This is a genomic window from Corynebacterium jeikeium, from assembly GCF_000738175.1.
GTDB classification, from domain to species: Bacteria; Actinomycetota; Actinomycetes; order Mycobacteriales; family Mycobacteriaceae; genus Corynebacterium; species Corynebacterium jeikeium_C.
The window spans coordinates 57,672-114,625 of record NZ_JFCH01000039.1 but is presented as its reverse complement, the minus strand read 5'-3'; the positions used below and the strand labels follow the sequence as shown (position 1 = coordinate 114,625).

At 64.9% G+C, this 56,954-nt stretch carries 54 protein-coding genes (2 of these 54 cut by a window edge); 20 read left to right on the top strand and 34 right to left on the bottom strand.

What is annotated here, in order from left to right; genetic code table 11:
• Positions 1-68, bottom strand: the 5' end (the start) of a protein-coding gene (locus JQ46_RS07070; RefSeq protein WP_011273416.1) for a hypothetical protein. It extends 154 nt beyond the left edge of the window; only the first 68 of its 222 coding nucleotides appear in the window; the start codon lies at positions 66-68; its stop codon lies off the left edge, out of view.
• Between the two features lie 277 nt (positions 69-345).
• On the opposite strand from JQ46_RS07070, the gene JQ46_RS07065 reads away from it, so the two are divergent.
• The 7 genes from JQ46_RS07065 (at position 346) to JQ46_RS07035 (ending at position 7,354) form a co-directional block, all read left to right on the top strand.
• Positions 346-1,248, top strand: a complete 903-nt coding sequence (locus JQ46_RS07065; protein ID WP_034986631.1) for an ECF transporter S component — start codon at positions 346-348, stop codon at positions 1,246-1,248.
• Between the two features lie 125 nt (positions 1,249-1,373).
• On the top strand, positions 1,374-1,985 hold the full coding sequence (locus JQ46_RS07060) for a TetR/AcrR family transcriptional regulator (RefSeq protein ID WP_034986629.1): 612 nt from the start codon (positions 1,374-1,376) through the stop codon (positions 1,983-1,985).
• Positions 1,986-2,054: 69 nt separating this feature from the next.
• Positions 2,055-3,449 (top strand): PepSY-associated TM helix domain-containing protein, encoded by a 1,395-nt coding sequence (locus JQ46_RS07055; protein WP_034986627.1) that lies wholly within the window; start codon positions 2,055-2,057, stop codon positions 3,447-3,449.
• An 8-nt stretch (positions 3,450-3,457) separates the two neighbouring features.
• Entirely contained in the window at positions 3,458-4,414 is a 957-nt protein-coding gene (locus JQ46_RS07050; RefSeq protein WP_034986625.1) for an ABC transporter substrate-binding protein, read from the top strand.
• Positions 4,411-5,358, top strand: coding sequence for an amino acid ABC transporter permease (locus tag JQ46_RS07045; protein ID WP_034986624.1), 948 nt, complete (start codon positions 4,411-4,413; stop codon positions 5,356-5,358). Before JQ46_RS07050 ends, JQ46_RS07045 begins: the two co-directional genes overlap by 4 nt.
• Positions 5,359-5,366: 8 nt before the next feature.
• On the top strand, positions 5,367-6,140 hold the full coding sequence (locus JQ46_RS07040) for an amino acid ABC transporter ATP-binding protein (protein WP_034986622.1): 774 nt from the start codon (positions 5,367-5,369) through the stop codon (positions 6,138-6,140).
• Positions 6,141-6,232: 92 nt separating this feature from the next.
• Complete coding sequence (locus tag JQ46_RS07035; protein ID WP_011273409.1) at positions 6,233-7,354, top strand: HNH endonuclease signature motif containing protein; 1,122 nt, start codon at positions 6,233-6,235, stop codon at positions 7,352-7,354.
• On the opposite strand, the gene JQ46_RS07030 is transcribed toward JQ46_RS07035, so the two are convergent.
• Positions 7,335-7,724, bottom strand: coding sequence for a hypothetical protein (locus JQ46_RS07030; protein WP_034986620.1), 390 nt, complete (start codon positions 7,722-7,724; stop codon positions 7,335-7,337). The genes JQ46_RS07035 and JQ46_RS07030 overlap by 20 nt on opposite strands.
• 75 nt (positions 7,725-7,799) lie before the next feature.
• Between JQ46_RS07030 and JQ46_RS07025 the strand changes: the two genes are divergently transcribed.
• Complete coding sequence (locus JQ46_RS07025) at positions 7,800-9,167, top strand: DUF4921 family protein (RefSeq protein WP_034986618.1); 1,368 nt, start codon at positions 7,800-7,802, stop codon at positions 9,165-9,167.
• Between the two features lie 25 nt (positions 9,168-9,192).
• On the top strand, positions 9,193-10,425 hold the full coding sequence (locus tag JQ46_RS07020) for an amidohydrolase (RefSeq protein WP_034986616.1): 1,233 nt from the start codon (positions 9,193-9,195) through the stop codon (positions 10,423-10,425).
• Here JQ46_RS07020 and pyk read toward each other — a convergent pair.
• The 16 genes from pyk to hisD all read right to left on the bottom strand — a co-directional run bounded on the left by pyk (position 10,407) and on the right by hisD (position 26,181).
• Complete coding sequence (pyk, locus tag JQ46_RS07015) at positions 10,407-11,825, bottom strand: pyruvate kinase (RefSeq protein WP_011273405.1); 1,419 nt, start codon at positions 11,823-11,825, stop codon at positions 10,407-10,409. The genes JQ46_RS07020 and pyk overlap by 19 nt on opposite strands.
• A gap of 33 nt (positions 11,826-11,858) precedes the next feature.
• Positions 11,859-12,722, bottom strand: coding sequence for a prolipoprotein diacylglyceryl transferase (lgt, locus tag JQ46_RS07010; protein ID WP_034986613.1), 864 nt, complete (start codon positions 12,720-12,722; stop codon positions 11,859-11,861).
• On the bottom strand, positions 12,719-13,489 hold the full coding sequence (gene trpA / locus JQ46_RS07005) for a tryptophan synthase subunit alpha (RefSeq protein ID WP_034986611.1): 771 nt from the start codon (positions 13,487-13,489) through the stop codon (positions 12,719-12,721). The genes lgt and trpA overlap by 4 nt, the downstream gene beginning before the upstream one ends.
• Positions 13,490-13,492: 3 nt before the next feature.
• A complete protein-coding gene (gene trpB / locus JQ46_RS07000; RefSeq protein ID WP_034986609.1) occupies positions 13,493-14,782 on the bottom strand; it encodes a tryptophan synthase subunit beta in 1,290 nt (429 codons plus the stop codon).
• A gap of 18 nt (positions 14,783-14,800) precedes the next feature.
• Positions 14,801-15,610 carry an indole-3-glycerol phosphate synthase TrpC gene (gene trpC, locus JQ46_RS06995; protein WP_034986607.1) on the bottom strand — a complete coding sequence of 270 codons (810 nt, stop codon included), beginning with the start codon at positions 15,608-15,610 and terminating at the stop codon, positions 14,801-14,803.
• Between the two features lie 19 nt (positions 15,611-15,629).
• Positions 15,630-16,364 (bottom strand): TIGR02234 family membrane protein, encoded by a 735-nt coding sequence (locus JQ46_RS06990; RefSeq protein ID WP_237744768.1) that lies wholly within the window; start codon positions 16,362-16,364, stop codon positions 15,630-15,632.
• Positions 16,361-17,932: an anthranilate synthase component I gene (locus tag JQ46_RS06985; RefSeq protein ID WP_034986605.1), complete on the bottom strand. Its 1,572-nt coding sequence runs from the start codon at positions 17,930-17,932 to the stop codon at positions 16,361-16,363. Before JQ46_RS06985 ends, JQ46_RS06990 begins: the two co-directional genes overlap by 4 nt.
• A gap of 1 nt (position 17,933) precedes the next feature.
• The gene (hisI, locus tag JQ46_RS06980) at positions 17,934-18,317 is read right to left on the bottom strand and encodes a phosphoribosyl-AMP cyclohydrolase (protein ID WP_051876283.1); all 384 of its coding nucleotides are present in this window, start codon (positions 18,315-18,317) and stop codon (positions 17,934-17,936) included.
• Entirely contained in the window at positions 18,314-19,096 is a 783-nt protein-coding gene (hisF, locus tag JQ46_RS06975) for an imidazole glycerol phosphate synthase subunit HisF (RefSeq protein ID WP_034986603.1), read from the bottom strand. The genes hisI and hisF overlap by 4 nt, the downstream gene beginning before the upstream one ends.
• Positions 19,093-20,070, bottom strand: coding sequence for an inositol monophosphatase family protein (locus JQ46_RS06970; RefSeq protein ID WP_034986601.1), 978 nt, complete (start codon positions 20,068-20,070; stop codon positions 19,093-19,095). Before JQ46_RS06970 ends, hisF begins: the two co-directional genes overlap by 4 nt.
• Entirely contained in the window at positions 20,070-20,846 is a 777-nt protein-coding gene (gene priA / locus JQ46_RS06965; RefSeq protein WP_034986599.1) for a bifunctional 1-(5-phosphoribosyl)-5-((5-phosphoribosylamino)methylideneamino)imidazole-4-carboxamide isomerase/phosphoribosylanthranilate isomerase PriA, read from the bottom strand. Before priA ends, JQ46_RS06970 begins: the two co-directional genes overlap by 1 nt.
• Before the next feature lie 69 nt (positions 20,847-20,915).
• Positions 20,916-21,629: an imidazole glycerol phosphate synthase subunit HisH gene (gene hisH / locus JQ46_RS06960; protein WP_034986597.1), complete on the bottom strand. Its 714-nt coding sequence runs from the start codon at positions 21,627-21,629 to the stop codon at positions 20,916-20,918.
• An 11-nt stretch (positions 21,630-21,640) separates the two neighbouring features.
• Entirely contained in the window at positions 21,641-22,990 is a 1,350-nt protein-coding gene (locus tag JQ46_RS06955; protein ID WP_034986595.1) for an MFS transporter, read from the bottom strand.
• A complete protein-coding gene (gene hisB / locus JQ46_RS06950) occupies positions 22,990-23,604 on the bottom strand; it encodes an imidazoleglycerol-phosphate dehydratase HisB (RefSeq protein WP_005295849.1) in 615 nt (204 codons plus the stop codon). Before hisB ends, JQ46_RS06955 begins: the two co-directional genes overlap by 1 nt.
• Positions 23,605-23,688: 84 nt before the next feature.
• Complete coding sequence (locus JQ46_RS06945; RefSeq protein ID WP_034986592.1) at positions 23,689-24,810, bottom strand: histidinol-phosphate transaminase; 1,122 nt, start codon at positions 24,808-24,810, stop codon at positions 23,689-23,691.
• A 3-nt stretch (positions 24,811-24,813) separates the two neighbouring features.
• A complete protein-coding gene (hisD, locus tag JQ46_RS06940; RefSeq protein ID WP_034986591.1) occupies positions 24,814-26,181 on the bottom strand; it encodes a histidinol dehydrogenase in 1,368 nt (455 codons plus the stop codon).
• A 63-nt stretch (positions 26,182-26,244) separates the two neighbouring features.
• Here hisD and JQ46_RS06935 point away from each other — a divergent pair, with 63 nt between their 5' ends.
• Positions 26,245-27,513 carry a hypothetical protein gene (locus JQ46_RS06935; protein WP_237744767.1) on the top strand — a complete coding sequence of 423 codons (1,269 nt, stop codon included), beginning with the start codon at positions 26,245-26,247 and terminating at the stop codon, positions 27,511-27,513.
• Here the strand turns inward: JQ46_RS06935 and nadC are convergent.
• The 4 genes from nadC to JQ46_RS06915 are packed head-to-tail and all read right to left on the bottom strand — an operon-like array spanning position 27,510 to position 30,611.
• Positions 27,510-28,445: a carboxylating nicotinate-nucleotide diphosphorylase gene (nadC, locus tag JQ46_RS06930; RefSeq protein ID WP_237744766.1), complete on the bottom strand. Its 936-nt coding sequence runs from the start codon at positions 28,443-28,445 to the stop codon at positions 27,510-27,512. The two genes, JQ46_RS06935 and nadC, sit on opposite strands and share 4 nt — an antisense overlap.
• Positions 28,446-28,447: 2 nt before the next feature.
• Entirely contained in the window at positions 28,448-29,476 is a 1,029-nt protein-coding gene (gene nadA / locus JQ46_RS06925; RefSeq protein WP_034986587.1) for a quinolinate synthase NadA, read from the bottom strand.
• A 57-nt stretch (positions 29,477-29,533) separates the two neighbouring features.
• Entirely contained in the window at positions 29,534-30,043 is a 510-nt protein-coding gene (locus JQ46_RS06920) for a hypothetical protein (RefSeq protein ID WP_237744764.1), read from the bottom strand.
• 10 nt (positions 30,044-30,053) lie between these two features.
• Positions 30,054-30,611 carry a hypothetical protein gene (locus JQ46_RS06915; RefSeq protein ID WP_034986583.1) on the bottom strand — a complete coding sequence of 186 codons (558 nt, stop codon included), beginning with the start codon at positions 30,609-30,611 and terminating at the stop codon, positions 30,054-30,056.
• Between the two features lie 67 nt (positions 30,612-30,678).
• Here JQ46_RS06915 and JQ46_RS11055 point away from each other — a divergent pair, with 67 nt between their 5' ends.
• Genes JQ46_RS11055 through JQ46_RS06890 form a run of 5 tightly spaced genes read left to right on the top strand, consistent with a single transcriptional unit; the run spans position 30,679 to position 37,587 of the window.
• The gene (locus JQ46_RS11055) at positions 30,679-31,224 is read left to right on the top strand and encodes a TetR family transcriptional regulator (protein WP_192817251.1); all 546 of its coding nucleotides are present in this window, start codon (positions 30,679-30,681) and stop codon (positions 31,222-31,224) included.
• Positions 31,225-31,234: 10 nt separating this feature from the next.
• Complete coding sequence (gene glgX / locus JQ46_RS06905) at positions 31,235-33,439, top strand: glycogen debranching protein GlgX (protein ID WP_237744763.1); 2,205 nt, start codon at positions 31,235-31,237, stop codon at positions 33,437-33,439.
• A 2-nt stretch (positions 33,440-33,441) separates the two neighbouring features.
• Positions 33,442-34,233, top strand: coding sequence for a BRCT domain-containing protein (locus tag JQ46_RS06900; protein WP_034986573.1), 792 nt, complete (start codon positions 33,442-33,444; stop codon positions 34,231-34,233).
• A gap of 18 nt (positions 34,234-34,251) precedes the next feature.
• The gene (gene treY, locus JQ46_RS06895; protein ID WP_034986570.1) at positions 34,252-36,600 is read left to right on the top strand and encodes a malto-oligosyltrehalose synthase; all 2,349 of its coding nucleotides are present in this window, start codon (positions 34,252-34,254) and stop codon (positions 36,598-36,600) included.
• A 3-nt stretch (positions 36,601-36,603) separates the two neighbouring features.
• Positions 36,604-37,587, top strand: a complete 984-nt coding sequence (locus JQ46_RS06890; protein WP_034986568.1) for a GTP pyrophosphokinase — start codon at positions 36,604-36,606, stop codon at positions 37,585-37,587.
• A gap of 17 nt (positions 37,588-37,604) precedes the next feature.
• Here JQ46_RS06890 and JQ46_RS06885 read toward each other — a convergent pair whose 3' ends face one another.
• The 3 genes from JQ46_RS06885 to JQ46_RS06875 are packed head-to-tail and all read right to left on the bottom strand — an operon-like array spanning position 37,605 to position 38,983.
• Positions 37,605-38,000: an RNA-binding S4 domain-containing protein gene (locus JQ46_RS06885; protein ID WP_051876280.1), complete on the bottom strand. Its 396-nt coding sequence runs from the start codon at positions 37,998-38,000 to the stop codon at positions 37,605-37,607.
• Between the two features lie 9 nt (positions 38,001-38,009).
• The gene (locus JQ46_RS06880) at positions 38,010-38,261 is read right to left on the bottom strand and encodes a hypothetical protein (RefSeq protein ID WP_034986565.1); all 252 of its coding nucleotides are present in this window, start codon (positions 38,259-38,261) and stop codon (positions 38,010-38,012) included.
• Between the two features lie 38 nt (positions 38,262-38,299).
• The gene (locus JQ46_RS06875; protein WP_034986563.1) at positions 38,300-38,983 is read right to left on the bottom strand and encodes an IMPACT family protein; all 684 of its coding nucleotides are present in this window, start codon (positions 38,981-38,983) and stop codon (positions 38,300-38,302) included.
• A gap of 30 nt (positions 38,984-39,013) precedes the next feature.
• Here JQ46_RS06875 and treZ point away from each other — a divergent pair, with 30 nt between their 5' ends.
• Positions 39,014-40,741 (top strand): malto-oligosyltrehalose trehalohydrolase, encoded by a 1,728-nt coding sequence (gene treZ / locus JQ46_RS06870; protein WP_034986562.1) that lies wholly within the window; start codon positions 39,014-39,016, stop codon positions 40,739-40,741.
• Between the two features lie 31 nt (positions 40,742-40,772).
• Here treZ and JQ46_RS06865 read toward each other — a convergent pair whose 3' ends face one another.
• Both JQ46_RS06865 and dnaE read right to left on the bottom strand, forming a co-directional pair.
• A complete protein-coding gene (locus JQ46_RS06865; RefSeq protein ID WP_034986560.1) occupies positions 40,773-42,632 on the bottom strand; it encodes a pyruvate kinase in 1,860 nt (619 codons plus the stop codon).
• A gap of 128 nt (positions 42,633-42,760) precedes the next feature.
• On the bottom strand, positions 42,761-46,330 hold the full coding sequence (gene dnaE / locus JQ46_RS06860; protein WP_034986558.1) for a DNA polymerase III subunit alpha: 3,570 nt from the start codon (positions 46,328-46,330) through the stop codon (positions 42,761-42,763).
• Between the two features lie 77 nt (positions 46,331-46,407).
• Here dnaE and JQ46_RS06855 point away from each other — a divergent pair, with 77 nt between their 5' ends.
• Together JQ46_RS06855 and JQ46_RS06850 are read left to right on the top strand one after the other, a co-directional pair.
• A complete protein-coding gene (locus JQ46_RS06855) occupies positions 46,408-47,586 on the top strand; it encodes an amino acid deaminase/aldolase (protein ID WP_034986556.1) in 1,179 nt (392 codons plus the stop codon).
• Complete coding sequence (locus JQ46_RS06850) at positions 47,586-48,938, top strand: D-arabinono-1,4-lactone oxidase (protein WP_034986554.1); 1,353 nt, start codon at positions 47,586-47,588, stop codon at positions 48,936-48,938. Before JQ46_RS06855 ends, JQ46_RS06850 begins: the two co-directional genes overlap by 1 nt.
• Here JQ46_RS06850 and rarD read toward each other — a convergent pair.
• The 4 genes from rarD to lspA are packed head-to-tail and all read right to left on the bottom strand — an operon-like array spanning position 48,935 to position 51,968.
• On the bottom strand, positions 48,935-49,810 hold the full coding sequence (gene rarD, locus JQ46_RS06845; protein WP_034986553.1) for an EamA family transporter RarD: 876 nt from the start codon (positions 49,808-49,810) through the stop codon (positions 48,935-48,937). The genes JQ46_RS06850 and rarD overlap by 4 nt on opposite strands.
• On the bottom strand, positions 49,811-50,455 hold the full coding sequence (locus JQ46_RS06840; RefSeq protein WP_034986551.1) for a hypothetical protein: 645 nt from the start codon (positions 50,453-50,455) through the stop codon (positions 49,811-49,813).
• Positions 50,452-51,423, bottom strand: coding sequence for an RluA family pseudouridine synthase (locus tag JQ46_RS06835; RefSeq protein WP_034986548.1), 972 nt, complete (start codon positions 51,421-51,423; stop codon positions 50,452-50,454). Before JQ46_RS06835 ends, JQ46_RS06840 begins: the two co-directional genes overlap by 4 nt.
• On the bottom strand, positions 51,420-51,968 hold the full coding sequence (lspA, locus tag JQ46_RS06830) for a signal peptidase II (RefSeq protein WP_034986662.1): 549 nt from the start codon (positions 51,966-51,968) through the stop codon (positions 51,420-51,422). The genes JQ46_RS06835 and lspA overlap by 4 nt, the downstream gene beginning before the upstream one ends.
• Positions 51,969-52,008: 40 nt before the next feature.
• Between lspA and JQ46_RS06825 the strand changes: the two genes are divergently transcribed.
• A complete protein-coding gene (locus tag JQ46_RS06825) occupies positions 52,009-52,998 on the top strand; it encodes a DUF6263 family protein (protein WP_237744762.1) in 990 nt (329 codons plus the stop codon).
• Between the two features lie 29 nt (positions 52,999-53,027).
• Here JQ46_RS06825 and JQ46_RS06820 read toward each other — a convergent pair whose 3' ends face one another.
• The gene (locus JQ46_RS06820) at positions 53,028-53,576 is read right to left on the bottom strand and encodes a hypothetical protein (protein ID WP_034986546.1); all 549 of its coding nucleotides are present in this window, start codon (positions 53,574-53,576) and stop codon (positions 53,028-53,030) included.
• Between the two features lie 238 nt (positions 53,577-53,814).
• Here JQ46_RS06820 and JQ46_RS06815 point away from each other — a divergent pair, with 238 nt between their 5' ends.
• Positions 53,815-54,804, top strand: a complete 990-nt coding sequence (locus tag JQ46_RS06815) for an asparaginase (RefSeq protein WP_034986544.1) — start codon at positions 53,815-53,817, stop codon at positions 54,802-54,804.
• A gap of 14 nt (positions 54,805-54,818) precedes the next feature.
• On the opposite strand, the gene JQ46_RS06810 is transcribed toward JQ46_RS06815, so the two are convergent.
• Together JQ46_RS06810 and ileS are read right to left on the bottom strand one after the other, a co-directional pair.
• A complete protein-coding gene (locus JQ46_RS06810; RefSeq protein ID WP_034986542.1) occupies positions 54,819-56,165 on the bottom strand; it encodes a DNA polymerase IV in 1,347 nt (448 codons plus the stop codon).
• Positions 56,166-56,190: 25 nt separating this feature from the next.
• On the bottom strand, positions 56,191-56,954 hold the final stretch of the coding sequence (ileS, locus tag JQ46_RS06805) for an isoleucine--tRNA ligase (RefSeq protein ID WP_034986540.1). Its footprint extends 2,506 nt past the window's final position; the window shows 764 of its 3,270 coding nt (coding positions 2,507-3,270); the start codon falls outside the window, past its right edge — the gene reads right to left on this strand; the stop codon is at positions 56,191-56,193.

Sequence of the window (56,954 nt, the reverse complement as noted above, 5' to 3'; positions counted from 1 at the left end):
CGCGCAACCTCGGCCTTCACATCCTCCGCGGTCGCCTTACCCGCGAGATACTCGTGCAAAACACTCATGGTGTTTTTCCTTTCCGAGCAGCACTACAGCATTTCCCGTGATTATATTCCACAGGTTCACGCAAAATAAGGAAACCTAGTCGGCCCGCCCTGAATATGAGAACGCTTTTCGGTGATTGGATGTAGGCGTCAATAAGAAAAAAGCAGCACCCCCGACATGCCGCGACCATCACCAAACCCGTCGGGCTCGAAGGTTGTCCGTTAATATAAGTCGCGAAGAAATGACGCAGCCCTTTCTTAAGGGGTGCTAAGACAGTTTCGTGACGCGAGGAGAACCATGACGGACGAGAACTTCGGTTCCAACGACCCGGCCAACAACGGCAACAACGGTGCACCGCAGCAGCCGCAGGGCCAGGACTGGAACCAGAACCCCTACGGCCAGCAGAACCCGGCACCGCAGCAGCAAGGCCAGAACACCTATGGCGCTCCGCAGCAGGGTGCACAGAACAGCTACGGCCAGAACAACTTCCAGAACCAGCAGGGCTTCAACGGCCAGAACCAGCAGAACGGCCAGGGCGCGCAGTTCGATATCAAGCAGTACCTGGACTTCTCCAACAAGTCCGTTCTGTGGCTGGTTTGTGCAGCAGGTGCCGCTCTGATCAGCTTCATCGGTAGCTTTATGACGTGGGGCAAGGTCACGGTTCCCTTCTACGGCACTGTCACGGTCTCCGGCACCGACGGTGACGGCATTCTCACCATGTTCCTGTCCCTGATCGTCATCGGCGGAATTGCAGCCTACCTATTCGTAGAGCAGCTGGCCCAGAAGTGGTGGCGCGCCATTCCGGTGATCGCCATCGGCGCCATCCTGCTGCTGATCGCCATCATCGACTGGGCTAGCATCGGCTCGAAGGCCGGCGATTTCAACGAGGACGTTGTAAAGGTGAGCGTTGGCGCAGGTCTGATCCTGATCCTGCTGGCTTCCATCGCCATCATTGCCTTTGGTGTACTCGCACTGCTGAACGACCGGAAGAACAACCCGCAAGCTCCGCAGCAGGCCTTCGCCCAGCAGGGTTACGGCCAGCAGAACTTTGGTCAGCAGGGCTACGGCCAGCAGCCGCAGAACAACTTTGACCAGAACAACTACGGTCAGAACAACTTCGGCCAACAGCCGAACCAGGGCTGGCAGGGCAACGCTCCGCAGAACCCGCAGGACCCCCAGAATCCGCAAAACCCGCAGTAGTCTAAACGACTAAAACGGCACCACAGCTGCCCCTGTTCTTTAACATTTAAAGAGCAGGGGCATTTGCTTTCTTCACGGGGGTACCTGTTAGCAACATAAACAAAAAATGAACTAATGTTCACTGCATGTCCACCCCGATTCCTTCGGAGGGAAAACGCCCTCACCGCAAGACCGGCCCGAAGCCAACCTTTGACCGCGAAGACGTCATCAACCAGGCTCTCGCAATCGGTCTAGATAAATTCACCATGTCAGAGGTGGCCAAAGGCCTGGGAGTGGCCACGTCCGCGCTGTACCGAATCTACAGCCGCGACACCCTTCTGACCGCCTGCATCGAGCACATCACCGAAGCCACAGCGCTTACCACTGAGGGCGATTGGAAGGAACTACTCCGGGACTACGCCTATTACCTAGCGCGGATGTGCGCTACCTACCCGGGGCTCGCACAAGCCCTACTGAGCTACCCAAACAGCCTTTTCGCCTTCCGGGAAAGCGTCACGAACCTTTTGGGAAGGCTTAATGACGCCGGCTTCAGCCGCGGACAGGCTCTGTTCGCCATCGACGTGATCACGAACTTTGTGTTCAGCTCCGGGCCTTTCAGGCACTCCTTTGAACTCTTCGCGATGACGGATTCGCTGCCCGCCGACCGGGAGGACGACGAGGAAATAGCGCTGCGGATCCTCGACCAAAAGTTGGACTTCGTGTTCCAAGCACTGGAGACGGACCGTCCCTCCTACTAGCCACCCCCGAGCGCTACCCCGCTCTTCGCTATTGGGAACCGATTCCACCAGGCATGCGACTAATGGAGCATGTCTCGCAGAATTATTCGCAGAGTCCACACCCTCGCTGGACTCTTCATCGCACCCCTCATCCTCGTAGCCGCCTTCTCCGGCTTCTTCTATGCACTCGCCCCCACCATCGAAACGTGGGTTTACAAATCTGAGCTGACTGCCACCTCAAGCAGCCCGGCACAGCCGGTTGCCAAGCAGATCGAGGTCGCAAAGCGCATCCAACCCGACCTCGACGTCGCTAAGGTGCAGATCCCCGACGAGGAAGGCAAGACCACCCGTGTGCTCTTCGCCGACCCAAGCCTGCCCTCCGAAAGCTACACTCGAGCAGTGTTCGTGGATCCGGGCGACCTGCACATCACCGGAGAGCTAACCCAGTACGGGAGCGCTTCTTCCCTACCGTTCCGCGCCTGGCTATCCGAAGGCCACCGCAACCTGTGGCTCGATGAGCCCGGCCGCATCTACTCCGAAACCGCCGCCACGTGGCTTGGCCCCATGGCCGTCACCGGCGTGGCCATGTGGTGGTTTATGCGCAAACAGAAAAACCAGCGCAAGCCCAAGAAGAAGTCCCGCCGCCAAGCCATGCAGCGCCACACCCTCATCGGACTGGTGGCCGCACCAGGACTCATCTTCCTGTGCATCTCCGGCCTGACTTGGTCCCACTTCGCAGGCGACAACATCGCAGCTGTCCGCGAAGAACTGAACTGGATGGCACCCGAACCGAACACGAGCATCAACGGCGAACAGTCTGCGCAAGACAGCAGCTCTGGTCACGCGGGCCATGGCGAGCACGCAGGCCACACGGGCCACGGCGGTACTGCAGAGATCGACCTGGCACAGGCCGATACAGCCCTACAGGTTGGCCGCAACGAGGGACTGACCGGCACCCTACAGCTGGCTCCCCCGAGCGAAGCCGGCCAGGCCTGGACCGTCAGCGAACCGCGCCAGGCGTACAAGATGAACAACGATGCGATCACCGTAAACGGTGAGAACGGCGAAGTTATCGACCGCCTGCCGTTTAGCTCCTGGCCCATCGCAGCCCAGCTGACCAGCTGGATCATCCAGCTACACATGGGAACCCTGTTCGGGCTGGTCAGCCAAATTGCACTGGCACTGCTCGCTCTGGGCATCGGCGCGCTCGTGGTGTACGGGTACATCATGTGGTGGCGCAGGCGCTGCGGCAAAACCAACGGCGCCCGTGTGGACCTCCGGGAACTCAACTGGAAGCACTGGACAGCGCTGGTGATCCTGCTCGGCGGATACAGCGTGATTGCTCCCCTGTTTGCTGTTAGTGGTGCCGTCCTGTTCGTCATTGCCCTAGCCCTCGACTTCCTCGGCAAAGACAAGACCGACAGGCCCAACGCGGAGGTTCAGGACACAAAAGCCATTAAAGAATATTCACATACTCCGATATAATCCACGGTATGAAACATAGCCACCCACGCTCTCTGGCCCGTACCGTGGCCAAGGGCACCCTCGCGATCCTGCTTTCAGTATCGCTGGCGGGGTGTGTGACCAACGAAGAACTCGGCAACCCGGAAGGCTGGGAGGAAATCCTCCCGGCGAAGAACCCGAAGCTCGCCGCCCTAGTGCCCCCGGACGTCCAGGCCAAGGGAAGAATCACCGTCGGCACCAACCCGCCCTACGCACCCAACGAGTTTAAAGACTCCGACGGAAACATCATCGGCTTCGAAATGGACCTCATCCGCGCCGCCGGTGCCATGATGGGCCTTGACGTCGAAGTCAACCAAATGGACTTCAACCTCATCCTGCCGGCCATCAGCGCCGGATCCGTCGACGTCGGAGCCAGCGCCTTCACCGACACTGAAGACCGGCAGACGAGCTACGACTTCGTCGACTTCTACAGCGCCGGCATCTCCTGGGCCACCCAGCCAGGCAACGAGGAAAGCATCAACCCCGACAACGCCTGTGGCCTGAAGGTCGCCGTGCAGAAGGGCACCTACTCCGACACGGACGAGGTGCAGGGACGCTCCGATGAATGCGAAGCCCAGGGCAAGGAGCCGATTGAGAAGCTGGTCTACGAAAAGGCCGACGCCGCTGCCACCGCAACCATTCTGAAGAAGGCAGACGCCTACAGCTCCGACTCGCCGGTGATCGACTTCGCCATCGCCCGCTCTGACGGCAAATTGGTACGGGTTGGCGAACCTTTCGATACCGCCCCGTTCGGTATGGGCGTCAAAAAGAACAATCCGCTTGGAAAAGCCCTAGCCGCAACGATGCAGACCATGATGAACGACGGCACCTACGAGGCCATCCTCAAACAATGGGAACTCGAAGACGGCGGGTTAGACGCAGTGACGTTCAACCTCAAGCCCTACCAACTGCCCCACACGCTCGAACCGAAAGAAGGCACCAAGTGAGCAACCAAAACGCCTCCTCCGCAACGCAGCGTAGGCGCCCCACCGAGAACAAAGCGATTCCGCTACGCCACCCCGGCCGCTGGATCGCGGCGGTAATTCTCGCGGCACTCGTGGTGTGGTTCATCATCTCCGCAGCTCGGAACGACGCCTACCACTGGGACACCTACTTCCAGTACCTGCTGGATACCCGCATCGTAAAGGCGGCGATGCACACCATCGCACTGACGATTCTGGCGATGATCATCGGCGTGGTCATCGGTGCGATCGTCGCAGTTCTGCGCATGTCGCCGAACCCCGTGTTGCAAGGTGTGGCGTGGCTGTTCCTGTGGGTCTTCCGCGGAACGCCCGTGTACGTGCAGCTGGTGTTCTGGGGCCTGCTGAGCTCCCTCTACCAGTCTGTGAGCGTGGGCTTCGCCGAGATCGACCTCGAGCAGGTACTGCAGAACGCCTTCATTCTGGCCGTGCTGGGCCTCGGCCTGAACGAGGCCGCCTACATGGCCGAAATCGTCCGCGCCGGCATCCAGGCCGTGCCCGAAGGACAGTCCGAAGCCTCGAAGGCACTGGGCATGACCTGGGGGCAGAACATGCGCCGCACCGTAATGCCGCAGGCAATGCGCATCATCATCCCGCCGACGGGCAACGAGTTCATCTCGCTGCTGAAGACCACCTCGCTGGTTATTGCCGTGCCGTACACCGCCGAGCTTTACGGCCGCGCCACCGACATTTCGAACTCGCTATTCCAGCCCGTTCCGCTGCTGCTTGTTGCCGCCACCTGGTACCTGGTGATCACCAGCATTCTGATGGTTGCGCAGTTCTACGTCGAGCGCTACTTCTCTCGCGGATCGTCACGCCAGCTCACGCAGCGCCAACTCGCCGCTCTTGCTGACGCCGAAGGCGTGCCCCCACGCAATATCACCGTCGGGCCGAACGAAAAGAAGGACTAGTAACGACCATGTCTGAAACCAACGCACCGATGATCTCCATCCAGGACGTCTGGAAACGCTACGGCCGACTCGACGTTCTGAAAGGCATCGACCTGGAAGTGCCCCGCGGCGGCGTAACCTGCCTGATCGGCCCCTCCGGCTCCGGCAAGTCAACCCTGCTGCGCTGCGTGAACCACCTGGAGAAAGTAACCTCCGGGCGGATCGAAGTAGACGGCGAGTTGATCGGCTACCGCGAGAAAAACGGCAACCTCTACGAGCTGACGCCGAAGCAGGCAGCGGCGCAGCGCGTGGACATCGGAATGGTGTTCCAGCACTTCAACCTGTTCACCCACCGCACCGTGCTGGAGAACATCATCGAAGCGCCCGTGCAGGTGCGCGGCGAGCACAAAGACGACGCAATCGAGCACGCCCGCAAGCTGCTGGACCAAGTGGGGCTCGCCCACAAGGCCGACGCCTACCCGGTGCAGCTCTCCGGCGGACAACAGCAGCGCGTGGCCATCGCCCGCGCGCTGGCGATGCGGCCAAAGCTGATGCTCTTCGACGAGCCGACCTCCGCGCTGGACCCCGAGCTGGTCGGCGAAGTTCTGAACGTAATGCGCCACCTGGCCGACGACGGCATGACAATGCTGGTAGTCACCCACGAGATGGGATTCGCACGCGAAGTCGCCGACGAAGTTGCCTTCATGGACGGCGGCGTGATCGTCGAGCACGGCCCGGCCGCGGAAGTCATTGGAAATCCGCAGCACGAACGCACCCAAGAGTTCCTATCGAGCCTGCTCTAGAGGTGAAAATGAGGGGGCGTCACTAAGAAGGGCGAGGGGTTGTCCGGGGCCGTGTGTAAGGTAAGCGGCGCTCGGACAAGAAGGGGGCAAAAATGGATGCCGACGAGATGCGGCGAATGTGCAACAGGGTCGACGCGGCGTATGCATACAGCGTGATCGACGACCCGACCGTGGCGCGGATACAAGCACTGCGGAAGGCGGGGACGGCGGATGCGATAGTGTTCTCGCACGCGGCGCAGATACTCGCCGTGATGAACATGCTCGGGCTGGCGGCGCTGAAAGCCGGGGTGATCGGCGTGCGGCACCTCGAGCAAGTCTGGCGGGTGCGCAACGCCTACGCGGCACAGCTGACGGAGCCCGATGAGACGGGGCAGGCGATCATGGACATGGAACAGTTCAACCGCTACCTGGAAAAACACGCGGTGGACTGCATCAGTGCGCGCGAGGAAGGGCCGACGGCGAAAGAACTTGGCGAATACCTGTGCGAAGTGATCGCGCGGGACTTCCCCACCCCATTTGCCGAAGGCGAGAAGGCCGCGGCGGAGGAACGCTCCGCGACCAAGGGATCTGTGACGACGCTGGGCGGAACCGCCGAGCTTTCCCGGTGGACACTGAACATGCCGAAAGACCAATCGCAGCGCATGTGGGAAGCAGTAACGAAGAAGGCGAAAGTGCTGGCCGGGGAGCTAGACTGCGACCTCGCACAAGCACGAATGGACGTGATCGCGGGGCTGATCAGCGGCGAAGAAACCAACACGGTGGTGCACGTGCACGTCTTCCGGTGGGAAGGCGGCCCAGGGTTCATCCCGGGAGTCGGGGCGATCAGCACCGAACAGGCCGACGTGTACGAAAGCTTCGCCAAGCGCGTAGACAGCGTGACGGTGCCGCCAGCCGTGGAGCAGTACACGCCCAGCAGAGAAATGAAGGAATTCCTCGTCGGCCGGGACGGCACCTGCCGCTTCCCCGGATGCGAACACCCCGCGCCGATGTGCGACAAAGACCACATCGTGCCGTACAACCACACGAACCCGGCGGCGGGCGGAGCGACGGATGTGCGAAATATGCAGTGCCTTTGTCGCGCCCACCACAACCTGAAAACCAATGGGCAGTGGCGGGCAAGCACTAGCGACGGCGGTTGGACAATCAAGTGGGTGAACCACCACGGGGAGCAGTTCACCACCCACGCGAGAGGAGTTATACCGAAGCCACAGTGACGTGCCAAGGCACGCGGGGTGTGCCAGGGTCATCCTGGACCTGGCGCAGAATCGGCTCGGCGGGTTCCTTCTCGCGAACCGTGAGGAGCTCGGCGAAGTGCATGGCTAGGCCGGAGACGGAGCCGATGTCGTAGCGGACAACGTCGACGGTTAGCTCGGCGCCGGTGGCGGGGTCGTTGCCCTCGTCGGGGCTCTCGCCGAAAAGCTCCACCCAGGTAGTGACCAGTTCGGGGTCTGCAGCTTGCCCGGACTGGAGATTCAGCGTGCCTTCGAACGCTTCACCGAGGGCGGAGATCATGGAGCGGAAATCCTGCTCGATGGCGACCAGCTGCTCCTGGTTAGCCAGCAGCCTGAAAATAATCTTTGGCATTCCCCTAGTGTGGCAGCACGCAGCAGCGAACAGCAAGCACGGTGGTGTGATCGATAGAACAGGAAACCTACTAGAATGTGTGCCGTGATTGGTTCCCATGCTTCGCACCCCGCACCCGTACCACCCCTGACCACCCTGCCGGACGGAACGATCAAACAGGTCAACCCGTTTTCCGGCACCGAGGTGTGGACCGTACCCGGCCGCGGCAACCGCCCCATCGCCGAGCACCGCCCAGAGGTGCGCACCGTCGGCGACCGCGACTCCGCCACCGCATTCGGCCTGAACCGCAAGCTGGACACCCCGCCGGAGAAGTCCCGCCTGGTACTCGACGAGGACGGCCAGGCACACATCCTGCGCGGACTGCCGGTTAGCCAGCTGGAGGAAACCGAACCGCTGTTCCGCCGCGTGGCGAACCTCTTCGAGATCCTCACCTATGACTACTGGCTCATGAACTACGGCTACCGGATGAACCCCGCAGCCGCTAAGCACATGACCGACTACCTGGCCGAGGAAGCTGGCCAGGACCACGTCGAGCAGATCCTCCGCGCCAAATGGTCCGCCGGCGGCACCACGCAGGAGGAACTCGACGGGCTCTTCTCCCCCGAGAATCGTCTACAGACTCTCTACGAAAAGAGCGCCGGGCTCTTCGCCGGTGGCCACGACGTGATCATCGCCCGCGACCACTACGTTCCCGGCGCAGACACCACCGACCAGTTGGCATCCAGCGGCACGCTTGGTTGGGAGAACCACCGCCACTTCATCGCCTTCACCGTCGACGGCATGGATCGCCTCTACCGCGCCAACCGCTACGTCCGCTACGTCGCCGCGTTCCAAAACTGGCTCGCCCCGGCAGGCGCCAGCTTCGAGCACCTCCACAAGCAGCTCGTTGCCATCGACGAGCACGGCCTGCAGAACGAGCTGGAGATCGCCCAGGTTCGTGCGAACCCGAACATGTACAACGAGTGGGCCGTCGACTACGCAGCCCGCCACAACCTCGTCATCGCCGAGAACGACCACGCCATCGCGTTTGCTGGTTTTGGGCACCGCTGGCCGACCCTTGAGGTTTTCTCCAAGTCCGCCACGACCGAACCTTGGCTGATGTCTGACGCCGAACGCGATGCCGTATCGGATTTGGTTCACGCCTGCCACGTCGCCGCCGGGCCGCACGTCTCCTGTAATGAGGAGTGGCTGCACCGTCCCCTCGACGTTGACGTCCCGATGCCCTGGCGCATTGTTATTAAGTGGCGTGTGTCCACCATGGCCGGTTTCGAAGGTGGCACGAAGATTTTCATCAACACCATCTCCCCGGCGGATCTCCGGGAACGCGTGCTCAATGCCCTGGTTAAGGCTCAGGAGGAAGGCCAACTAGCCCCGGGCATCCGCCTCGGCGACGACTGCGCCGCCCGCCCCAACATGCTGAAGTACAACCCGGCCATCCGCTAATCCGCTAGAAAGGACAAGTTTCGCTTTGCGCAACGCAGATATTGCAGAGTTCATCGCAAACCACGGTGTGGATCTGAGCTGGCAGGATAGCTTCTACCAGTGGATGCACGAGAACCCCGAGTTGTCGTTGCAGGAGGAGCAAACCGCCAAGCACATTACCGCGCGGTTGGCGCAGATGGATTGCGAGGTAACCACGGGTATCGGGGGTTATGGCGTCACCGCCGTGTTCCGTAACCCGAGCAGCGAGGCAACCAGCGCAGACGAGCCCACCGTGCTTATGCGCGCTGATTTCGATGCCCTCCCTGTGCAGGAAACGACAGGTCTGCCTTATGCCTCCAAGAACGACGGGGTCATGCATGCGTGCGGCCACGACATGCACGCCGCAGCGCTCATGGGCCTGTGTGCGGTTCTCGACGAGCGCCGCGATGCCTGGCACGGCACTTTCATTGCTCTGTTCCAGCCCGCGGAGGAGGTCACCGCCGGCGCCAGCAACATGATCAACGACGGCCTGGCGGAGAAGATCCCCACCCCCGATGTGTGCCTGGGCCAGCACGTCCTACCCGGCCGCCTCGGCACCGTGATGTCCGCGCCCGGCCCGGTGCTGGCGGCCTGCGACACGATCACCATCAAGCTCTACGGTAAGTCCTCCCACGGCTCGCGCCCGCAGGAATCAATCGACCCGACTTTCCTAGCTGCGATGATCGTCGTGCGCCTGCAGGGCATCGTCGGCCGCGAGGTCGCCCCGTCGGACTTCGCCGTCATTACGGTCGGCACACTTTCTTCCGGGCACACTAACAACACCATCCCGGAAGATGCCACGCTGGTGCTGAACTGCCGCTTCTACGACACGGACGTGCGCGACAAGACCTACGCTGCCATCGAGCGGGTCGTCCGCGCCGAGTGCGATGCTTCCGGCTGTGAGGTTCCGCCCGAGTTTGAGTACTCCGCCCACGGCGAGCTCACCGACAATACCCCCAGCACGTTCGAGCACGTACGCCCGGTGTTCGATGCGGTCTTCGGGGAGGATTCTATTGACGCCGAACCCTGGACAGCCTCCGAGGACTTCTCGGAGATCCCCCGCCACTTCGACGTGCCCTACCTTTTCTGGACTATCGGCACCACGGATCCGGAGCTGTGGGCTTCCGGGGATCCGGTGCCGGGCAACCACCACGGTGCTTTCGCCCCGCGCATTGAGGCGCTGGGCACCTCCACGGACGCGGCGCTGGCCGCGACGCTGAGTTACCTCTTCCGCTCCTGACCCAGCAGGTGCACCTGGATCATGTTGGTGTTGCCGGAGATCCCGGGCGGGGAGCCGGCGACGACGACCATCATGTCGTCGTACTTGTATTGCGGCATAGCCAGCAGGTGGTGGTCGACGGTGTCCATCATCTCGTCGGTGGACTTCACGTCTTCGATGAGGAACGTCTCCACGCCCCACGTCAGCGCCAGCTGCGAGCGCACGGCCTGCGACGGCGTGAACACCAGCAGCGGCAGGTGGGAGCGTAGGCGCGCCACGCGCTTGGCGGTATCGCCGGAGGAGGTGAAGGCCACCAGTGCCTTCGCATTCAGGCGCTCGCCGATGTCCTTTGCCGCGTAGGAAATCACGCCGCGGCGGGTGCGCGGGCGGTGCGTCAGCGGCGGCACTTCCCCGTCAATCTCGGCGGCGCGCACGATGCGAGCCATCGTCTCCACGGTGGTGATCGGGTGCTTGCCGATGGAGGTCTCGCCGGAGAGCATCACGGCATCCGCACCGTCGAGCACGGCGTTGGCCACGTCGGAGGCTTCGGCGCGCGTCGGGCGGGAGTTCTCGATCATGGAGTCCAGCATCTGCGTCGCCACGATCACCGGCTTGGCGTTCTCGCGGGCGATCTGGATGGCGCGCTTCTGCACCAGCGGCACGTCTTCCAGCGGCACTTCCACGCCCAGGTCACCGCGGGCGACCATGATGGCATCGAAGGCTAGGATGACCGGCTCCAGCGCGTCGACTGCCTCCGGCTTCTCCAGCTTGGCGATCACCGGCACGCGGCGGCCAACCTCGTCCATGATGTCGCGCACCAGTTCCACGTCGGAGGGGCTGCGCACGAAGGACAGGGCGATGAAGTCCACGCCCAGCTGCAGGGCGAAGCGCAGGTCTTCGGTGTCCTTCTCGCTCAGTGCCGGCACGGAGATGTTCATGCCCGGCAGGGAGACACCCTTGTTGTTGGAAACCGGGCCTCCCTCGATGACCTCGCACACGACGTCGTTGCCGTCGACTTCCTTGCACACCAGCGCGATCTTGCCGTCGTCGACCAGCAGGCGGTCGCCGGGGCGGGCGTCGCGGGCCAAGCCCTTGTAGGTGGTGGACACGCGGTCGTGTGTGCCCTGTACGTCGTCGACGGTGATGCGTACGGTCTCGCCGGTCGCCCAGACGGTTGCGCCCTCTGCGAAGCGTCCGAGGCGGATCTTCGGGCCTTGCAGGTCGGCGAGGATACCGACGGCCTTGCCGGATTCATCGGTGGCCTGTCGAACCCAGTTGTAATTCTGCTCGTGGTCTGCGTGCTCGCCGTGGGAAAAGTTGAGGCGCGCAACGTTCATTCCTGCGTCTACGAGCCCGCGAATCTGCTCCTTCGAAGCGACCGCGGGACCCAGGGTGCAAACAATCTTGGTTCTTCTATTCACGGACTCGAGGATAGTCCCGCACCGTTGTCCCCGCTACTTCGTTTCTTCTTTTGTGACGCCCTTAGTCTTGCGTTGCTGCACCGTCCACCAAACAAACAATGCTGTCGCGGCGAGGAACACCACTGCGGAAACGACAACGTTGATGCGCACGTCGCCGAATACGGTGGTGGCCGCGTCTGTGCGGATGTTTTCGATGAAGAAGCGGCCGAAGGTGTAGCCCATGACGTAGAGGGTGAACAGCCTGCCCCCGCCAACGCGCCAGTAGCGTTCCGCAACGAGCAGCAGTACGACCACGAGCAGGTTCCAGATCAGTTCGTAGAGGAACGTCGGCTGGACGGTGGCCAGCACTTCCCCGGTGGAGTGCCCGGTGATGGGCGCGGAGTAACCATTTTCGTCTACGCGGCGGTAGATTTCCAGCGCCCAGGGTGCGTCGCTGGGGCCGCCGTAGAGTTCCTGATTGAACCAGTTGCCCAGCCGACCGATGGCCTGCGCCAGCGGCACCGTCGGCGCCACGGCGGCGGCGAAAGTGCCCAGAGGCAGGCCTTTGGCCTTGAACAGCAGCCACACGGCCAGGGACCCCAGGATGACTCCGCCCCAGATCCCCAGTCCGCCGTTGGTGATATTAAACACCTGCGTGGGGTCTTTGCCCTCGCCAAAGTACTTATCGTGATCGGTGATCACGTGGTAGACCCGGGCGCCGATGATGCCCGCGGGCACGGCGACAAGAAGCGCGTCGACGGTTACCTCCGGGTCCCCTCCGAGCTTTGCGTAGCGGCGGCGGGTCCAGAAGTAGGCCACGATCACGCCGGTGAGGATGCACAGCGCGTAGGCGCGGATGGGAATGGGCCCAAGATCCCAGACACCCTGCGGCGGCGAAGGAATGGCCGCCGCGATCATGCGCGAACGCCTCGCGCCAGCTCTGCGGCCAGCTCGCCCAGGTTGCCGTCGGCTGCGGCCTGGATCAGCGCGGAGCCGACGATCACGCCGTCTGCGTAGGAGGCGATGTTCGCCGCGTGCTTACCGGTCTTCACGCCCAGCCCCACTGCCACCGGCAGGTCCGTGGCCTCGCGAACGCGGGCGACCAGCTCCTCGGCGGAACTGGAGACCTCGTCCTGCGCGCCCGTCACACCCATGTGGGATGCGGCGTAGATGAAGCCGTCGCCGGCGTCAACAGTAAGGGCCATGCGCTCGGGCGTGGTGGAGGGCGCGACGAGATAGACCGGCGATAGGTCATTGGCCTTGCAGACCTCCGCCCAACGACCGGCTTCCTCCGGCAGCAGGTCCGGGATGATGGACCCCAGTCCCCCGGCGGCTGCCAGGTCGGCGGCGAACTTTTCCGGGCCGTACTGCAGCACGGGGTTCCAATAGGACATGATGACGGCCTGGCCGCCTGCCTCGGTGACGGCGCGGACGACGTCGAGCGTGTCCTTCACCCGGAAGCCGTTGGCCAGCGCTTCGTTGGCGGCGGCCTGGATGGTCGGGCCGTCCATCATCGGGTCGGTAAACGGAATACCCACCTCGATCAGGTCGGCGTGCTGGGCTAGCTCGGCGACGAGCTCCTTGGACTTAGCCACCGTCGGATACCCGGCCGGGAAGTAGGCCACGAGTGCGGCTCGCCCCTCGGCGCGCGCGTCGGTGAAAACCTTAGAAAGTCGGGAGGTCATGGGTTAGCCGTCCTTCTCGCTCTTCTGATCCAGCATGTCGAACCACTTCGCAGCCGTGTTGACGTCCTTGTCGCCGCGGCCGGAAATGTTCACAATCAGCGTGGATCCCGGCTTCTCCGCGGCCACCTTAATGGCGGCGGCGACCGCGTGGGAGGACTCAATGGCGGGGATGATGCCCTCCAGGCGGGTCAGCTGCTTGAAGCCATCCATGGCTTCGGAGTCGGTGATCGGCAGGTAGCGGGCGCGCCCTTCAGCGTGCAGCTTAGAGTGCTCCGGCCCCACGCCCGGGTAATCCAACCCGGCGGAGATGGAGTGCGATTCGATAATCTGCCCGTCCTCGTCCTGCATGAGGTCGGCGAAGGCCCCCTGGAACACGCCCTGCAGCCCCAGGTTGATCGGCGCGGCGTGGCGACCGGTCTCTACACCGTCGCCCGCGGCCTCAGCGCCGACGATGTCCACGCCTTCGTCCTCGATGAACGGGTGGAACAGTCCGATCGCGTTGGAACCGCCGCCCACGCAGGCCACTACGGCGTCGGGCAGCTTGCCGGTTTCGGCCAGCAGCTGCTGGCGCGCCTCCACGCCGATCACGCGCTGCAGGTCGCGCACCATCTGCGGGAATGGGTGCGGGCCGGCGGCGGTGCCGAAGCAGTAGTAGGTGTCGTCGGCGTTGGAAACCCAGAAGCGCATGGCCTCGTTGATGGCGTCCTTCAGGGTGCGGGAGCCGATCTCCACTACCTCCACGTGGGCACCGAGCAGGCGCATGCGAGCGATGTTGAGGGCCTGCCGTTCGGCGTCCACAGCCCCCATGTAGATCCGGCATTCAATGCCGAGCAGCGCACAGGCCGTCGCCGTGGCCACACCGTGCTGGCCGGCGCCGGTCTCCGCGATCACACGAGTCTTGCCCATGCGCTTGGCCAGCAGCACCTGCCCCAGCACGTTGTTGATCTTGTGGGAGCCGGTGTGGTTCAGGTCCTCGCGCTTCAGCCACACTTCTGCGCCCACGGCCTCGGAGAAGCGGGCCGCGTAGTACAGCGGCGACGGGCGGCCGGTGTAGGTGCGGTGCAGCTCGTCGAGCTGGTCCAGGTACCCCTGGTCCGAGCGGGCCTTCGCCCAGGCGTCGGTGATCTCCTCGATCACGGCCATGAGGGCCTCGGGGACGTAGCGGCCGCCGAAATCACCCCAGTGTCCGCGCTCGTCGGGCTCGTGGTGGGTGGCGGTCGCCAGGATCTCGCCTACCGTCGGCAGGGTCTTGCCTTGCGCGTCGGCGTTCTTGAAGGTCTTCTCGGTAGTCACAGTTTTAAATGCTATCGCTTAAGAATTCTTTTGGGGGCAGGCTGGGTGTTTTCCCGCTGCGGCGAGGTCCCGGCACGCCTGGGCGGGGTTACCTGCGGTGACCAGGCCTTCGCCGACGAGCACTGCGTCCGCGCCCGCTGCGGCATAGGCGTTGAGGTCGTTTTTATTCTTGACGCCCGACTCTGCGATCTTCACCACGTCGTCCGGAAGCAGCGGGGCGATTTTGCCGAACACCTGCGGGTCGACGTCCAGCGTCTTGAGGTTTCGGGCATTGACCCCAATGACCTTGGCACCGGCGGCAACAGCGCGCTCGGCTTCTTCGGCGGTGTGCACTTCCACCAGGGCGGTCATACCCAGGGACTCGGTTCGATCCAGCAGGGATTCCAGGCGCTGCTGTTCGAGTGCAGCGACGATGAGCAGCACAATGTCCGCGCCGTGCGCCCGGGCCTCGTGGATCTGGTACGGGTTCACCGTGAAGTCCTTGCGCAGCAGCGGAATGTTCACCGCGCGGCGCACCGCGTCGAAGTCCTCGAGGGAGCCTTTGAAGCGGCGCTGTTCGGTGAGGCAGCTGATGGCGGTGGCCCCGTTGTCCTCGTAGGCCTTCGCCAGCACTTCTGGCTCGGCGATCTCGGCGAGGTCCCCCTTGGAGGGGCTGGCGCGCTTCACCTCGGCAATGAGGCTGACCCCGGGGGCGGCCAGCGCGGCGTGGGCGTCGAGAGCCGGTGGTGCGTCCAGAGACATGGCCTTGATCTCCTTGTATGGGATCTTGGCTTCCCGCTCGGCCTGGTCTTCTAGCACCCCGGCGATGATCTGGTCGAGAACAGTCATGTGTGTCACACTCCTGAGCTTATCGCCCCTGCTTGGTGCGGGAGAAATCGGATTCTTCGGTCGGATCCACCCCCGCATCCAGGGCATCCCACAGCACGCGGGTTGAATCTGGATTCTCCGCGAGGTCCTCTTCCGCGTCCGCGCGGCGCACCTCCGGGGTCTCGTAGCGGCTATGTCCCTTGGATTCCTGGCCGGGCCGCAGAATCAGGATCGCGCCGCCGACCACGCCGATCGCCGCTGCTAACAGCACCAGCACGATGCCCAGCGAGTGGACATCTCCGCTGATCACTCGCGCCCACTCGGAGATCTGCACCGGGTCGGATTCCTTCTGCGTGGCCGCGCCACTTCGCAGCAGGTTCTGTGCGCGGGCCAGGTCCACGTCGTTGCTCAGCAGCTGCACGGCGCGGAAGCTGGCTGTGGCCGCCAGGGCGACAATCACCACGCCCAGCACCCGCCGGATCATGGGCTGCACGGCCATCGAGAGGATCAGCGCGGCCACCATCGCCAACGCCAGCGGCACCAGCGCGGGATCCCACACGGACCCCACGAGCTCCTTGGTGGAGGCCCCGGCCTTGTCGTCGTCAACGGCCACGGTCACGAACTTCAGGCGGCTCGCGCCCCACAGGCCCACCGCGCTCAGCACCACGCACAGCAGCGCGATCTGTCGGATGCGCTTGGCCTTTTGGGTTGCGTCCGCTGTTACGTCCTCTTCCGCGCTCACTGCGTTCGCTGCGCTCGCCGTGCTCTTGCTCACTGCTTCTCCCCTGCGTTCTTCATGGTTTCCGCCGCAGCTACTGCCCGCAGCACTGCCGCAGCCTTGTTGCGGGTCTCCAGGTCTTCAGCCTCCGGGTCGGAGTCCGCGACGATTCCGCCACCGGCCTGGACGTACACGGTGCCGTCCTTGTACAGCCCGGTGCGGATGGCAATGGACTGGTCGGTGTTGCCGGAAAAGTCAAAGTAGCCGACCGTGCCGCCGTAGACTCCGCGGCGTGTGTCCTCCAGCGTGTCAATGATCTTCAGTGCCGAGGGCTTCGGCGCGCCCGACAGGGTTCCGGCCGGGAACGTCGCATTGAACGCATCCACCGCCGTCTTCCCCGCGGCCAGCTTTCCGCTAACCCCAGAGACCAAGTGCATCACCGCCGAGTAGCGCTCCACGTGGCGGAAGTCGTGCACCTCCACCGTGCCCGGCTCGCTGACCCGTCCTAGGTCGTTGCGACCCAGGTCCACCAGCATCAGGTGTTCGGAGTTTTCCTTCTCGTCGTTGACCAGCTCGCGTTCGAAGGCGAAGTCCTGCTCCACCGTCTCGCCGCGCGGCCTGGATCCCGCGATGGGGAACGTCGTGACATTGCCGTCACGGACCTGCACCAGTGATTCCGGGGAGGAGCCAATGATGTGGAACGCGGTGGCGTCAAAACCCTCCGTAGGCACGTTAACCAGGAACATGTAGGGCGAAGGGTTCGATACTCGCAGCATGCGATAGATGTCGAGGGGGTCGACGTCGGTCTCCATTTCGAAGCGCTGCGAGAGCACCACCTGGAACGCATCGCCGGCCTTGATGTGCTCCTTGACCTTGCCGATGCGCTCGCGGTGGTCGTCGTAGGTGCGCTGCCTGCGGTACTTAGGCGTGGGGGTTTCGAAGGTAGTGACGCCCCCTGCCGCGCCCGTGGCCAGCCGTTCCACCATGGTGTCTAGCCGTTCCACGGCCTCGGCGTATGCCTCGTCCACGCGCTCGTCGGAGTTATCCCAGTTGATCACGCTGGCGATCAGCCAGATGGTGCCCTCGTAGTGGTCGACGACGGCCATGTCTTCCACCAACAGCTGCACCATGTCGGGAATGTTCAGGTCGTCGGTGCAGGTATCCGGCACGGATTCGATGTAGCGGATCATGTCGTAGCCCATGTAGCCAACCAGGCCGCTGGTCAGCGGCGGCAGCCCTGGCATCGGCGCGGTCTGCAGGTGTTCCAGCGTGTTGCGGATCGCATCCAGCGGGTCGGTGCCTGCCGGGATGTCCACCGGAGGCTGGCCGATCCAACGCGCCGCGCCGCCGTCCACGCTGTCCTTGGCCGTCAGGGCGCAGCGGGCTCCGGTGCCGATGAAGGAGTAGCGATCCCACGACTGGCCGTGCGCCGCCGATTCCAGCAGGAACGTGCCGGGGCGGCCGTCGGCGAGTTTCCGGTAGGCGGACAGGGCGGTCTCTCCGTCGGCGAGCACCTTGCGAACTACGGGCACCACGCGGTGCTTTGCCGCGAGTTCGCGGAAAGTCTCAAGGCTTGTCAGGTCGCCGATGGCCTTACTGGAAGTGTTGTCACCCATGTCTGACATGTTAGGCCAAGCGGTCGGCGTCAAAACAAGTGCGGTCGCCGGTGTGGCAGGCCGCGCCGGTCTGCTCAATCTTCAGCAGCACCGTATCGCCGTCGCAGTCCAGACGCACCTCTTCGACGCGCTGAGTGTGGCCACTGGTCTCGCCCTTGATCCAGTAGGACTGGCGCGACCGGGACCAGTAGGTGCCCTTCTTGGTGGCCAGGGTGTGGGCCAGGGCGTGGTCGTTCATCCACGCCATCATCAGCACGTCGCCGTTGGTGATGTCCTGCACGATGGCGGGGACTAAGCCGTCAGCGTTAAAGCGGACGCGCTCGGCGATGGCGGGGTCTAGCTCGTAGGTTGCCGGGTCTGTGTTGGAGCCTGTCTTGGAGTTTGTGCCGCTCACAGCCGCACCTCGTAACCCGCATCGGCCAGGGCCTGCTTGACCTCGCGGATCTCGACCTCGCCGAAGTGGAAGATGGAGGCCGCCAGCACGGCATCCGCGCCGGCCTCCACGGCGGGCGGGAAGTGTTCCGGGGCGCCCGCGCCGCCGGAGGCGATGACGGGAATGGAGACGGCCTTGCGCACGGCCTGCAGCATCTCGATGTCGAAGCCGGCCTTGGTGCCGTCGCCGTCCATGGAGTTCAGCAGGATCTCCCCTACGCCCAGCTCCTCGCCCTTGCGGGCCCACTCGGTGGCATCCAGCCCGGCGGACTTGGTGCCGCCGTGGGTGGTGACCTCAAAGCCGGAGGGGTACTTGTCCGCCTCCGCGGGATCCTTTACGCGGCGCGCGTCCACGGACAGGACGATGCATTGCGCACCGAAGCGCTGGGAAAGTTCGCGCAGCAGCTCGGGGCGGGCGACTGCCGAGGAATTGACGCTGACCTTGTCCGCACCGGCGCGCAGCAGGGCGTCCACGTCCTCCTCGCTGCGCACTCCCCCGCCGACGGTCAGCGGGATGAACACCTGGTCGGCGGTGTGGCGTACTACGTCCAGCATGGTGCCGCGCCCGTCCTTGGAGGCGGATACGTCCAGGAAGGTCAGCTCGTCGGCGCCCAGTGCGTCGTAGCGCTTGGCCAGCTCCACGGGGTCGCCAGCATCGCGCAGGCCCTCGAAGTTCACGCCCTTGACGACGCGGCCGTTGTCCACGTCCAGGCACGGGATAACGCGCACGGTAACGCTCATCGGATGCCCCCTCGGTCGCGAATCTCCTGGGCGTTGCGGGCGGCGGTGCCGATCGGCACGGCCTGAATGTGCTGCAGGAGGGTGGCGTGTACCTCCGGCTCGCCCGCGACCAGTCCGGAAACGCCCGGACGCCACGGGTTACCCGCAAAGTCGGTGGCAACGCCGCCGTTTTCCTCCACGGCGAGGATGCCCGCTGCGTTGTCCCACAGGTTGGGGCTGAAGGTGACAGTGCCGCCGAACACGCCGGCGGCGGTGAAGGCCAGGTCGATGCCCACCGAGCCAGTAACGCGCATGCGCGGGTAGGACTTGCCGATTTCGTTCAGCATGTCCTGGCGGTAGGAAATCGGCAGGTTACCGCGGCGCTGCGACAGGATGGAGCCGAAGCTGATCTGCGTCACTCCCGGATCCGACGGCGGCATGGCGCGGGCCGGGTGGCCGTCCACCAGCAGCCCCTCGCCACGACGGGCGGTGATGCGCTTGCCCAGCAGCGGCATCTCGGTGACGGAGACCATGGTCTGCCCCTGGTGCACCAGGGAAACCAGGATGCAGGCAAAAGGATTGCCCACCGCGTAGTTGGCGGTGCCGTCGATGGGGTCCACCACCCAGAAGGTTTCCGGCAGTTCCTGGTCCCCGGCTTCGAGAGACTTACGTCGCGGGCCGTCCAGCCCGTCCGCCATCGCGTCGTTCGGGTTCGGCTCGGTGATGTTCTCCCCCGGGATCTCGCCGGGGCGCACCGTGCCGAACTCCTCGCCGTGCACGGACAAGCCGGTGTATTGCGTCAGCAGCGTGCGCAGCTGGCGCTCGACGCTTAAGTCCGCCTCGGTGGCGAAGTCGCCGGGGGACTTGATGACCTCCGGTTCCGCGCCGACGGCGGCGGTAAATGTCGTCTCGGCCTCGTCCACCGCCGCCTCGGCGATGGCCAGCAGCGAGCGGGTATCCAGTTCCTCCGGGGACAGTCCGTGGAAAGCTGTCATTAGCTGTCGCTCCCCCTTGCCACTTCCTGGGCCGCCTCCAGGGCCTCCTCCAGGGTGAACTTGCCCGCGTACAGGGCCTTGCCCACGATCGCGGAGTCCACACCCTCGTGCACCACGGCCGCCAACGCGCGAATGTCGTCCAAGCTGGAGATTCCGCCGGAGGCCACAACCGGCGCGTCGGTGGCAGCCGCCACCTCACGCAGCAGGTCGATGTTCGGGCCGTTCAGCATGCCGTCACGGCTGACGTCGGTAACCACCAGGCGGGAAACGCCCTGGGAATCCAGGCGCTCCAGCACCTCCCACAGCTCGCCGCCGTCAGACGTCCAGCCGCGGCCGCGCAGGCGCCATTCGCCGTCGATCTCGCGGGTATCCAGGCCGATGGCCACCTTGTCGCCATAGCGGGAAATGACGGACTCGCACCAGTCCGGGTCCTCCAGCGCTGCGGTGCCGATGTTCACGCGGCGGCAGCCGGTGGACAGGGCGCGCTCCAGCGACTCGTCGTCGCGGATGCCGCCGGATAGCTCCACGTTCACGTCCAGCTGGCCGGTGACCTCCTTGAGCAGTTCGAAGTTGCTGCCCCGGCCGAAGGCAGCGTCGAGGTCCACTAGGTGGATCCACTCCGCGCCCGCGTTCTGCCAGGCCAGGGCGGCCTCGATCGGCGCTCCGTAGCTGGTTTCCGTGCCCGCCGCACCCTGTACTAGGCGGACGGCCTGGCCGTCGGCTACGTCGACGGCGGGAAGCAGGGTCAGGGCACGGGAATTATCAGTAGAAGCCATAGGGAGAATCCTAACGTGTATCGAGGCCGGCGAAGATTAAATCAAAGAAAACTAGTGCTATTTCTAGAGCTAGAGCGTCTCCACCCAGTTCTGCAGCAGCTTAAGCCCTGCCTCGCCGGACTTCTCTGGGTGGAACTGTGTAGCCCATAGCGGACCATTTTCCACGGCTGCGACGAAGCGGCTGCGACCGTGGCTCGCCCAGTGCACCAGCGGCGGCTCGGTGCGCCCATCGGTCAGCAGTTCCCACTCCTGCACGCCATAAGAGTGGACGAAGTAGAAGCGCTCGGACTCCCCGATCCCGGCGAACATCTTCGTCGGCTCGGCAGCGGGCTTACCCAGAGCACTGGCAGAGGAGCCATCGCCGACCTCCACTGTGTTCCACCCCATGTGCGGCAGCACGTCGGCATCCAGTTTCTCCACGGTGCCGGGCCACTCGCCCATGCCCTCCGTGAAGGCCCCCTCTTCCGTGCCTTCCGCGAACTCCACTCCCCGGTCGAAGAGAATCTGCATGCCCACGCAGATGCCCAGCACCGGGCGCCCGCCCGCCAGCCGCTGGCCAATCAGACGGTCCCCATACACGCTGTGCAGCTGCTGCATACACGCGCTGTAGGCGCCCACGCCCGGCACCAGCAGCCCATCGGCCCGCTGTACCGTCTCCGGGTCGCGGGTCACCTCAACCTCGGCACCTGCTCTTTCAACCGCTCGCTGGGCGGAGCGTACGTTTCCGCTGCCGTAGTCCAGGAGGGCGACATGTGGGCGTCGAGAAGAAAGAGAAGAATTCATAACTGGTTATCCTAGCCGGACTTACCCGGGCGCAGTTCACGCCGTCGCACTCGGCGCAGTGTTTCGCGTACGTTGCCGTACTCGGCGACGCGGTGACGCCCCACAATCCGGTCGAGGACAGCCACCACAAAGCCGAACGCGGCGACCACCCCGGCGGTGATGAAGGCTCCCTGGTAGGTCAGCGCACCGGCCACAAAGCCCAGCAGAATCGCGCCCACACCGGTACCGCCGTCGAAGGTCATGTTCCACAGCGCCGAGGCCTTGGCGGACTCGGCCCTGGGCAGGCGGTCGAAGAGCATCAACAGTGCCTCGGTCTGGTTGATGCCGAAGCCCGCGCCGAAGAACGCAGCCGACAGCAGCGACCAGAGCAGCAGCAACCCGCCTGAGGGGTGCACGGCCAGCATGATGGCCGCGGAGGCCAGGCCCACCATGCACAGCACCAGGCCCAGCGCGTTCAGGCGGCCCGGCTCGCCCACGCGGTCGGCGTACCAACCGCTGAATAGGCGGGAACCGATCTGCATCAGGCCCACTACGCTCAGCGCCAGGCCGGAGATGGTGGCGGCCACTGCCGTGTCGATCTCGCCGGCGGCGGGCGCCAGGAATGTGCTGAACCCGGCGAAGCCCACGGCGGCCGCGCCGATGGAAAGCCCCGGCACGGTGGCCAGCTTCCACGTGGCTACGCGCGGAGCCTCCGGCGTGTAGTCCGTCTGCGAGGTTGCATTGTCGGGAATATCGGCGGCCACACCGGGCGAGTTCTCGCGCTCGACCTTCGGCAACTGCAGCGCAGCCAGGGCACCCACGGCCGAGTACAACGCCGCGGCCGAGCACACTCCGACCAGGCCGAAGCTGCCGTAGAGCCACATGCCCAGCGGGAAGCTAATCAGCTGCGTCACGCCCACAGTCGCGCCGAACACGCCGGAGGATCGGCCCACCAGGCGCGGCGGCACCAGCTCCGCGATCAGCGCCGCCTCCGTCACCGTCACCGCGCCGAAGCCCACGCCACGCACGGCGGCGATGGCCAGCACCGTCACCGCGGACATGTCGGCCACGTACACCAGCGCCGGGAAGCCCAGCAGCAGCGCGGCTCCCAGCATCACGGGCGCATAGCCCACGGCGCGCAGCAGGCGCGGGGTGAAGGCCTGCGTCAGCACGGTGGCGGCCATGAACACACCCGTGGACAGGCCCGCCACGCTATCTGTTCCGCCCCCATCGATCACGGCCAGGGGGATGACCGGCAGGAGTAGCGCCCAGCCACCGAACGCACAGAAGACCGACACCAGTGTGGCGATCAGGCCGGGGGCCTTCCACACGGAATCGATCTTTTCTAGTTCTTCAATGGTCAGCGCCTTCGGGCGCGCCATTACAGTGTTCCCTTGGTCGACGGAACCCCGCCCACGCGCGGGTCGTCCTCCACGGCGGCGCGCAGCGCGCGGGCCACGGCCTTAAACTCCGCCTCGGTGATGTGGTGCGGGTCGCGGCCGTACAGGCAGCGCACGTGCAGGGCAATGCGCGAGTTCAGCGCCAGCGTCTCGAAGAAGTGCTGATTGATGACGGTGGCGTAGTGCCCGCCAATCACCGCGCTGAGCATCTGCTCCGGCTCCCCCACGCCCACGTAGTACGGGCGGCCAGAGACGTCCACTGCCGCGTGCGCCAGCGTCTCGTCCATCGGGATGAAAGCATCGCCGAAGCGGCGAATTCCCGCCTTGTCGCCCAGCGCCTGCGCCAGGGCCTGCCCCATGACGATGGCGGTGTCCTCGACGGTGTGGTGCGCGTCGATCTCCACGTCGCCGCGGGCGTGCACCTTCAGGTCGAAGGAGCCGTGCGCGCCGAGGGCGGTCAGCATGTGGTCGAAGAACGGCACTCCCGTGTCGATGTCGGTCTTGCCGGTGCCGTCCAGGTTCCACTCGACCTGGATGTCTGATTCCTTGGTGGCGCGCTGGGCCTTCCCGATGCGCGGGGTGGGGTTCGTGGCCACGGTGGCTTTGCACCTACCTCTCTGGTCTCTCTGGGATCTCTGGTCCCATTCTCCAAAAACTCTTGAAGCGTCTGTCTAATGTGTCTAATCGTCCATCATCTTGGCGGCGGCGGCAAGAAACGCATCGTTTTCCTCCGGCAGCCCGATGGTTGCGCGCAGCCAGCCGGCCACGCCGACGTCGCGAATCAGCACCTCTTGGTCCAGGAAGCGCTGCCATACCGTGGCCGAATCGCCGACGCGGTCGAAGCCACCGAAGAACACGAAGTTCGAGTGCGAGTCGATCACGTCGTAGCCCAGCTCGCGCAGGCGGGCAACCACTCGGTCGCGCTCCTGGCGTAGCTTCTCCACCGTCTGCAACGTGGCCGCGGAGTGCTCCAGCGCCACCTCTGCCGCCGCCTGCGACAGGGTCGCCAGGTGGTACGGCAGGCGCACCAGCATCACGGCCTCGATGAACGCCGGGTGGGCCACGAAGTAGCCCAGCCGGCCGCCGGCGAAGTCGAAGGCCTTGGACATGGTGCGGGAAACCACTAGCTTCGTCGGGTACTGCTCCAGCAGCCCTACTGCACTTGGCTCGTCGGAGAACTCCGCGTAGGCCTCGTCCACAATCACGATGCCGGGAGCTGCCTGCAGGATCTTCTCGATGTCGGCCAGCGGCGTGTTGTTGCCGGTGGGATTGTTGGGCGTCGTAATAAAGACCACGTTCGGCTGGCTCTCGTCGATGGCGGCGAGTGCCTCGTCCACGTCGATGTCGAAGCGGTTCTCGGCGCGGCGTTCAACCGAAATGAACTCCGTCTGCGTGCCTGCGGCCAGGATCGGGTGCATGGAGTAGCTAGGCACAAATCCCATCGCGCTGCGCCCGGGACCACCGAATGCCTGCAGGAGCTGCTGCAATACCTCGTTGGAACCGTTGGCTGCCCATACCTGTTCTTTAGTGACGCCCACACCCGTCTGCTGGCTCACGTACGCCGCTAGAGCCTCGCGCAGCCCCACTGCGTCGCGTTCGGGATAGCGGTTCAGCTGCCTGCCCAGCTCCGCCACGCGGCGGGCGATGCCCTCGACAATCTCCGGCGACGGCGGGTAGGGGTTTTCGTTGGTGTTTAGCTGGTTGGCTACGGAAAGCTGTGGGGCTCCGTAGGCGGACTTGCCGCGCAGCTCCTCGCGCAGCGGCAGGTCGGCCAGGGAGATCTGGTTGTTCTGCTCGGCCATGGTCTAGGCCTCCGTTCCGTTGGTGTTTGCGGTGTTGGTGCGTGCTGTGTTTGTACGTGCACTGATGGCTTCGCCGTGGGCGGGCAGCCCCTCGGACTTCGACAGGGTGATTACCGTGTCGGCCACGCCTCGCAGACCTTCCTCGTTGTAGTCGATGACGTGCACGGACTTCAGGAAAGTCAGCGTGGAAAGCCCCGAGGAATGCCGCGCCGTGCCGGAGGTCGGCAGCACGTGGTTGGAGCCCGCGGCATAGTCGCCCAGCGGCACCGGGCTGAAGCGGCCGATGAAGATCGCGCCGGCGTTGGTGATCTGCGCTGCAACTGCGTGAGAATCCTCAGTGTGGATCTCCAGGTGCTCGGCGCCGTAGGCGTTCGCCGCGCGGATGCCCGCGGCGATGTCGTCCACCAGCACCACGCCGGACTGCTGCCCGTTGAGGGCTTCGGCGACGCGCTCGGAGTTTTCGGTGATGTGGTAGCGCTCGTTCATCTCAGCCACCACCTCGTCGGCCAGCTTCACACTGTCCGTGATCAGCACGGAGGCCGCCATCGTGTCGTGTTCGGCCTGACTAATCAGGTCGTAGGCGATCTCCACCGCGTTGGCGCTCTCGTCGGCCAGCACGGCGATCTCGGTCGGCCCCGCCTCGGAGTCGATACCCACCACGGAGCGGCACAGCCGCTTAGCGGCGGTGACGAAGATGTTGCCCGGGCCAGTCACCATATCCACCGGCTCCAGCTCCTCGCCGACTTCTGCCGTGGAGCCGTGCGCGAGCAGCGCCACTGCCTGCGCCCCGCCGACGGCCCAGACCTCATCCACGCCCAGCAGCTTGCAGGCCGCCAGCACGGTCGGGTGCGGCCAGCCACCCTCCTGCGGCGGGGAGGCCACCACGAGGGACTCCACCCCGGCCTCCTGAGCCGGCACGACGTTCATGATCACACTCGACGGGTACACCGCGTTACCACCCGGCGCGTACAAGCCCACGCGCTGGACGGGGATGAAGCGCTCGGTCACAATGCCGCCCGGCGCGACCTCCACCTGCTTGTCTGCAGGCCGGATGGCGGAGTGGAATGCACGCACCCGCTTGATGGCCTCTTCGAGCGCAGCGATCACATCGTCGGCCAAAGTCCCCACGGCGGCGTCAATAACCTCGGCAGGAACCCGCACCGAAGCCGGGGTCACGCCATCGAAGCGCTGCCCAATCTCCAGCGCCGCGCGTGCCCCACCCTCGCGCACCTGGTCGACGATCGGTGCGACGGTGGGGATCACCGAGTCCACATCCGTGCCCCCGCGCGGCAGCCGATGGCGCAGCTCGGCGGTAGTCGGGGCCTGACCCCGCAGATCGATCCGGCTAAAGTCCAGCTGGGCGCTAGTCATCGTGTACGCAGCTTCCTTACTGAATGATTATGTGCGGTTATGTACTCGGCTAAAGTTTACGCCATGGCCCAGACACTCCTTTCACTGCTCCGGGACAGCCGCACCGCCGCGCAATCGGGGGCTTCGGCGGCGACGAGTTGGCGCCGGGCCAGCGACTTCGCCCGGCAGTACTGGCTGGCCACTCCCGACGAGGTGCCGGACGAGCTGGTGGGCGAGTTCTACAGCATGCGGGCCAGCGCCGCAGATCACCTGGGTTTCGCCGACGAGGCCATCGCCGCCTTGCGAGATCTGCGGGTTTGGGCGCGCAGTAACGACGATCACGCGCTAGCGCTGGAGGCTTTGGCGCTGCTGACTCACCAGTCGCTGATTCTTCAGGAGCGCCCCGGCACCTTGGCCGAGCTGCATTCACCGCGCGAAATGTTGGCACAGCTGGCCCAGGGCTTCGCCGACTTTCGCCCGGATCCGGATTCCCCCACCCTCGCCGAGGCCCCGCACATCACCCACCGCGACCTGCCCAGGTCGATCGCCGCGCGGTTGACCTCGGCTGCCACGACGGGCTTTGCTGTGGCCACAAATCTTTCTGGTTCTTCCGATGACGCCGATGGGGGCGCTGATAATGACGCCACAGCTTTCGACTTCGCCGACACCTTCGCCCAGCTCGTGCGGAGGTTCGGCTCGAAACCCCCGAGCACGGCCGACCGCCAACTCTGGTTCGCCCAGGAGGCCTGGTTCCGCGGGCGGCGCGAGGAGGCCTACGACCGGGTGACGGCACTGATCGGCCGGCTGGAGGAAGATTCCCTGCTGGGCGGCAGCACAGACGCGCAGTTAGTTTCCCTCTATGAGGCGCACGACATGCTGGCGCACTTCGAGATGTTCCGAGCAACCGAAAGCACCGGCGAGGATTCCTCCCTGGCCGCCGTGGCGGATCATTGGAAGGAATGCGTGCGCCTGGCCGGGAAGCTGAATGCGGAGGTGATCGCCCTGCAGTGCGCGGGCCTGGCGGCGATGGCGCTACTCGGCGAGGGGCGCGAGGGCGAGGCCTGGGAGCTCGCCAGCGCGGAGCTGGCCGCCACGGAGGGTTGTCCCCTATCCCCCGCCATCCTGAACCTGCGCTACACCCTGGCGGAGGCGGCCCTGAACTGCGGGCTTTTTGAGGAAGCGCTGGCGAACGCGCGCCTGGTGGCGGAGTGGTCGGAGTTCAGCGCCGACGACGAGCGCACCATCGGCGGCTATTCCATGGCGCTGGTCGCCGCCGCGGAGCTGGGCTATGCGGAAATAGCCGCAGAGCTCGACGAGCGCCGACGCGCGGCGCTGGAACGCTGGGAATCCTAGTCCAGGCCGATGTCCAGTGCCCGCACGCTGTGGGTCAGCCCACCCACGGCCACGGACTCCACGCCCGCGGCGGCGTAATCCCCGGCGACGTCCAGGGTGAGCCCGCCGGAGGATTCCAACAGCACCTGCGGGGCCAGCTGGTCGCGCAGCTCCACGGCCTTGCGCGTGTCCTCCACCGTGAAGTTATCCAACAGCACCTGGGGCGGCTGATCCTTGCCTTCCGCCAGCAGGTCGGATAGCTGGTCCAGGGTATCCACCTCGACCTCTACCCACGTGGCGGCGTCCTCCCCCAAGAAATCCCGCACCCGCGAGTACGCCTCAGCGGCGCTCGAAAGCTCCACGTGGTTGTCCTTGACCATCACCTGGTCGCCCAGGTTGTAGCGGTGCGGGTAGCCACCACCGTGGACGATCGCGCGCTTTTCCAGCATGCGCATGCCAGGCAGGGTCTTGCGGGAATCGCGGACCTTACAGCCACGCGGGCTGGTAGCCGTGGCCTCGACCGCATCGACCCACGCGCGGGTCTGCGTGGCGATGCCGGAGGCGTGGCTCAGGATGTTCAGCAAAGTGCGCTCGAGCATGAGGATGTGCTGGATCTTGCCCTCCACCCGGGCAACCTCGGCTCCGGCCTCCACGCGGTCACCATCGGCAACCAGCGGGACGAGCTCCACGTGCCGCTCGTCGGCGACCTCCGCGACGATGGCCAGCGCATCCAGCCCGCTGATAACACCCGCCTGCCGGGCGCGCATGACCTTCGTGCCAGTCGCTTCGGCGGGCACGGTCGCCAGGGTGCTGACGTCCGCACCATCGCCGAAGTCCTCCTCCAGCGCGACCTTCGCCATGCGCAGATACGCAGCACGGATGCGTGACGGGTCGGTGAGCTGTGCCGGGTAGGGAAGCTCCACTTCTTGCTGCTCCAGGTCTTGCTGTTCCATGGCTACTCCCCGCTTCCCGGGTTGCCGATGGCGATCATGCGCTCCACGGAACGGCGGGCCGCGGCGGCGGTCTCCTCGTCCACCGTCACCTCGTCCTCGCCCAGCGCCAGGCAGCGCAGCAGAGCTGCCGGGGTGATCATCTTCATGTACGTGCAGGCCGCGCGGTCGTTCACGGCGCGGAAGTCCACCTCGGGGTTGGCCTGACGCAGCTGGTGCAGCATGCCGACCTCAGTGGCCACCAGCACGGTGGACTGGTTGGTGGACTTAGCCTGCGAGATCATGTCGCCGGTGGAGAGCATCTTCACCCGCTCCGGTTCCACGATTCCCTCGCCCGCCAGGTAAATAGCGGAGTTGGCGCAGCCGCACTCCGGGTGGATAAACAGATCCGCAGTCGGGTTGTTGTGCGCTTGCTGGCTCAGCTCCTGGCCGGAGATGCCGGCGTGCACGTGGCACTCACCCGCCCAGACGTGGATGTTGTCCCGTCCGGTCTCACGGCGCACGTGGGCGCCGAGGAACTGGTCGGGTCCGAACAGCACCTCCTGATCCTCCGGCAGGCTGGCCACCACGTCCACCGCGTTGGAGCTGGTGCAGCAGATATCCGTCAGGGCCTTCACGTCGGCGGTGGTGTTTACGTAGCTGACCACCACGGCCCCCGGGTGCTCGGCCTTCCACTCGCGCAGCTCGTCGGCGCTCAGGGAATCTGCCAGGGAGCACCCCGCGTTGGCGTCAGGAATAAGAACAGTCTTCTCCGGCGACAGAATCTTCGCCGTCTCAGCCATAAAGTGCACGCCGCAGAAGACAATCACGTCGGCGTCCGTCTCCGCCGCGATGCGCGACAGTGCGAGGGAATCGCCAGTGTGATCGGCAATGTCCTGGATCTCCGGCAGCTGGTAGTTGTGCGCCAGGATCAGCGCATTCTTTTCTTCCTTCAGCCGGCGGACTTCCGCGGCCCACTCGTCGGTGGAGATGCTATCCGGCATGGTCCAGAGGCCATCCACGCGAGTGATACTCTCTATGGTTTTGTTTAGCATTCCCCCACTTTAGTCCCTAGCAGCCCGTTTCTACCTAATCCCACCGCCTGCCTCCGGCTAGTCCCCGAAGTCCTCCGGGTCCGTGAAGGCCGCCGCTACCCAGTAGACAATGAGCGCCAGAGCCGGGGCCACGACCAGCCCCACTGAGGGGTTCACGGACTCCAAGATGTGGATGACATCACCCGCCTGCGGGTCCTCCGGGATTGGGTCGGTGTGCAGTTTATCTGCCACACTCACGCCCACCGTCCAGGCTGCAACGGTGCCCCACAGTACGCACAGGGCCGTCCACAGCATCATCAGCAGCCCCCGCATGCGCGTGCGAAACGTCCACAGTGCCACCGCGATGCCTGCCACCGCCGTCAGCCCCAGGTAGTAGGCAAATCCACGGAATGAGGCATCCTCGGTTCCCGGCGCGATGTCTGCCCCGCCGTCGGCAGCAACCACTAGCTCGGAGGTCGGGTGGATCACGCCCCACAACACTCCCAGCAGCAGGAAGCTCACCAAAGTAATGAAGAGGACCTGCGCTGCCTCCCCGATCGGGCGGGGGATCTTAAAAGTTCTGTTCACCGCGCCGGACCTACTCGCCGTGCTGGGTTTCCGCGGTGTCCGGTGCACCTACGGCGTGGCAGAACTTCCACTTCTCATCCTCGCGCTTGAAGTACATGCGGTTGGAGTCCTCGCGCTCGGCCTCGGAAATGGTGACCGTGGCGTGTGCGTTGTCGCCCTCGGCCATCACTTCCTGGATGTCGGTGATGTTCGGGGTGCGGCCCGGCTGCTCGTCGAAGTTGCCCTGCCCCGCGGAAGCGTCGGCCTGTTCGCGCGCGGCTTCCTCGCCGCCTTGCTGTTCGATGTCGGCTTGGCAGGTGTTGTCGATAGTCCAGTGCAGGTACTCGTCCATGGGGCGGGCACCGTTGCTCAGCCCGTGCAGCAGGTCGATAATCTGCTGCTTGTCTTCGTCGCTGGCCGGGGTTGAGTAGACCGGCCCCTCGGGCATCGCTTCTTCGGCCTGGTCAGCCTGGTTTGCTTCGTCCGCGTGACTCGACTCGCCGCTGTTATCTCCGTCGTCCGACCCGCACGCGGTGAGCGCGAGGGGCAGGGTGCACAAGGCGGCAAGACATGTCTTCCGAATCTTCATGTCGCTCACCCTACGGCAATGTAGTCCACTACCCTTGGACACCGTGCAGTTAAACCGCAAGAAAATCGTGAGTACCGCAGTCGACATCCTGCAGCAGTACGGCCTGGCCGACCTCACGATGCGGCGGCTCGCCCGCGCCCTCGACGTCGCTCCTGGCGCCCTGTACTGGCATTTCCCCAATAAGCAGGCTCTTTTGGGAGGTATCGCCGAGTCGATCCTCACTGCAGTACCTGCCTGCCCCGGAAGTGCGACGGATTATTGTTCTTTTCTTTTTGACGCCCTCACCTCCCTGCGCGATGGTGCCGACATCACGCTGGCAGCGGTAGCCAGCGGAACGCTTGACCGAGACTTAGCCGAAGAGCTCAGTGCCGAACTGGGCGCCGACCTGGATGCCGACCCCAGCGCGTTGGATGGCGCGAAGCTCCTCCTGCGCTTTGTTTTCGGTTCTGTGCTGGAACTCCAGGCACGCCAAAGCGTCGCCATGAATTTGGGGGCACCAGCGGGCAAACAAGATCACGAACAGGAACAGGAACAAGGCGCGCCTTCCGAAGCTCGCGCACGTCAGGAAGTAGTGCTGGGAGTAGAAACAATACTGCGCGGTTTTAGCCGTTAGAATGGTGCCCATGACTTTCGGACTGTCAGATAAAAGTGGATTGCGTGCGCCCGGCGAACCTATGATCGGGTGGCCTGGAAAGCCCTACCCCCTCGGCGCCACTTTCGATGGCAACGGCACCAACTTTGCCCTATTTACAGAGGTCGCGGAATCGGTCGAGCTCTGTCTCTTCGACAGCCAGGGTGCGGAGACCCGGGTGAAGATGGAGGAGGTCGACGCTGACATCTGGCACTGCTACCTCCCCGGCATCGTCCCCGGCCAGCGCTATGGCTACCGCGTCCACGGCCCATGGGACCCGGCGCAAGGGCTGCGCTGCGATCCCTCCAAGCTGCTGATGGACCCCTACGGAAAGTCCTTTGACGGCGCCTTCGACGGCGATGCCTCCCTGTTTAGCTACGACATCAACGACCCGGATAACCCGGAGGGTCGCAACCAGGAGGATTCCGCCCCGCACGCGATGCGTTCGGTCGTGATCAACCCATATTTCGACTGGCACCACGACCGCCGTCCAAACATTGAGATGCACAAGACCGTCATCTACGAGACCCACGTTAAGGGTCTGACGATGACTCACCCAGACGTCCCGGAGCACCTGCGTGGCACCTACGCCGGACTGGGACACCACTCGATCGTGGAGTATTTCAAGGATCTGGGAGTCACGGCCGTGGAGCTGATGCCGGTGCACCAGTTCGTCCACGACGACCGCCTGCGCGAGATGGGTCTACGCAACTACTGGGGCTACAACACCCTGGGCTTCTTCGCCCCGCACCGGGACTACGCCGCATCCCCCAGCGCCGAGGGCGCGATCGCGGAGTTCAAGCAGATGGTCCGCAGCTACCACGAGGCGGGCATCGAGGTGATCCTGGACGTGGTCTACAACCACACCAGCGAGGGCAACCACATGGGCCCCACCCAGAACTTCCGCGGCATCGACAACGCCGCCTACTACCGCCTGGTCGACGGCGACGAGGCGCACTACATGGACTACACGGGCACGGGTAACTCCCTGAATGTCCGCCACCCGCACACCCTGCAGCTGATCATGGACTCCCTGCGCTACTGGGTAACGGAGATGCACATCGACGGCTTCCGCTTCGACCTGGCCTCCACCCTGGCCCGCGAGTTCCACGACGTGGACCGCCTCTCCGCATTCTTCGACCTCGTGCAGCAGGATCCGGTGGTCAGCCAGGTGAAGCTCATCGCCGAGCCGTGGGATGTCGGCGAGGGCGGCTACCAGGTGGGCAACTTCCCAGCCCTGTGGAACGAGTGGAACGGTAAGTACCGCGACACGGTGCGCGACTTCTGGCGCGGCGAGCCCTCCACACTGGGCGAGTTCGCCTCCCGCCTCACCGGCTCCTCGGACCTGTACACCGGCCGGCGCCCCACGGCCTCCATTAACTTCATTACCGCCCACGACGGCTTCACCCTCAACGACCTGGTCAGCTACAACGAGAAGCAAAACGAGGCCAACGGCGAGGACAACCGCGATGGCGAGAGCCACAACCGCTCCTGGAACTGTGGCGTGGAAGGCCCCACGGATGACGAAGAGGTTTTGCAGCTGCGCGACAAGCAGCGGCGCAACTTCCTGACCACCCTCATGCTCTCCCAGGGCACTCCGATGCTCTCCCACGGCGACGAGATCGGCCGTACCCAGGGCGGAAACAACAACGTCTACTGCCAGGACAACGAAATCGCCTGGATGGACTGGGAGAACATGGATAAGGATCTGCACGCCTTCACGCGCTATCTCATCCACCTGCGCCAGGCACACCCCGTATTCCGCCGCCGTCGCTTCCTGGCGGGCGGCCCGCTGGGCCAGGACGTGGCCAAGCGCGACATCGCGTGGCTCACCCCGGATGGCGATCTGATGTCCGATTCCGATTGGAACGCGGACTTCGGTAAGTCCCTGATGGTTCACCTCAACGGCATGGCCATCGAGGAGCCGGATCCGCAGGGTCGCCCGGTGGAGGACGATTCCTTCATCTTCTGCTTCAACGCCCACCACGAGCCGATTACGTTCACGCTGCCGCGCCGCCACAAGGTGATGCACGTGGAGCCGAGTGAAGAGGAAAGCTGGACCGTCGTGGTGGATACTGCGGAGCCTACTGGCGTGCCGGAGGAGACCCGCAGCTTCGCCGGTGGCGACACACTGGAAATCGACGCACGCAGCACCGTGGTTCTGCAGCGTCCGATCAGCACGGAGGTCAAGCTCTAGGCATGGCTGCCGCTTCGTCCGCCTCCCCAGCATCCTTCTCCGCCCGTGGCGCGGAAGTCACCCTCTCTACCGAAGAGATCCGGGTGACCCGCTCGCCGCTGGCTTCCTCGCTGTACCCGGATGTCGCTCGCCCAGCCGACGAGCTCATCGGCTGGTACAAGCAGGCGCCGGAAGGCTGTTCGCCGGGGTACATCCAATTGCTTTTTGACGCCGAACGTCCCCGCGTGAACTTCTCTCCCTCACAGACCGAGGAGTTCGCCGCGCTAGATCTTCAGCTCACCAATCTGCAGGCGGGCTACCCCCTGGAGGCCGGTGCTGCTGGCACTGGAGAAACTGCAGGCTCTGGGGGCACTGAGAACACGGAGATCTCCGCCGCGGAATGGATCAGCTCCGCTGAATCCGCCGGCGGCGGGGACGAGGGGGCGTCACCAAAGAAGACACCAAAGAAGACATCAAGAAAGACACAGCAGCGCTCGCCGGCACCGTGGGCGAAGGTAGCCACCCCGGACGAAGTCCCCGAGACGAACGAGGAGGCGGACATCGACGGGCCCATCTACGGGCACACGGTGTGCGTGACCGGCGATGTGGAGCCCTACGACAAGGGCGAGGTGTGGGACATGATCGCCTCCCGTGGCGGAGTGGTGGCCAAGAACGTGACGAAGAAGACGACGATGCTGATCGTCGGCGAATGGCACTCCATGACCTCGAAGGAAAAGCGCGCCCGCGAGCTGCAAGATAAGGGCCAAGAGCTGCAGATCATTGGGTTCCAGGAGTTCCTGCAGCTAATCAAGTAGGCAAGTAGCCTAGAGGGCATGTCAGCGACCTATCGCCTTCAGCTCCGTGGACCCGAATCCGACCCCACCCAAGCCTTCACTTTCGCAGATGCGGAAGAGCACCTGCCCTACTTTTCCCGCCTCGGCGTTTCGCACCTTTACCTCTCCCCAGTGATGCAAGCGCCGAAGGAATCGACCCACGGCTATGACGTCACCGACCCGTCGGTCATTAACCCCGAGCTCGGGGGCATCGACGGTCTGCGATCGCTGGCCGAGAAGGCCCACGAGGTAGGCATCAAGCTGCTGCTGGACATCGTGCCGAATCACGTTGGCGTGGACGATCCACAGCTAAACCCCTGGTGGTGGGACCTGCTGAAGAACGGCAAGGAGTCCGAGTACGCGGAATACTTCGACGTGGACTGGTCCGAGGACAACGGCGCGGGCGGGCGACTGGGCCTACCAGTACTGGGCAGCGAAGATGACGTCGCAGAACTGCGAATCGAAGATGGCACAGAGGGTACAGAACCGGTGCTGTGCTACTACGACAACCGCTTCCCCATCGCCGAGGGCACGCTCGGCGGTACTCCCCAGGAGGTGCACGATCGTCAGCACTACCGCCTGATGTTCTGGCGCGACGGGGTGATTAATTACCGCCGCTTCTTCAGCATCAACGGCCTGGCGGGTCTCCGACAGGAAGACCCGGTGGTGTTCGAGCACTCCCACCGCATCCTGAACCAGCTGATCGCGGCGAACATTATCGACGGGGTGCGCGTGGACCACCCGGATGGCCTGGCGGATCCCTTCAACTACTTAAAGCAGCTGCGCAAGCTGATCGGCGACGAGCGCTGGCTGCTGGTGGAGAAGATCCTCGGGGTCACCGAGCCACTGGATCCCCGCCTGACGGTCGACGGCACCACCGGCTACGACGCGCTGCGCGAGCTGGACGGTGTGTTTGTCCACCGTCCGGCCGTGGGAACCATGGCCAACTTGGCGCTGGATATGACCGGCTCCGAGTGGGACGCAGAGGCCTTCGAAAAAGCCGAATACGAGCTGAAATCCGAGGTGGCCGGGCAGGAGCTCGCCGCCGAGGTCCGCCGCCTAGCCCGCGCCGTGCGCAGCGATAACTGGTCCACCTCCGGTGAGGCCGTGTCCGATGAGGAGCTGCGCGAGACTCTGATCGAGCTGATCGCTTCCATGCCGGTCTACCGTGCGGACTACGAATCTCTGTCACGCGTGACCAGCACCGCGATCGCCCAGATGATCATCCGCTACCCGGAACGCGCCGACGCGCTGGACCTGATCGCCACCGCCTTGATCTCCCGCGGCGAGGCGAACGTGCGATTCGCCCAGGTCTGCGGCGCGGTGATGGCCAAGGGCGTGGAGGATACCGCCTTCTACCGCGGTTCCCGCCTGGTGAGCCTGCAGGAGGTCGGCGGGGCGCCCGGCCGCTTCGGCGTTTCCCCCGCCGAGTTCCACCTGCTGCAGGCCGAGCGCGCCCGCCTGTGGCCGAAGGCGATGACCACGCTCACGACCCACGACACGAAGCGCGGCGAGGACGTGCGCAGTCGCATCAGCTGCATCACCGAGTCCGCCGAGCGTTTCGCCGAGCTCTGCGACGGCATCGAATACGTCGACGGCGGCACCTGCCACTTCCTGCTGCAGAACATGATCGGCGTGTGGCCGGTGGACGGCCAAGTCACCGACGAACTCCGGGAGCGCCTGCACGCCTACGCGGAAAAGGCCATGCGCGAGGCGGGTGTGCACACCACCTGGTTCGACGTGAACGAGGAGTTCGAAACCTCCATCCACCAGTGGATCGATTCCACCATCGACACCCAGGGTGAGGAGATCACCGCGTTCATCGCGGAGATCGCCCCGGCGGCGGAGGTAGTCTCCATCTCCAAGAAACTGCTGCAGATCATGGGGCCGGGCATTCCGGACATCTACCAGGGCACGGAGTTCTTCACCGACTCCCTGGTGGATCCGGATAACCGCCGCAAGGTGGACTTCGCCGAACGCATGGAGGCCCTAGATCGCGTCTCCCGCGGCGACGTGCGTAGCACCGATGACGAGCGCCTGTACGTCATCGCCACCGCCCTGCAGATCCGCAACCAGTTCGAGCTGGACGAGGCCAGCTACCTGCCCGTCATGGCCACCGGCACCATGGAACGCCACGTGCTGGGCACGCTGCGCGGCGAGGACGTAATCACGCTCGTCACCCGCCGCCCGCTGGACATCCTGCGCGACGGCTGGGCCGACACGACAGTCGCCCTGCCCGAGGGCGTGTGGGAGGATCGCCTCTCCGGCAGCATGTGGGAGGGCGAGGTCCCGTTGGACAGCTTGTTTAGCGAGCGCGGGCAGGCGATCCTCACGCGCATGGGGGCCTAAGCCTTGGCCAAGAAAGCCCGCCGGGCGCTGCAGGACTACGACACCTGGATCCAGGCGCACCCCACCGTCGCCGCCGACCTAGAGGCGCACATTATTGATGTTCTTGATGACGCCGGCCTGACGTTTGACCGCGTGAGCGTTCGCATTAAGGACCGGACGAGCTTCGCCCGCAAACTCTCCAACGAGAAGTACCCGGACTACGACTCGTTTACGGAGGCCCACGATGTGATCGGCGTGCGCGTGATCACCTTCCACTCCTCGGAGATCCCACAGCTCAAGGACGCACTATCCGGCCTGTTCACAGTGGTGCGCGTGATCGACAAGGCCGCCGAAACCGCCCGCGAGGGGCGCTTCGGGTACGCCAGCCAACACCTGATTGTCTCCGCGAAAGACGAGCCATGGGCGGCTGAAAAAGGGGCGTCACCAAAGTACATAGAGATACAACTGCGCACCGTGCTGCAGCACGCATGGGCCGAGTTCGAACACGACGTGCGCTACAAGAACCAGCAGCATCCAGAGACCAGCTCCCCCGAGGTGCAGCGCGCATTCACCCTGGCCGCGGGGCTGATCGAGCTGGCGGATGAGCAATTCGACAAGATCGCGGGCATTATCGGCACCTCCGGCGAGGAGGTCGAGGGGGCGCTCGACGAGGAGTCGCTGCCGCGCGTGCTGAGCCGCATCGTGGGTTCGAAGTACCCGACCTCGCGCGTGGACTACTACCGCTACGCCATCGAGATGCTGGCCGCCCACGAGATCACGACTGTCGCGCAACTCCGCGAGCTGCTGGCGCCGAAGCGGCTGAAGGCGCTGCGCAAGGCGATGAACTACCCGTACTACCCCGGCCAGGTGCGTCTGGTGGACGACATGCTGCTATTCGCCTACGGGCGCGAGCACATCCGCAAGACGGTGCACATCGGCGACAATGCGCAGTCGCGCCCCGGCAGACTGGGCAACAGGTGGCAGCAGCTGGGGCAGAAAACGGGCTAGCCCCGGGAAAGAGCCGGCTAGAGTTCCCCGCGCTTGAAGCGCTCCAGCTGGCGGCGCTCCCTCTTCGTCGGGCGGCCCGCTCCCCGATCCCGGCGCGGCATGGCGGGGATCACCGGCGGGGGCGGCGAATGGTCAATATAGGCCTTGCGGGCCAGCTCCGCGCCCACGCGCTTGGAGAGCAACTGCGTGACCTCCACAATGTGCTCGCGGTGGTGGATCCACACGCGCACCGTATCGCCCACCACGACCGGCTGGGCGGGCTTCACCGAAACGTCGTTGATCTTCACGTGTCCGGCGCGGCAGGCCTCCGCGGCTTGGGCGCGGGTCTTGCACAGGCGAACGGCCCACACCCAGGCATCGATGCGGACCTTGCTAGAAGCGCTGGAAGGGCTAGAAGTTGCAGGCTTGGCCAACGGGGTGCGTCACCACTGATCTTTGTGCTCAACGATGCCCTTAATCTGAAAACCGCTGTAGGCGATGAACGCCACCGCCAGGATCGGCACGATGATGGCGAAGAACGTGGTGGGCAGGATCGTCACGCCACCGATAAGGCTGACCACGCCGATGCCACCGGCGATCTGGATGTTCCGGGTGTGCTTGCGGACCTCCGCCTTGCGCTGGGAGATGGGATCGTTGCCCGGGCGGTTGGCGGGCAGGTTGCCATAGTTGCTCATGCTTAGCCAGTGTAGTTAATCAGCGTGTATTTAATCAGCTACAGCGCGTCCTCGATCCAGCGCTGCCCCTCCAGGTGAGCCTCCACTGCCCCACTGGTGATGCTGGCCAGGAAATCCGGTAGCGGCGCGCCGGGTTCGCAGGCAATCGCCAGCTCCGCCGCGGCCTTGTATTCCACTCCCACCACGGTGTATCCGGCGGCGCGGACCTCGGCTTCCACGCGCCCGGCGTCTGCGTGCGGCACCTCGCAGGTGTACAGGTCCAGCTGACGGCGTAGCGCCAGCGGCACCTGCTGCAGTGCCTCGCGGGTGGCCTCCTGGTAGGCACGCACGAGCCCGCCGGTGCCCAGCTTCACCCCACCGAAGTAGCGCACCACCACGACCGCCACGTCCTGCAATGGCTCCGGCTCGTGCCAACCCTTCAGCACCTCCAGCATGGGTTGGCCTGCGGTGCCGGCGGGTTCGCCGTCGTCGCTGGAGCGTTCGATGGGCTGCGCGGCATCCATCTGCACCACGAACGCACTGCAGTGGTGGCGCGCGTCCGGGTACTCGCGCCGGATGGCTCCTATGAAGTCGCGTGCCTCGTCCTCCGTGGCGCAGCGTGTGGCCAGGGCGATAAAGCGGGAGCGTTTGATCTCCACCTCCGCGGTATACCTACCCGGTTGCGGGCGGACGTAGGAAGGCTCTGGGTGGGAGGCGCTCTGCGGCGCTGTATCGTCAGGCATTCTCCCATTATCGCAGCTAGGGTTAAACACATGTATTCCGTGTGGGCTCCCCTGGCCGAAAACGTAGAACTAGTCCTGCAACCTGCGCAAACAAGCACCGGTACCGACTCCGGTGCCACCACAGGCGCCGAACAACGCATCCCCATGACCCGCGAGGCGGATAACTGGTTCCTCGCCGACATGCCCGCCAACCCCGGCGACCGCTACGGCTTCTCCGTCGACGGCTCCCCCGTCTTCCCCGACCCACGCTCCAAGCGCCAGCCCGACGGGATCCACGGCCTGTCGGAGGTGTGGCGAATCGACAAGCCCCGCAAGCAGCTGGGCCGCCCGCTACGCGGCGAGGTTCTCTACGAGCTGCACATCGGCACATTCACCCCGGAAGGCACCTTCGACGCGGCGATTGAGAAGCTCGACGAGCTCAAAGCTGTGGGCGTCACCGCCATCGAGCTCATGCCCGTGCAACCCTTCGGCGGCGAGCGTAACTGGGGTTACGACGGCGTGATGTGGCACGCAGTCACGGACGTTTACGGTGGTCCGGACGGACTGTTGAGGCTTATTGACGCCGCCCATGACCGCGACCTGGCCGTGGTGTTGGACGTGGTGTACAACCACTTCGGCCCCGACGGTAATTACACCGGGGTGTTCGGCCCCTACACCGCCGGTGGCTCCACCGGCTGGGGTGACGTGGTGAACCTGCAGGGTCGGGATTCCGACGAGGTGCGCGCCTACATCTTGGAGGCAGTGCACCAGTGGACCCAGGAGTTCGGAGTGGACGGCCTGCGCCTGGACGCGGTGCACGCGCTGGACGATACGGGCGCGGTGAGCCTGATCGAGCAGATCCGCGACGCGGCCGAGCCCGCCTGGATCATGGCCGAATCGGATCAGAACGATCCCGTGTACACCGAGGGATACAAGGTCGCGCAGTGGAACGACGACATCCACCACGCGATACACACCGTGGTCTCCGGTGAGGATCACGCCTACTACTCCGACTTCGGCACGGTGGAGGTGCTGGCCACGGCGTTCCAGCGGGTGTTCTGGCACGACGGGCGCTATAGCTCCTTCCGCGGGCGCACCCACGGCAGGCCGGTGACGGACCCGGAGCTGTGGCGCTTCGTGACGTACACGACCACCCACGACCAGACCGGCAACCGCGCGGCGGGCGATCGGCCCAGCATGAACCTGTCGGTGAACCAACAGCTGGCGAAGGCCACACTGGTGCTGACCAGCCCCTTTACCCCGATGCTGTTTATGGGTGAGGAATGGGGTGCCTCCACCCCGTTTGCGTTCTTCGTCGACCACGAGAACGAAGAGCTCAACCAGGCCACCCGCGAGGGCCGCATGCGCGAGTTCGCGCGCGCCGGGTGGGACCCGAAGGACGTGCCGAACCCGGCGGCGGAGGAAACCTTCCGGAACAGCGTGCTGCAGTGGGCGGAGCGCACGGAGCACCCGCACGCGGAGGTGCTGCGCGGGTACTCGGATCTGCTGGAGTTCCGCCGCACCCACCGCCTGGCCGAGGCGGAGCTACTGGACATCCGCTGGTGGGCCGATGGCGAGGAGCCGGTCAGCGAGGCCCTGGCGGGAGTGAACCCGACCGTGCCGCCGGTCGATGCAGACGACGAACTGGCGCACGGCCGCTGGATCGAGCTGACCTACCAGGCTCCGGAATCGCTGGTGAAAGTGACCGTGAACCTGGCCGACGCGCCCCACGATCGCCTGGAGCTCGGCCCGTGGGAGGCGCGCTACAGCGCCGAGTAGCCGGCCATAGCTGGCCACGCAGGCCGCGCGGTTACTGCCAGCTGCGCACGTGATGCAGCAGCATGCGGTTCTTGCGCTGCGAGCGGTCCATCTTCACGCCGATCTCCCGCAGGATCGCGATGGCCTCCGGAATGTGCGGCCCCTTGTTCAGCATGATGCACTCGGCGCGCAGCGCCCAGGCCACGTCGGTGATCTCCGCGCGAGTCGGCAGCCCGGACTTCGCCATCGATTCCAACACCTGGGTGGCGATGATCAGCGGCACGTGCGCGGCCTCCACCATCGCCATCACCTGGCCGGGCACCTCCGCCATGCGGGCAAAGCCCATCTCCACAGCCAGGTCACCGCGCGCCAGCATCACGCCGAACTTCGCGTGCCGCATGCCCTCCAGCAGGATGGTGGTCAGGTTCTCGAACGCCGGAATCGTCTCGATCTTCAACACCAGACCCAGATCGTCGGCGCCCAGCTCGTGGAACTTCTCCAGCACGTAGGCCACGTCCTCACGGGAGCGGATGAAGCTCACCGCGGCCATGTCCGCGTGCTCGGCCACGAACGCCAGCGCGGCCTCGTCCTCCTCGGTCAAGCTCGGCAGCGGCAGCTCCGTGTCGGGCAGGTTAATGCCCTTGTACTCCGCCAGCTTCGCCCCGCCGCGGGTGACCAGCAGCTCCGCCTCGACCGTCTCCTCTGCGCCTACTGCGCACCCTGTGCTCTCTGTGCCCAAGGTTCCCCGTTTCCCTACGACCTTCGCCGCGATCGCGCCGTCGTCGAAAAGTACCTGCTGGCCCACCTCGAGCGCCCGCACCGCCTCCGGGAGCGTACAGCTGATCTTCGGGATGCCGCCGGCCTGCGGGTCGCACACCACATCAGCGCTGGTCAGCACAATCCTGTCCCCGGTCTGCGGCCGCAACTTCTGCAGCACCTGCGGCACCGAGCTAACCGCCGTCTTCGCGGTCTCTGTCCGCAGCTCCGCGCCGAGCTGCAGGTAGATGTTCTGCTGCCCCTCCGCCAGGGCGCCCTCGCTGTCTTTCTTAATGACGCCCAGCTTCCGCTTCTTGCCGCGTGCGTCCTCCACACGGATCGTCTCTCCAACCTCCAGGGCATCAAAGAACTCCCGGGATACGTGCACGCTCACGATTGGGCGACCCAGCGTGTTCTCCGCCATAGGAGCCTCGGCCAACTCGCGATCCTCCGGGATCATCCACAGGCGGCAGGGTTGAATCACCGTGCCCGCGTCGTCGCGCTGCACGCGCACACGCACCACCGCCGGGCCCGGCGCGATGCGGCCAGTGCGGATCTTCGGCCCGGCCAGGTCCATGCTGATGGGGATGTAGCGCCCCGCGGCCTTGCCTGCCGCGCGGACGTTGTCGATCATCCGCTTCCATACCTCCGGCCCGTCATGGGCGCAGTTGATACGCGCCAGCTCCATGCCGGAATCCACCAACCGGGCGACCAGCTCCTGGTCATAGGCGGCCTCGATCGGCAGGGTGACCATGATGTACGAGGAGTCCCCTGGCAAAGCCTCTACCCCGAAGAGAGCCTCCGTGTGCTGTTCAAGCAGCTCATCGGCCCCCACGATGGCGTCAGAAACGTCCTCCTCAGCGAACTGCGGCGAGCGACCATCCAGAGCAGAGACCACGTTGTGCGCGGCTTGCAAGCGCGCCTTGACCGCCGGCTCCGCAGTGGACAGGCGTGTGGCTCCCAGGCTCTCCAGATTCCCCTGCAGGCCGCGGCGGTCGCTGGTGCGCAGCGTGGTGTAGTGCACCAGGTTGCGGGCGCCGACGAAGTGGGTCGGCGCGGTGGCGCGGATCTCCGGGTACCAGTGCAGGGTTTGGCTATCGAGTTCGTCGAGGAGTTCCTCGATCGCTTGTAAAACGGCTTGCTTGTTGACCTGCATGGTGAAGGGATGTCTCCTTGGGAAGTGCGCGGCTGCTGCTGCGCAAGCGTTGTGTCCCTTATATCGTGTCAGGTCGGCGGGGGTTGCGCTCGGCAAAGATGATACGGGGCAATAGCTCCGCTATAGATCTAGGAGAAGATGCCTTCCCATGTGGAAGCCTTCAGCGCCCCCATCAAGGACGGAGACTTGTTCACGCGCATCTCCGGAGCCAACAGGAACTGGACCTCTTCCTCGCCGTCGATGAGGGTGAGGTACACATCCGAGTCACCCTTGTTCTGGCTGAGCACCCGGCGCAGGTTGGCCATGTTGCCCGGAGTGGCCTGATCCACACGAATACTCAGGCGCAGCGGCACGCCAGAGCCCGCGCCGACGGTGAGCTCAGCGGACTTGATGTCCTGGCAGAACAGGCGCATATCGTCTTCCCGGTAGTTGATCTTCGCCTTGGCCAGCACGATGTTGTCCTCGACAATCTGCGGGGCCACCATCTGGTAAGTCTTCGGGAATACCAGCAGCTCCACCTGCGCGCCGTGCTGGTCCTCCAGCGTGGCGATTGCCCAGGGGTTACCGTTGCGGTCGATGCGGCGTTCGACGGCCGAGATGATGCCGCCGATCTTCAGATCCTTGTTGTTCGGCAATTCGCCGGACAGCACGGTGGTCAGGGGCGTGTCGACCTGTGCATCCAACGCGTCCTCGAAGCCGTCCAACGGGTGACCGGAGACGTACAGGCCCAGCATGTCGCGCTCGAGTGCCAGCTGGTGCTTGCGCTCCCACTCCTGGTCGGGCACCTCCACGCGGAAGACGTCACCCGCGTCATCGTCGCCGCCCAGGCCGGCAAAGAGGTCGAACTGGCCCTTCGCGGCGGCCTTCTTGGTGGCGGTGACGGCATCCACCGCGTCCTCGTGAACCAGTACCATGCCCTTGCGCGGGTGGCCCAGCGAGTCGAAGGCGCCGGCCTTAATAAGGGACTCGGTGACGCGCTTATTCGCCGCTACCAGGTCGATCTTGTCCAGGTAGTCGGAGAAGTCGGTGAACGCACCCTTTTCCTCGCGGGAGGCGATGATGGAATTCACCACGTCCTCGCCCACGTTGCGCACTGCGCCCAGGCCGAAGCGAATGTCCTTACCGACGGATTGGAAGGTGTAACGTGAGTCGTTCACATCCGGCGACAGCACGCGAATGCCCAGGTGGCGGCAGTCGGCCAGGTAGATCGCGGACTTATCCTTCTTATCCGCCACGGAGGTCAGCAGCGCGGCCATGTACTCCGGCGCGTAGTTGGCCTTCAAGTACGCAGTCCAGAAGGAAACCAGGCCGTAGCCCGCAGCATGGGACTTGTTAAAGGCGTAGCCGGCGAACGGCAGGATCGTATCCCACAGCGTCTTGATGGCATCGGCGGAGTAGCCGTTGGCCTTCATACCGGATTCGAAGGTGACGAACTCCTTTTCCAGCACCTCCGGCTTCTTCTTACCCATCGCCTTGCGGAAGCCATCGGCCTGACCGGCGGTGTAGTTCGCGACCTTCTGGGAGATCTTCATGATCTGCTCCTGGTACACGATCAGGCCGTAGGTCTCCTCGAGGATCTCGTGCAGCGCCTCTTCCAACTCCGGGTGGATCGGCACGATCGGCTTGCGGCCGTTCTTGCGGTCGGCGTACTCCCAGTGCGCGTCCACACCCATCGGGCCCGGTCGGTACAGCGCCAGCGCGGCCACGATGTCGTTGAAGCCCGTGGGCTTCATACGCTTCAGCAGCTTCTGCATGCCCGCGGAGTCCAGCTGGAACACGCCGAGCGTCTCGCCGCGCGCCAGCAGTTCGTAGGTGGGGTCATCCACCGTGTCGAGGTTTTCCAGGTCCAGATCGAAGCCGCGGTTGGTCTTGATGTTTTCTAGGGCGTCACCAATAACCGTAAGGTTTCGCAGCCCCAGGAAGTCCATCTTCAGCAACCCGATGGCCTCGCAGGCGGGGTATGGCCAGCCGGTGATCAGCGCACCGTCCTGCTTGCGCTTCCACATGGGAATGCAGTCCAGCAGCGGCACGCTGGACATAATCACGGCACAGGCGTGCACGCCGGCTTGGCGGATCACGCCTTCCAGGCCGAGTGCGTCCTTGTAGATCTTCGCCACGTCCGGGTCGGTTTCGATCAGCTGGCGAACCTCGGCGGCTTCGGGGTAGCGCTCGTGCTCCGGGTCGGTAATGCCGTGCAGCGGAATGTCCTTGGCCATGATCGCCGGCGGCAGGGCCTTGGTGATGCGGTCGGCCATCTGGAAGCCCGCCTGGCCGTAGTGGGCGCGCGCGGAGTCCTTAATGGCCTGCTTCGTCTTCACCGTGCCGAAGGTGATCACCTGGGCGATCTTGTCCTCGCCCCAGCGGTCGGAAGCGTAGCGGATCATTTCGCCGCGGCGGCGATCGTCGAAGTCGATATCGATATCGGGTGCGGATGGGCGCTCGGGGTTCAGGAAACGCTCGAACAGCAGGCCGTGTTCCATCGGGTCGATGTTCGTGATCGTCAGGGCATAGGCGACCAGCGCGCCGGCAGCCGAACCACGGCCGGGGCCCACGCGGATGCCGACGGAGCGGGCATACTTGATCAGCTCGGCGACGATCAGGAAGTAGGACGGGTAGCCCTTCATGTCGATCACGCTGATCTCGTACTTCGCGCGGTCGATGTACTCGGCGGGCACCTCCTTGCCCGGGAAGCGCTCCTCCAGACCCTTCATCACCTCGTGGGTCAGCCAGGTCGTCGGCGTGTGGCCTTCCGGCACGTCGGCAATGGGCATGCGGTCGTGCGGGTGCTCCTCCCAGATCTCGGAGTAGTCCTGCACGCGCTCGGCCACCCACAGGGTGTTGTCGCAGCCCTTCGGCACTTCCTTGTCCCACTGCGCGCGGATGTCCTCCGCACTGCGCACGTAGTAGCCGGAGCCGGAGAACGCAAAGCGCTTACCGCCCTGGTCCAGGGTCGGCTCGTCCAGCGTGGAACCGGTCTGCACGCACAGCATCACCTCGTGCGCCGGGGCCTGCTGCTCCAGCACGTAGTGGCAGTCGTTGGTCACCAGCGGCGGCAGCTCGAGCCGGCGGCCGATCTCCAGCAGATCGTCGCGCACCCGCTTTTCGATCTCCAGGCCGTGATCCATCAACTCCAGGAAGAAATTGTCCTTGCCGTAGATGTCCTGCCACATTCCGGCGGCTTCCAGGGCCTTGTCGAACTGCCCCAGGCGCAGGCGGGTCTGCACGTCGCCGGAGGGGCAGCCGGTGGTGGCGATGATGCCCTCGGAGTGCTGGGCGATCAACTCGGCATCCATGCGGGGCCACTTGCCCAGCTGGCCTTCGTAGCTGGCCATGGAGGACAGGTAGAACAGGTTGCGCAGGCCGGTCGCGTTCTCCGCGATCATCGTCTGGTGCAGGTAGGCGCCGGAGGCCGACACGTCGTCGGACTTCTGCTCGGGCTTACCCCAGCGCACGCGCTGCTGGTTAAAGCGGGATTCCGGGGCGATGTAGGCCTCGATACCGATGATGGGCTTCACGCCGGCGGCTGTCATCGCCCGGTAGAAGGCATCCGCACCGTACATGTTTCCGTGGTCGGTCATTCCGACGGCGGGCATCCCCTGCCGCACCACTTCCTTAGCCAAGAGGTCGACCTTGGCCATGCCGTCGAGCATGGAGTACTCGGTGTGGTTATGCAGGTGGACAAAGGAGGAACCGCTCATGGTTGGCCATCATAGCGCGTCGCAAAAATCGCATTTTTCGACACATGCGGTTCCTTATCGCTATACAGTTATTTTTCATGAAGAAAGAGACTCGCCTCGCAGTGGCGCACCTGGACGCACCCTTCGCGGTGCTGGATCTGGATGCCGCCAGAGCCAACGCCCAAGACATGGCGCACCGTTCACGCGGTACCCCGATCCGGGTGGCCAGTAAGTCGCTCCGCATCCGCTCGCTGATCTCGGAGGTCCTCACCCTCCCCGGCTATCGCGGCATCTTGGCCTATAACCTCAACGAAGCCCTGTGGCTGTGCCAGGAGCAGGTCAGCGATGACATCCTCGTCGCCTACCCTTCCGCCCACCGCGAGGGCCTGCACCGCCTGATCCACGATACGCGCGCCATGGAGTGCGTGACCCTCATGGTGGATTCGGTCGCTCACCTGGATCTTATTGACGCCGTGGTGCCGCCCCACGAGCGCGGTGAGGTGCGGGTTTGTATTGATATTGACGCCGCACTGCGCGCCGGCCCCGTTCACATCGGAGCTCTGCGCTCCCCTCTGCACACGGCTGAGGAGGTACGCGACATCGCCCGGCAGGTCCGTCAGCGCGAGGGCTTCCGCCTGGTCGGCCTGATGGCATATGAGGGCCAGGTGGCGGGCACTACCGATACCTCCCCGGCGATCGCGGCGATGAAGGCGTTGTCCGTCCGCGAGTTGGCCGGCCGCCGCGCGAAGATCGTCGCCGCCGTCGCCGAAGAACTGCGAGTGGCGGGCCTGCCTCCGCTGGAGTTCGTCAACGGCGGCGGCACCGGGTCCATCGAAACCACCAGCGCGGAGGCCGCGGTCACCGAAATCGGCGCGGGCTCCGGCATCATCGGCCCGGCCCTGTTTGACCACTATCGGCAGTTCCAGCCCACCCCGGCCGAATGGTTCGTGGTACCGGTCGTGCGCCGTCCTGCCGAGGACACGGTGACGGTGGCCGGCGGCGGCCGCATCGCCTCCGGCCCGGCTGGCAAAGACCGCCTGCCGGTCGTCGACTGGCCACGCGACCTGAAGATGGCGCCCTTGGAAGGCCCCGGCGAGGTGCAGACTCCCCTGACTGGCCCCGCCGCCCGCAATCTCCGCCTCGGCGACCACGTCTGGATGCGCCACGCGAAGGCCGGCGAAGCAACTGAATACATCGATACCGTGCTGGTCGTCTCGGCCGGCGAAATCATCGCGGAGTGGCCCACCTACCGCGGCGAAGGAAAGAGTTTTGTCTGATGAGCACCACCACTACAACCCGCAAGCCCGCTTATAACTCTCGCTGGGTCAACTGGTCCGGGGTTTCCGCTGCCCAGCCGCGCAAGCAGGTCGCCCCGCGCGACGAGGCCGAGCTGATCCAGATCATTCAGCGGGCAGCTGCCTCCGGCGAGAAGGTCAAGCCCATCGGCGCTGGCCACTCGTTCACCTCGGTGGCCGCCACGGAGGGCATCCAGGTGAGCCTGGACAATCTCGCCGGGTTGATCCGCTTCGACCCGGAGAAGATGACCGCCCGCCTGCGCGCGGGCACCCGACTGCGGGATGTGCCGAGCATCCTGGCTCCCCTGGGCGTGGCGCTGGCCAACCAGGGCGACGTAGACCCGCAGTCGCTGGCAGGCGCTATCGGCACCAGCACCCACGGCACGGGGCTGGGCTTTACCGGCTTCGCCGGCATGCTGCGCGCCTTCCGCATCATCACGCCGGATGGCCAGGCGCACGAGTGCTACCCGGGCGCAGACGGCATCGCCGGCGAGCTTTACGACATCGCGCGCGTTTCCCTGGGCGCCTACGGCATCATCACCGAGGTCGAGATGGACGTGGTGGATACCTTCGTCCTCCACGCGGTCGAACGCGCCGAGCCGAACGACGAGGTGGTGGAAAACTTCGCTGAGCGGGTACGCGGCAAGGATCACCTGGAGTTCTACTGGTTCCCCGGCACCGACGTGGCCCACGTGAAGACGAACACCCGCCTGCCTGGCAACACCCCCACCAACCCAATCCCGCGGTGGAAGGAAGTGCTGGATGACGAGCTGCTAAACAACGGCGCCTATCGGGTGATGAACGACCTGGCGCACCACTTCCCCTCCTTAAGCCGACCTTTCGCTAAGTTGAGCGCGAAGACGCTGGCGCAGCGGGAGTACTCCAACGTGGCCCACGACGTGTTCGTCAGCGCCCGCCGGGTGCGTTTTAACGAGATGGAGTACTCGGTGCCACTGTCCGATGCCCGCGAGATCCTGCGGGACGTGCAGCACACCATGAACACCTGCGGCGAGCAGGTGCTTTTCCCCATCGAGGTCCGCGCCACCGCGGCGGACGATGTCCCGCTATCCACGGCTAAAGGCCGCGAGTCCTGCTACATCGCCATCCACCGCTACAACAGGGACAGCCACCAGTCGCTGTTCCGTCACATCGAGCCGATCTTCAAGGCCGCCTCCGGGGGCCGCCCGCACTGGGGCAAGCTGCACACCCTCACCCACGAGGATCTGCTGGAACGGCACGAGGATCTAGCGCGGGCCTGCGAGATCCGCGCGAAGGTGGATCCGCAGGGCATGATGCGCAACGCGATGATCGACCGCGTTTTCGGGCTGGCCTAACTCAGCTTCTTCACCCGCCGCACGCGCGGCGGGCGGTGGCGCACCATGTCCACGATGAAGACGATCACCGCGATCCAGATCAACACGAAGCCAACCCAGCGGGCGGGCTCGATGTGCTCGTTGTTCACGAACACCGCCCAGAGCATCTGGATCACGGGCGTGATGTACTGCACCATTCCCAGGCTAGTCAGCGACATTTCCTGCGCTGCGCGGGCGAAGCACAGCAGCGGCAACGCGGTCACCACGCCCGCCAGCATCAGCAGCGTTGCGTGACCGGCCCCCAGCTGCACATACGTATTGGTGCCCTGGGATTGCAGGAACCCCAGGTAGATCAGCCCTACCGGTGCCAGTACAAGAGTTTCGGCGGTGAGGGACTGAATGGGCGTCAAACGAACCTGCTTTTTCACCAGCCCGTAGAACCCGAAGCTAAAGGCCAGACCCAAAGAGATGATCGGCGGCGAACCGAGTGCGACAGTCAGAACCACGACGGCGATGGTGGCGATGCCGACGGAAACCAGCTGCAGGCGGCGCAGCTTCTCCCCCAGCACGATCACACCCAAGAGAACGCTAACCAGCGGGTTTACAAAATATCCGAGGGCGGCATCCGCGACGTGGTTGTTGTTCACCGCGTAGATGTACAGCCCCCAGTTCACGCTGATCAGAAGCGCGGCTGCCGAGACGATCCACCATTGACGCGCCGTGATCGCCCGCAGCTGCTTGTAACCGCGCAGCGCCGCGAGCAGCAACAGCATGAACACCAGCGTCCACACGAAGCGGTGCGCCAGGATCTCCATCGGCGTCGCTGGCTGCAGGAGTGGGAAGAACGCGGGGAATAGCCCCCACATGAGGTAACACAGTAGGCCCCAGATCACCTATCTAGCTCCCATCGGTCGAATTCCAATGCGCCCATAAACCGCCTCGGGGTCCGCGGGCTCCACGGCGTATACGCGCTGTGCGAGCTCGCGGAGTTGCTCGGGCGTAGCATGGACCAGCACACCATCGATAAGCAGTTTGTCCGGTTCGGTTTGTGCGCTGCGCGCCATCCGCCCCACTGCCTGATTGATTACATCGGCGCGGGTGCGGCCCACCGCCGGTTCGGGCAGTACGGCCTGCGCAGTCGCTCCGAAGTAGAGGGTACTCACACGCATATCGAGCCCCTGCACCAGGTCGATCACCCCCTTAGAGTCCCAAGGGTGCTCCGGGTCGGGGGAAACTAGTGCCCAGCGGGGTTCGTCCCCGGTCATCTGGTCTAGCTGCTCACGCGCATGCTCCCGGTACTGCGCCGGGGTGCCGTCGAAGGGGCCGAGCTGATCGCCGTTGATGTTCGGCGGTTTTGAGGTCAGGTCCGAGGTGCTCATGGCGATGACGCCCAGCCCCATCGCAATGAGGCATAGTCCGGAAAGCCAGGCCACCCAGGCGGGCCGGCGCGTATCCTCCCAGTCCAGTTGGCGCTGTCGCTTCTTGTTCGCCTTCAACTGCTGGGGATTACGCCCCCGATAGTGCTGCTCCTGGCTCACGGGCGTGGCCTTTCACCGGAACCCGGCGCGGCAATGCCGTTGGCATCCCGCAGCCTATCGAGGGCCAGCTGCAGATCCTCCGGGTACGGCGAGCGGACGGTCTTCCAGGAGCCATCCGGGTGCGGAAAGCCCAGTTCCACGGCGTGCAGCCACTGGCGGGTCAGTTCCAGCTTCTCCGCCAGCTTCGGATCGCTGCCGTACATCGGGTCGCCGCACAGCGGATGGTGCAGTGCAGAGAAGTGCACACGGATCTGGTGGGTGCGTCCCGTCTCCAACTTCACCTCTAGCAGGCTGGCCTGGCGGTGGGCCTCCAGGGTGTCGTAGTGGGTGATGGCGTGCTTGCCGTCTTCGCGCACGCTGAAACGCCAGCCCGCGGACGGGTGGCGGCCGATCGGCGCGTCGATCGTGCCGGAAGTCGGATCCGGGTGGCCCTGAACCAGCGCGTGATAGGTCTTGGAGACCTCCCGGTCGCGGAAGGCATTCTTCAGCACGGTGTAGGCGCGCTCGCTGGCGGCGACGATCATCACCCCGGAGGTGCCGACGTCCAGGCGCTGCACGATCCCCTTGCGCTCCGGCGGGCCGGAGGTGGAGATGCGGAAGCCTGCGGCGGCCAGGCCGGAGGTTACGGTGGGACCTTCCCAGCCGACGGTGGGGTGCGCGGCCACGCCGACGGGCTTGTCCACCACGATCACGTCTTCGTCGGAGTAGAGGATGTCCATGCCTTCCACAAGGCGGGCGGGCTCGGCGGCCAGATCCCGCGGCGGGGCGGGCAGGGTCACGTCCAGCCACGCGCCCGCGACCAGCCGGTCGGACTTCCCCACCGGCGCCTGGTCCTGCAGAATGTCACCGTCGGCCGCCAGCTCTGCCACGGCGGTGCGGCTGAGCCCCAGCAGCTTGGATAAGCCTGAATCCACCCGCATGCCGGCCAGACCGTCCGGCACGGGCATCACTCGGTTCTCGCGGGTCATCGGCCCACCTCCTCGCTGGTGTCCTCCTGTTCCTCACCGGCTTCCTCCTGCTCCTTCCGCTCTTCCCGCACGTGATTCGCCGGTTCGATGAAGAACGCATAGATCAGGTAGCAGACAACACCGACTGTGATGGCGGCGTCCGCAACATTAAAGATCGCGAAGCTACCGAAAGAAAGAAAGTCCACAACATGCCCGTGCATGCCCCCGGGCTCTCGAAAAACGCGATCCAGCAGATTGCCCGCCGCACCGCCGCCGATCAGGCCGATCGGTAGCGCCCCGGCCATGTAGCGCGTACGCAGGGCCAGAACAATGCAGGCCAAGAACGCGATTAGCTGGAATACGGAGAAGATGATGGTGACGTTCGTCCCCATGGAAAAAGCCGCGCCAGGGTTGCGCACCAGATAAAGCCGGAAGAACTCGCCGATGACGGGGTAGGCCCGTTGCTCCTCTAGATTTTCGACGACCGCCCATTTAGTGATCTGGTCGACGACGATGATCCCGAACATCAGGGTCAAGGCGGCGAGAGATGCACGTTTTGAAGTCACGCTTATTCAGTCTAATGTCCGCCTGTTACGCTGTGAACTTGTGGGTATTTCTAGCAAGTCCGCGCTGGCTGTTTGCAGCGCCATAGGCCTGGCCTTCACGACCGTCGCATGCTCTGACTCCGAGCAGCCGCAAGCTAAGCCGGCAGATGTTGCCGTGCCGGGCGTCAAGGTGGAGCTCGTCAGCCGCGGGGCTTCTCCCCAGGAGCCGATCGCCTGGTTCTCGCAGGAGGGCAGCCAGGAGGTCACGTACCACGCCACCCAAGGGTTCGCTCAGCACACTGTTGGTGCTGCTGGTGATTCAAAGGCTGACTCAAAGGCTAAGGATGACGCCACCGCGTCGGCCACCGATGCCTCAGAGACGGCGAAGGAAGATGAGCAGCCGGATGTTGACGAGCTGGACTATGACGAGGTCACCATGAACCTGCCCTTGTCCGCCGAGGTCACTACCGACGGTAAGGGGCGCCAGACCAATGTGACCGTGGGCGAGCCAACCGGCACCAACGACGAGCGGAACGAGGATATCGCCACGGCCAAGGGCTTCAAGATGACCACTGAACAGGAAGTCGACGGGCGCGCGACCTCCCGCAATTACACCGCCCCCGATGAAGCCAGCGCCACCGCCCGCGCCAGCGTGGAATCCGCGCTGAATCAGATGAACGACTTCCCCCTGATCTTCCCCACCGAGCCCGTGGGAGTGGGCGCGAAGTGGACGGTTTCCAACCGCGTGGACGGCGACATTTCGATGACCCAGAAGATCACCTATTCGCTACTGGAGCGCGAGGGGCAGACGGTCTCGCTCAAGGTGGAGGTATCTCGCAGCCCGGCAGTGGCTACGTTGGCGCAAACCGATCTGAAGGTGCTGGACGTCAAAACCGAATCCAGCGGACAGATCGCGCTGGACCTAAACAAGGTGCTGCCCACTCGGGGCCACATCAACGTGGAGACGAAGGTCACCTACGGGCAGGATGATTCCCCGGTCCGCGTGGTGCAAACCTCCACGTCGAAGTCAAAGTGGACCCCTGAAAAGTAATCCCCCCAAAGAACAGTGACCTAAACGACCTAGAGGTCCTTGCACATCGGCGGCACCTGATCCGGCAGGACGTTTTCCACCAAGGTGCAGGCCCAGCCCTGATCCAGCTTCCACTTGCCGTCCTCGCTGACGAACTCCACGTCGCTGACCACGTGCGGCTCCTGGTCGGGCACGGCCAGGTTCACGGTTGCGTTAACGTTGCCGGGCGTCAGGCTGGGCAGTACGGGGTCGACGACTTCGAGGGTCGCTCCGGACTCGGTGCGGGACTTCGTCAGCGCGTCAAAAAGCTCCGGGGCCTGGTCGCCGTTCACGACCGTGTCCACCTTTTCCTCGGTCGGAACTTCCGGGTCTACGGCGCGGTTCAGCACACCCGACAGCTCCTCCGCCGTCGGGGTCTGGTCTTCGGCTGCCTCGGAAGATTCAGCGGCGGTGGTGGCAGAGGAAGAGGAGGAATTGTCGGAAGAATCGTCGTCGTTGCCGCAGGCAGAAAGGGTCAGCCCGGCAGCCAGGACGGCGGAGACAGCCGTTGCGCGAGTAAAGATCTTGGTGCTGCGAGAGTGGCGCTGGGTGGAACGCACGAGAATGCTCCTTCGATGGTTGGACAATGTAATGCTAATGATCGTGTGCAATTAGCCGAGTAAGAAAACAGTGCTCGGTGGCACACTGCCGTAGACAGCTGTGCACATGGAATACACATCCCAAAATTTTTGGGGAACCAGTTTCCGACTATACAAGCCATGCTGTTGCAGATGTTATTCGTGTGACTTGCGCCCGTGAGCGCGTGGTCCTGTCCGGGCCGTCACGTACATTGGTCACATGACTTCCACCCCCTCGCGGAATTGCCAGCAAATCCCTGTCCTCGGCACCGGCGGCACCATCAGCTGCACCCACTCCCCCGAAGGCGACCTTGTACCAACCTTGACCTGCTCGGACATCGTCAAGCAGGCTCGCATTCCACAGGGGCTCGAGCCCCTTCCGCACGACATCATGAGCATCGATTCCAGCTCCATCACGCTGCCCCAAATCGACGAGCTCGTCGGCCACATTGCTAGCTTCTGCTCCACCACCCCGGCGGGCGTCGTGGTGCTGCACGGAACGGACACAATGGAAGAGTCCGCCCTCGCCGCCGCGTGCGCCCTGGAGCTGCCGTGCCCTGTTGTGTTTACGGGCGCCCAGCGCCCGGGTGATGACGCCGCACCGGACGGCCCGACCAACCTTTCCCGCGCGTTCGCCGCGCTTGCATCGGGGGAGCTTTCTGCGGGGGTTCACCTAGTCTTCGGCGATGCCATCCTGCCCGCCCGCGGGGCTTACAAGGCCCACACCACCGCCGAAACGGCCTTCCGCAATGCACTGATTGACTCCGGGAAACACGACGGTGAGTCCCCGAACACGGATGGCACTGCCTTTCCTCCACTACAGGTAGCGGGGCTATCCGTGCCCATCGTCAGCACCTTTGCAGGCGATGACGGGCAACTCATTCGGACGCTGCGAGAGCAGGACAAGCGGGAGCAGGGCACAAAGGTTGGTGCCAAGGTAGGTGCCGTAGACGGCCTGGTGCTGGCTGCCATGGGCTCCGGCAACATTCCCACGGCTGTCGCCGAGGAATTGAAAGCCTGGCGCGCGGAGCGTAATGCCGAGCTGCCGGTCGTAGTGTGCAGCCGGGTACCAACCGGCGGGGTTTCCTTCGTCTACGGAGGTACGGGCGGCGGCGCCCAGCTGGCTCGCGCCGGTTTCCGCAGCGGCGGGGCGTTGCGCCCCAGCCAGGCGCGCATCGAGTTGCTCTACGAACTCGCCCGCGCTCGCTAGTCCCCTCTCAGTTTCTAGTCCTCCGCCAGCCCGTCGAGGTCCCAGGCCAGGCTGTCCAGCGGGTCGGCGGGGCTTAGGTCTTCATCGTCAACGCGGAAGGTGCGGGTTTTCCCCGGGCCAGTCGCAGCGGTCTCGAAACGCACGCTAACCACCCCGTTGCCGGCACCCTGCACCCACCCGTGCCCGAACTCCACATGCGATACATCCTGGGTGGCATGCCACACGGGGCGGGCCGTGGTGGCGTCATCAACCAAAGAACTAAACCCCGCATCGGTTTCGGTGGCAGCGGCGATGGGCACCGGCGGACCATCGAGTTCCGGGAACAACAGCTCCTGGCGATCGGCCACCAGCCCGGACACGCTCACCCCGACCAGGCGAAAAGCGCCGGCTTCCTCCGGTCGCGGCATCAGCCGCTGGGCGAGGGCGAAGATCTTGTCGAAGTCTTCCGTCGGCGCGGGCAGCCCGGCGGACTTCGTGTGCAGCTGAAAGTCGGTGGTGCGCGTCTTGACGGTCACGGTGCGGGCGGCGCGGCCGTCCTTCAGCAGGCGACGGTGCATGGCCAGCGCGGTCTCGTGCAACACGCGCATGGCCTCAGCGGTGGTGCGCGCGTCCACCTGCAAAGTCTTTTCCGCGCTGACCTGTTTGGCGGGCGCGCGGGGAGCGACGGGTCGCGGGTCGTCGCCGGCGGCCATGCGCTGCACCTCCACCCCAACCGAGCCCAGCGCGCCGCGCACATCCGTGGTGTCGGCGGCAACGAACTGTCCGATTGTGTCGATCCCCATGGTGTGGAGCTTGCCTTGAGCGACCTTGCCGATCCCCCACACGTCGCCTACGGGCCGGTCGGCGAAGACCTCCATGCGCGCCTCGGGCGGCACGACGAACACCCCGTGGGGCTTTGCCAGGTCGCTGGCCATCTTCGCGTCCAGCTTGGTGGCGGCCATGCCGACGGAAGCGGGCAGGCCGGTCTCCTCTTCTACCCTGGCCTGCAGGTTCTCTGCCCAGGCGCGGGCTTCCTCGGCGCTATCCAACCCCTGCGGCTCGGCGAAGCCCTCGTCCACGGATAGCTGCTCCACCACGCCCGCGTGGGCGCGGATGACCTGGAAGATGCGGCGGGAGGCGGCCGCGTACACCTCCTTGCGCGGTTTAACCACCACGGCGCGGTTGTTGCACAGGCGCACGGCCTGCCCCATCGGCATCGCCGAGCGCGCACCGAAAGCCCGGGCCTCGTAGGAAGCTCCGGCGACCACCCCACGGCCGCCCAGGCCGCCAACCAGCACCGGTCTATCGCGCAAGGTCGGCCGGGTGAGCTGCTCGACGGAGGCGAAAAACGCATCCATGTCGATGTGAGCCACCCAGCGCATGTGCGTACCCTGCGGGTCTTTTTCTTTAGGACGCCACCGCGATGTCAGCCGAGCAGCCGTCGGCGACGTCGTGGCTGAGCTGCTCGCCGACGACAACCTTTACGTCCGTGGCCAGCACTTCCTTGGCGATCGCGTCCGCGTGGGTGCGCGCCCACTCTTCCTTGTCCGCAGGCACGGAAAGGGTCAGGTGGATCCGGTCGGTGATCTGCAGGTCAGCGGCCTTGCGGGCTTCCTGCAGGCCGCGCACGCGGTCGGCGGCCCAGCCCTCGGCCTCCAGCTCCGGGGTGGTCTGGGTGTCCAGCACCACCAGGCCGTCCTGGCCGGATACCTCTGCCGTGTGCTCCGGCTCAGCGGCCACGAGCTTGCGGGTGAACTCGCCATCCTGCAGCTCAATGCCGTCGGCGGTGACCACACCGGCGTCATCGACCGTGTAGTTGCCGGACTTCACGGCCTTGATGACGCGCTGGACGTCCTTGCCCAGGCGCGGGCCAGCCACGCGAGCGTTGACCACGACCTCGAAGCCGCCGACCTGGGCGACGTCCTCAGTCAGCTCGACCTGCTTGACGTTCACCTCGTCGGCGATGATCTTCGTGAATTCCTCCAGCGCGCTGGCGTTCGGCAGCGCGACGGTCAGCTTCGGCAACGGCAGGCGGTTGCGCAGCTTGTGGGCCTTGCGCAGGGAGCTCGTCGCGGAACTTACGGCCCGCACGGCATCCATGGCGGCGACCAGCTCCGCGTCGGCGGGCAGATTCTCGGCCTTCGGGAAGTCCGCCAGGTGCACGGAGCGCT

Excerpts from the sequence above, each read along its gene's own strand:
- JQ46_RS06900 (WP_034986573.1), top strand. The coding sequence starts at position 33,442 with ATGGCTGCCGCTTCGTCCGCCTCCCCAGCATCCTTCTCCGCCCGTGGC.
- treY (WP_034986570.1), top strand. The coding sequence starts at position 34,252 with ATGTCAGCGACCTATCGCCTTCAGCTCCGTGGACCCGAATCCGACCCC.
- lgt (WP_034986613.1), bottom strand. The coding sequence starts at position 12,722 with ATGATCGCGGCGGCCATTCCTTCGCCGCCGCAGGGTGTCTGGGATCTT.
- JQ46_RS07065 (WP_034986631.1), top strand. The coding sequence starts at position 346 with ATGACGGACGAGAACTTCGGTTCCAACGACCCGGCCAACAACGGCAAC.
- JQ46_RS06985 (WP_034986605.1), bottom strand. The coding sequence starts at position 17,932 with ATGTCAGACATGGGTGACAACACTTCCAGTAAGGCCATCGGCGACCTG.
- JQ46_RS06865 (WP_034986560.1), bottom strand. The coding sequence starts at position 42,632 with ATGCAGGTCAACAAGCAAGCCGTTTTACAAGCGATCGAGGAACTCCTC.
- JQ46_RS06810 (WP_034986542.1), bottom strand. The coding sequence starts at position 56,165 with ATGCGCTGGGTGGCTCACATCGACATGGATGCGTTTTTCGCCTCCGTC.
- JQ46_RS06855 (WP_034986556.1), top strand. The coding sequence starts at position 46,408 with ATGAAGAAAGAGACTCGCCTCGCAGTGGCGCACCTGGACGCACCCTTC.
- dnaE (WP_034986558.1), bottom strand. The coding sequence starts at position 46,330 with ATGAGCGGTTCCTCCTTTGTCCACCTGCATAACCACACCGAGTACTCC.
- JQ46_RS06935 (WP_237744767.1), top strand. The coding sequence starts at position 26,245 with ATGGCCCAGACACTCCTTTCACTGCTCCGGGACAGCCGCACCGCCGCG.
- JQ46_RS07055 (WP_034986627.1), top strand. The coding sequence starts at position 2,055 with ATGTCTCGCAGAATTATTCGCAGAGTCCACACCCTCGCTGGACTCTTC.
- trpC (WP_034986607.1), bottom strand. The coding sequence starts at position 15,610 with ATGACTGTTCTCGACCAGATCATCGCCGGGGTGCTAGAAGACCAGGCC.
- JQ46_RS06850 (WP_034986554.1), top strand. The coding sequence starts at position 47,586 with ATGAGCACCACCACTACAACCCGCAAGCCCGCTTATAACTCTCGCTGG.
- JQ46_RS06970 (WP_034986601.1), bottom strand. The coding sequence starts at position 20,070 with ATGACAGCTTTCCACGGACTGTCCCCGGAGGAACTGGATACCCGCTCG.
- nadA (WP_034986587.1), bottom strand. The coding sequence starts at position 29,476 with ATGCTAAACAAAACCATAGAGAGTATCACTCGCGTGGATGGCCTCTGG.
- treZ (WP_034986562.1), top strand. The coding sequence starts at position 39,014 with ATGTATTCCGTGTGGGCTCCCCTGGCCGAAAACGTAGAACTAGTCCTG.
- JQ46_RS06835 (WP_034986548.1), bottom strand. The coding sequence starts at position 51,423 with ATGACCCGCGAGAACCGAGTGATGCCCGTGCCGGACGGTCTGGCCGGC.
- JQ46_RS07030 (WP_034986620.1), bottom strand. The coding sequence starts at position 7,724 with ATGCCAAAGATTATTTTCAGGCTGCTGGCTAACCAGGAGCAGCTGGTC.
- JQ46_RS07060 (WP_034986629.1), top strand. The coding sequence starts at position 1,374 with ATGTCCACCCCGATTCCTTCGGAGGGAAAACGCCCTCACCGCAAGACC.
- hisF (WP_034986603.1), bottom strand. The coding sequence starts at position 19,096 with ATGAGCGTTACCGTGCGCGTTATCCCGTGCCTGGACGTGGACAACGGC.
- JQ46_RS06815 (WP_034986544.1), top strand. The coding sequence starts at position 53,815 with ATGACTTCCACCCCCTCGCGGAATTGCCAGCAAATCCCTGTCCTCGGC.
- hisD (WP_034986591.1), bottom strand. The coding sequence starts at position 26,181 with ATGACTAGCGCCCAGCTGGACTTTAGCCGGATCGATCTGCGGGGTCAG.
- trpA (WP_034986611.1), bottom strand. The coding sequence starts at position 13,489 with ATGACCTCCCGACTTTCTAAGGTTTTCACCGACGCGCGCGCCGAGGGG.
- JQ46_RS07025 (WP_034986618.1), top strand. The coding sequence starts at position 7,800 with ATGTGTGCCGTGATTGGTTCCCATGCTTCGCACCCCGCACCCGTACCA.
- JQ46_RS06875 (WP_034986563.1), bottom strand. The coding sequence starts at position 38,983 with ATGCCTGACGATACAGCGCCGCAGAGCGCCTCCCACCCAGAGCCTTCC.
- JQ46_RS06880 (WP_034986565.1), bottom strand. The coding sequence starts at position 38,261 with ATGAGCAACTATGGCAACCTGCCCGCCAACCGCCCGGGCAACGATCCC.
- JQ46_RS07050 (WP_034986625.1), top strand. The coding sequence starts at position 3,458 with ATGAAACATAGCCACCCACGCTCTCTGGCCCGTACCGTGGCCAAGGGC.
- nadC (WP_237744766.1), bottom strand. The coding sequence starts at position 28,445 with ATGGAACAGCAAGACCTGGAGCAGCAAGAAGTGGAGCTTCCCTACCCG.
- hisH (WP_034986597.1), bottom strand. The coding sequence starts at position 21,629 with ATGAATTCTTCTCTTTCTTCTCGACGCCCACATGTCGCCCTCCTGGAC.
- JQ46_RS06955 (WP_034986595.1), bottom strand. The coding sequence starts at position 22,990 with ATGGCGCGCCCGAAGGCGCTGACCATTGAAGAACTAGAAAAGATCGAT.
- JQ46_RS06915 (WP_034986583.1), bottom strand. The coding sequence starts at position 30,611 with ATGAAGATTCGGAAGACATGTCTTGCCGCCTTGTGCACCCTGCCCCTC.
- JQ46_RS07040 (WP_034986622.1), top strand. The coding sequence starts at position 5,367 with ATGTCTGAAACCAACGCACCGATGATCTCCATCCAGGACGTCTGGAAA.
- JQ46_RS06945 (WP_034986592.1), bottom strand. The coding sequence starts at position 24,810 with ATGGCCGAGCAGAACAACCAGATCTCCCTGGCCGACCTGCCGCTGCGC.
- JQ46_RS07035 (WP_011273409.1), top strand. The coding sequence starts at position 6,233 with ATGGATGCCGACGAGATGCGGCGAATGTGCAACAGGGTCGACGCGGCG.
- priA (WP_034986599.1), bottom strand. The coding sequence starts at position 20,846 with ATGGCTTCTACTGATAATTCCCGTGCCCTGACCCTGCTTCCCGCCGTC.
- glgX (WP_237744763.1), top strand. The coding sequence starts at position 31,235 with ATGACTTTCGGACTGTCAGATAAAAGTGGATTGCGTGCGCCCGGCGAA.